The sequence below is a fragment of the Cobetia sp. LC6 genome, assembly GCF_030264805.1.
GTDB lineage: Bacteria > Pseudomonadota > Gammaproteobacteria > Pseudomonadales > Halomonadaceae > Cobetia.
The window spans coordinates 1-57671 of the sequence record NZ_JASSPL010000004.1 but is presented as its reverse complement, the minus strand read 5'-3'; the positions used below and the strand labels follow the sequence as shown (position 1 = coordinate 57671).

Annotated in this window: 49 protein-coding genes (1 of these 49 running past the window's edge); 28 read left to right on the top strand and 21 right to left on the bottom strand. The window is 61.5% G+C overall.

Features of this window, described 5'->3' with window-relative positions; all coding sequences use genetic code 11:
- The 8 genes from motB to fliD all read right to left on the bottom strand — a co-directional run.
- On the bottom strand, positions 1 to 310 hold the start of the coding sequence (motB, locus tag QQF40_RS06710; RefSeq protein WP_285460777.1) for a flagellar motor protein MotB. 665 nt of this gene lie to the left of the window's left edge; 310 of the gene's 975 nt are visible here — the first part of the coding sequence; the start codon lies at positions 308 to 310; the stop codon falls past the left edge of the window.
- 146 nt (positions 311 to 456) lie between these two features.
- Positions 457 to 1326 (bottom strand): flagellar motor stator protein MotA, encoded by an 870-nt coding sequence (gene motA, locus QQF40_RS06705; protein ID WP_131432100.1) that lies wholly within the window; start codon positions 1324 to 1326, stop codon positions 457 to 459.
- Positions 1327 to 1626: 300 nt separating this feature from the next.
- A complete protein-coding gene (flhC, locus tag QQF40_RS06700) occupies positions 1627 to 2193 on the bottom strand; it encodes a flagellar transcriptional regulator FlhC (protein WP_153635839.1) in 567 nt (188 codons plus the stop codon).
- Positions 2190 to 2522 (bottom strand): flagellar transcriptional regulator FlhD, encoded by a 333-nt coding sequence (gene flhD / locus QQF40_RS06695; protein WP_166018115.1) that lies wholly within the window; start codon positions 2520 to 2522, stop codon positions 2190 to 2192. The genes flhC and flhD overlap by 4 nt, the downstream gene beginning before the upstream one ends.
- A 927-nt stretch (positions 2523 to 3449) precedes the next feature.
- Positions 3450 to 5342, bottom strand: a complete 1893-nt coding sequence (locus QQF40_RS06690; protein WP_285460776.1) for a hypothetical protein — start codon at positions 5340 to 5342, stop codon at positions 3450 to 3452.
- A gap of 103 nt (positions 5343 to 5445) precedes the next feature.
- On the bottom strand, positions 5446 to 5781 hold the full coding sequence (locus QQF40_RS06685) for a flagellar protein FliT (RefSeq protein WP_153635842.1): 336 nt from the start codon (positions 5779 to 5781) through the stop codon (positions 5446 to 5448).
- Between the two features lie 2 nt (positions 5782 to 5783).
- Complete coding sequence (fliS, locus tag QQF40_RS06680; protein ID WP_153635843.1) at positions 5784 to 6185, bottom strand: flagellar export chaperone FliS; 402 nt, start codon at positions 6183 to 6185, stop codon at positions 5784 to 5786.
- 181 nt (positions 6186 to 6366) lie between these two features.
- The gene (gene fliD, locus QQF40_RS06675; RefSeq protein WP_285460775.1) at positions 6367 to 7824 is read right to left on the bottom strand and encodes a flagellar filament capping protein FliD; all 1458 of its coding nucleotides are present in this window, start codon (positions 7822 to 7824) and stop codon (positions 6367 to 6369) included.
- A 175-nt stretch (positions 7825 to 7999) separates the two neighbouring features.
- Here fliD and rbsD point away from each other — a divergent pair, with 175 nt between their 5' ends.
- From rbsD to QQF40_RS06635, 8 genes are all read left to right on the top strand, one after another.
- Entirely contained in the window at positions 8000 to 8653 is a 654-nt protein-coding gene (rbsD, locus tag QQF40_RS17095; RefSeq protein ID WP_217485810.1) for a D-ribose pyranase, read from the top strand.
- Positions 8653 to 10284, top strand: coding sequence for a sugar ABC transporter ATP-binding protein (locus tag QQF40_RS06665; RefSeq protein WP_285460774.1), 1632 nt, complete (start codon positions 8653 to 8655; stop codon positions 10282 to 10284). Before rbsD ends, QQF40_RS06665 begins: the two co-directional genes overlap by 1 nt.
- Positions 10284 to 11261 (top strand): ribose ABC transporter permease, encoded by a 978-nt coding sequence (gene rbsC, locus QQF40_RS06660; protein ID WP_107334720.1) that lies wholly within the window; start codon positions 10284 to 10286, stop codon positions 11259 to 11261. The genes QQF40_RS06665 and rbsC overlap by 1 nt, the downstream gene beginning before the upstream one ends.
- Before the next feature lie 121 nt (positions 11262 to 11382).
- A complete protein-coding gene (gene rbsB, locus QQF40_RS06655; protein ID WP_285460773.1) occupies positions 11383 to 12285 on the top strand; it encodes a ribose ABC transporter substrate-binding protein RbsB in 903 nt (300 codons plus the stop codon).
- A gap of 146 nt (positions 12286 to 12431) precedes the next feature.
- On the top strand, positions 12432 to 13457 hold the full coding sequence (locus QQF40_RS06650; RefSeq protein WP_175088818.1) for a LacI family DNA-binding transcriptional regulator: 1026 nt from the start codon (positions 12432 to 12434) through the stop codon (positions 13455 to 13457).
- 363 nt (positions 13458 to 13820) lie between these two features.
- Positions 13821 to 14963 carry an MFS transporter gene (locus QQF40_RS06645; protein ID WP_285460772.1) on the top strand — a complete coding sequence of 381 codons (1143 nt, stop codon included), beginning with the start codon at positions 13821 to 13823 and terminating at the stop codon, positions 14961 to 14963.
- A gap of 312 nt (positions 14964 to 15275) precedes the next feature.
- Positions 15276 to 16487, top strand: coding sequence for a dicarboxylate/amino acid:cation symporter (locus QQF40_RS06640; RefSeq protein WP_285460771.1), 1212 nt, complete (start codon positions 15276 to 15278; stop codon positions 16485 to 16487).
- A 121-nt stretch (positions 16488 to 16608) separates the two neighbouring features.
- Positions 16609 to 17880, top strand: a complete 1272-nt coding sequence (locus QQF40_RS06635; protein WP_285460770.1) for a hypothetical protein — start codon at positions 16609 to 16611, stop codon at positions 17878 to 17880.
- Between the two features lie 121 nt (positions 17881 to 18001).
- On the opposite strand, the gene QQF40_RS06630 is transcribed toward QQF40_RS06635, so the two are convergent.
- The 4 genes from QQF40_RS06630 to QQF40_RS06615 form a co-directional block, all read right to left on the bottom strand.
- On the bottom strand, positions 18002 to 18535 hold the full coding sequence (locus tag QQF40_RS06630) for a hypothetical protein (protein WP_175088822.1): 534 nt from the start codon (positions 18533 to 18535) through the stop codon (positions 18002 to 18004).
- A gap of 384 nt (positions 18536 to 18919) precedes the next feature.
- Positions 18920 to 20449 carry a c-type cytochrome gene (locus QQF40_RS06625; RefSeq protein ID WP_285460769.1) on the bottom strand — a complete coding sequence of 510 codons (1530 nt, stop codon included), beginning with the start codon at positions 20447 to 20449 and terminating at the stop codon, positions 18920 to 18922.
- Between the two features lie 2 nt (positions 20450 to 20451).
- Positions 20452 to 22065, bottom strand: coding sequence for a GMC family oxidoreductase (locus QQF40_RS06620; protein ID WP_285460768.1), 1614 nt, complete (start codon positions 22063 to 22065; stop codon positions 20452 to 20454).
- Positions 22066 to 22219: 154 nt separating this feature from the next.
- Complete coding sequence (locus tag QQF40_RS06615) at positions 22220 to 22768, bottom strand: sugar dehydrogenase complex small subunit (RefSeq protein WP_285460767.1); 549 nt, start codon at positions 22766 to 22768, stop codon at positions 22220 to 22222.
- Positions 22769 to 23351: 583 nt separating this feature from the next.
- On the opposite strand from QQF40_RS06615, the gene QQF40_RS06610 reads away from it, so the two are divergent.
- The 4 genes from QQF40_RS06610 to QQF40_RS06595 all read left to right on the top strand — a co-directional run bounded on the left by QQF40_RS06610 (position 23352) and on the right by QQF40_RS06595 (position 27145).
- Positions 23352 to 23813 (top strand): carboxypeptidase regulatory-like domain-containing protein, encoded by a 462-nt coding sequence (locus tag QQF40_RS06610; protein ID WP_175088826.1) that lies wholly within the window; start codon positions 23352 to 23354, stop codon positions 23811 to 23813.
- A 63-nt stretch (positions 23814 to 23876) separates the two neighbouring features.
- A complete protein-coding gene (locus QQF40_RS06605; protein WP_285460766.1) occupies positions 23877 to 24611 on the top strand; it encodes an AraC family transcriptional regulator in 735 nt (244 codons plus the stop codon).
- Between the two features lie 197 nt (positions 24612 to 24808).
- Positions 24809 to 25990 (top strand): DMT family transporter, encoded by a 1182-nt coding sequence (locus QQF40_RS06600; RefSeq protein WP_285460765.1) that lies wholly within the window; start codon positions 24809 to 24811, stop codon positions 25988 to 25990.
- Positions 25991 to 26152: 162 nt separating this feature from the next.
- Positions 26153 to 27145: a DMT family transporter gene (locus QQF40_RS06595; RefSeq protein ID WP_285460764.1), complete on the top strand. Its 993-nt coding sequence runs from the start codon at positions 26153 to 26155 to the stop codon at positions 27143 to 27145.
- 144 nt (positions 27146 to 27289) lie between these two features.
- Here QQF40_RS06595 and QQF40_RS06590 read toward each other — a convergent pair whose 3' ends face one another.
- The 4 genes from QQF40_RS06590 to QQF40_RS06575 form a co-directional block, all read right to left on the bottom strand.
- A complete protein-coding gene (locus QQF40_RS06590) occupies positions 27290 to 27619 on the bottom strand; it encodes a HigA family addiction module antitoxin (RefSeq protein WP_153635856.1) in 330 nt (109 codons plus the stop codon).
- A gap of 14 nt (positions 27620 to 27633) precedes the next feature.
- Positions 27634 to 27927: a type II toxin-antitoxin system RelE/ParE family toxin gene (locus tag QQF40_RS06585; RefSeq protein WP_285460763.1), complete on the bottom strand. Its 294-nt coding sequence runs from the start codon at positions 27925 to 27927 to the stop codon at positions 27634 to 27636.
- 151 nt (positions 27928 to 28078) lie between these two features.
- A complete protein-coding gene (gene codB, locus QQF40_RS06580; protein ID WP_285460906.1) occupies positions 28079 to 29341 on the bottom strand; it encodes a cytosine permease in 1263 nt (420 codons plus the stop codon).
- A 530-nt stretch (positions 29342 to 29871) separates the two neighbouring features.
- Entirely contained in the window at positions 29872 to 32310 is a 2439-nt protein-coding gene (locus tag QQF40_RS06575; protein ID WP_285460762.1) for an FdhF/YdeP family oxidoreductase, read from the bottom strand.
- 265 nt (positions 32311 to 32575) lie between these two features.
- On the opposite strand from QQF40_RS06575, the gene QQF40_RS06570 reads away from it, so the two are divergent.
- On the top strand, positions 32576 to 33016 hold the full coding sequence (locus QQF40_RS06570) for a hemerythrin domain-containing protein (protein ID WP_153635859.1): 441 nt from the start codon (positions 32576 to 32578) through the stop codon (positions 33014 to 33016).
- A gap of 218 nt (positions 33017 to 33234) precedes the next feature.
- On the opposite strand, the gene QQF40_RS06565 is transcribed toward QQF40_RS06570, so the two are convergent.
- Positions 33235 to 34044, bottom strand: a complete 810-nt coding sequence (locus QQF40_RS06565) for a spermidine synthase (protein ID WP_285460761.1) — start codon at positions 34042 to 34044, stop codon at positions 33235 to 33237.
- A 443-nt stretch (positions 34045 to 34487) separates the two neighbouring features.
- Between QQF40_RS06565 and QQF40_RS06560 the strand changes: the two genes are divergently transcribed.
- On the top strand, positions 34488 to 34841 hold the full coding sequence (locus QQF40_RS06560; protein ID WP_285460760.1) for a hypothetical protein: 354 nt from the start codon (positions 34488 to 34490) through the stop codon (positions 34839 to 34841).
- Positions 34842 to 35039: 198 nt separating this feature from the next.
- The gene (locus QQF40_RS06555) at positions 35040 to 35894 is read left to right on the top strand and encodes an SDR family oxidoreductase (RefSeq protein WP_285460759.1); all 855 of its coding nucleotides are present in this window, start codon (positions 35040 to 35042) and stop codon (positions 35892 to 35894) included.
- A 133-nt stretch (positions 35895 to 36027) separates the two neighbouring features.
- Here the strand turns inward: QQF40_RS06555 and QQF40_RS06550 are convergent, their stop codons facing one another.
- Positions 36028 to 37098 carry an MBL fold metallo-hydrolase gene (locus tag QQF40_RS06550; RefSeq protein WP_285460758.1) on the bottom strand — a complete coding sequence of 357 codons (1071 nt, stop codon included), beginning with the start codon at positions 37096 to 37098 and terminating at the stop codon, positions 36028 to 36030.
- Between the two features lie 317 nt (positions 37099 to 37415).
- Between QQF40_RS06550 and QQF40_RS06545 the strand changes: the two genes are divergently transcribed.
- Both QQF40_RS06545 and QQF40_RS06540 read left to right on the top strand, forming a co-directional pair.
- Complete coding sequence (locus QQF40_RS06545; RefSeq protein ID WP_285460757.1) at positions 37416 to 39203, top strand: TonB-dependent receptor domain-containing protein; 1788 nt, start codon at positions 37416 to 37418, stop codon at positions 39201 to 39203.
- Positions 39204 to 39522: 319 nt separating this feature from the next.
- Positions 39523 to 40548: a patatin-like phospholipase family protein gene (locus tag QQF40_RS06540; protein WP_285460756.1), complete on the top strand. Its 1026-nt coding sequence runs from the start codon at positions 39523 to 39525 to the stop codon at positions 40546 to 40548.
- 72 nt (positions 40549 to 40620) lie between these two features.
- Here QQF40_RS06540 and QQF40_RS06535 read toward each other — a convergent pair whose 3' ends face one another.
- Entirely contained in the window at positions 40621 to 41589 is a 969-nt protein-coding gene (locus tag QQF40_RS06535) for a permease (RefSeq protein ID WP_285460755.1), read from the bottom strand.
- A gap of 141 nt (positions 41590 to 41730) precedes the next feature.
- Here QQF40_RS06535 and QQF40_RS06530 point away from each other — a divergent pair, with 141 nt between their 5' ends.
- Positions 41731 to 42060, top strand: coding sequence for an ArsR/SmtB family transcription factor (locus QQF40_RS06530; RefSeq protein WP_285460754.1), 330 nt, complete (start codon positions 41731 to 41733; stop codon positions 42058 to 42060).
- A 109-nt stretch (positions 42061 to 42169) separates the two neighbouring features.
- A complete protein-coding gene (locus QQF40_RS06525; RefSeq protein WP_285460753.1) occupies positions 42170 to 43366 on the top strand; it encodes a hypothetical protein in 1197 nt (398 codons plus the stop codon).
- Between the two features lie 52 nt (positions 43367 to 43418).
- Here QQF40_RS06525 and QQF40_RS06520 read toward each other — a convergent pair whose 3' ends face one another.
- Positions 43419 to 44876, bottom strand: a complete 1458-nt coding sequence (locus QQF40_RS06520) for an aminotransferase-like domain-containing protein (RefSeq protein WP_285460752.1) — start codon at positions 44874 to 44876, stop codon at positions 43419 to 43421.
- 420 nt (positions 44877 to 45296) lie between these two features.
- On the opposite strand from QQF40_RS06520, the gene QQF40_RS06515 reads away from it, so the two are divergent.
- The 9 genes from QQF40_RS06515 to QQF40_RS06475 all read left to right on the top strand — a co-directional run bounded on the left by QQF40_RS06515 (position 45297) and on the right by QQF40_RS06475 (position 56629).
- Positions 45297 to 46709 carry an APC family permease gene (locus QQF40_RS06515; RefSeq protein ID WP_285460751.1) on the top strand — a complete coding sequence of 471 codons (1413 nt, stop codon included), beginning with the start codon at positions 45297 to 45299 and terminating at the stop codon, positions 46707 to 46709.
- Positions 46710 to 46864: 155 nt separating this feature from the next.
- On the top strand, positions 46865 to 48358 hold the full coding sequence (locus QQF40_RS06510; RefSeq protein ID WP_285460750.1) for an NAD-dependent succinate-semialdehyde dehydrogenase: 1494 nt from the start codon (positions 46865 to 46867) through the stop codon (positions 48356 to 48358).
- 137 nt (positions 48359 to 48495) lie between these two features.
- Positions 48496 to 49782 carry a 4-aminobutyrate--2-oxoglutarate transaminase gene (gene gabT, locus QQF40_RS06505; RefSeq protein WP_502871420.1) on the top strand — a complete coding sequence of 429 codons (1287 nt, stop codon included), beginning with the start codon at positions 48496 to 48498 and terminating at the stop codon, positions 49780 to 49782.
- Between the two features lie 306 nt (positions 49783 to 50088).
- Complete coding sequence (locus tag QQF40_RS06500) at positions 50089 to 51507, top strand: amino acid permease (RefSeq protein WP_285460749.1); 1419 nt, start codon at positions 50089 to 50091, stop codon at positions 51505 to 51507.
- Positions 51497 to 52501 carry a homocysteine S-methyltransferase gene (gene mmuM, locus QQF40_RS06495; protein WP_285460748.1) on the top strand — a complete coding sequence of 335 codons (1005 nt, stop codon included), beginning with the start codon at positions 51497 to 51499 and terminating at the stop codon, positions 52499 to 52501. Before QQF40_RS06500 ends, mmuM begins: the two co-directional genes overlap by 11 nt.
- 282 nt (positions 52502 to 52783) lie before the next feature.
- The gene (locus QQF40_RS06490) at positions 52784 to 53437 is read left to right on the top strand and encodes a DsbA family oxidoreductase (RefSeq protein WP_285460747.1); all 654 of its coding nucleotides are present in this window, start codon (positions 52784 to 52786) and stop codon (positions 53435 to 53437) included.
- A 165-nt stretch (positions 53438 to 53602) separates the two neighbouring features.
- Positions 53603 to 54538: a pyrimidine-specific ribonucleoside hydrolase RihA gene (rihA, locus tag QQF40_RS06485; protein WP_285460746.1), complete on the top strand. Its 936-nt coding sequence runs from the start codon at positions 53603 to 53605 to the stop codon at positions 54536 to 54538.
- Between the two features lie 16 nt (positions 54539 to 54554).
- Positions 54555 to 56234 carry a cholesterol oxidase gene (choxAB, locus tag QQF40_RS06480; RefSeq protein WP_285460745.1) on the top strand — a complete coding sequence of 560 codons (1680 nt, stop codon included), beginning with the start codon at positions 54555 to 54557 and terminating at the stop codon, positions 56232 to 56234.
- A gap of 83 nt (positions 56235 to 56317) precedes the next feature.
- Positions 56318 to 56629, top strand: a complete 312-nt coding sequence (locus QQF40_RS06475) for a glutaredoxin family protein (RefSeq protein WP_217485814.1) — start codon at positions 56318 to 56320, stop codon at positions 56627 to 56629.
- A 145-nt stretch (positions 56630 to 56774) separates the two neighbouring features.
- Here QQF40_RS06475 and QQF40_RS06470 read toward each other — a convergent pair whose 3' ends face one another.
- On the bottom strand, positions 56775 to 57644 hold the full coding sequence (locus tag QQF40_RS06470; RefSeq protein WP_285460744.1) for a hypothetical protein: 870 nt from the start codon (positions 57642 to 57644) through the stop codon (positions 56775 to 56777).
- Between the last annotated feature and the right edge of the window lie 27 nt (positions 57645 to 57671).

Sequence of the window (57671 nt, the reverse complement as noted above, 5' to 3'; positions counted from 1 at the left end):
GCTGCAGGCGTTGCAGATCAGCGCCCTTCTCGCCCTGGGTCTGCTCGGCCATGAAGCCGCCGCCGGGAATGGCACTGCTGGAGGCCGAACTGCGATCGCCCCCCAGCAGCGAGACTTCCAGCGGCGCACCGAAATAATCGGAGATTTCCCGCAGGTCCTCATCCGAGGCATTCGAGATCACCCACATGACCAGGAAGAAGGCCATCATCGCAGTCATGAAGTCGGCGTAGGCGATCTTCCAGCCACCGCCATGATGGCCTTTGACGATACGCGGCCGCTTGATGACGATGGGTCTGCGCTCTTCACTCATCGAGACCTCCGGTCTTCAATCCAGAGACACCCACCGGCTCTAGCACGACGGCCTGCGACACCTGTGCCACTGACACGCAGGTGACGGACACACTCGCGAGAGACGCACTTGCGACTGACGCACTTGCGAGAAACAGCAACGTCATATCAGCCCGCACCCTTGTTCTTGATCTCGCGCACATGCTCTTCCAGCTCGTTGAAACTGGGACGCTCGGCGGTGAACAACGCCTTGCGGCCGAATTCCACCGCGACCTGCGGGGCATAGCCATTGAGCGAAGCCATCAGGATGACGCGAATGCACTGCATCATCTTCACGGCCTCATGCACCTCGTGCTGGATCTTGTTGGCGACCGGCGTGACGAAGCCATAGGCCAGCAGGATGCCGAGGAAGGTGCCGACCATGGCATTGGCGATCAACACGCCCAGCTGGGCGGCTCCCTGGTCTGCCGAGGCCAGCGCATGCACCACCCCCATCACGGCAGCGACGATACCGAAGGCCGGCAGGCCATCGGCCACCGCCGAGAGAGAATGCACCGGAATCTCGGTCTCGTGCTTGAAGGTCTCGATCTCGTGCTCCATCAGCGACTCGAGCTCGAAGGGGTCCATGTTGCCGCTTACCATCAGGCGCAGGTAGTCGGTGATGAAATTCATCAGAATGGGGTCGGAGAGCAGGCGAGGATACTCGGCGAACAAGGCGCTTTCCTGCGGGTTGTCGATGTCCTGCTCGATCGCCAGCATGCCCTGCTGACGGGCACGCGACAGCAGCAGATACAGCAGCCCGATGACTTCCATGTACAGGGACTTGTTGTAGCCACGCGTGCGTTTCAACTTCGAGAATGCCTTGCCGGTGGCCTTGATGGCCTTGCCGTTGTTGCCGGCCAGAAAGGCGCCGACGGCAGAGCCACAGATGATGAGCAATTCCGCTGGCTGCAACAGCACCGCCAGGTGCCCGCCCACCATCAGATACCCGCCCAGGGTGGACCCGATGACCACTAGATAGCCTATGAACAACAACACAATAACCCCCTTGGCATTCGGTCAACGTCGCTTGAATCTGACTATCGGCGTCGCTGAGCATGTCTTTAGGGTCACGGCGGAATATTCGTTGAGGCCGCCGCTGTAGCAAGGGCCGTTGTTGAAACAGTCATGATCGAAACAGTCATGGTCGAAACAGTCGGCATCGAGACAGGCGAGCGATCAATGGTGCACAACGCAAGAAGGCTTGCCCGGTGATGGGCAAGCCTTCTGGTCTTTGCACGCTCGTCTTGCTCGTTCGCCTGACGCAATCTCAGCGCCTTCACTGACACGAGACAGCTATCAGCCGAGACTGGCGACGGCTGCCGACTGCTCCAATGCCATTTCTTCACGAGCCTTGCGACGGGCGGCCGTCTTGCCGGCACGCGATGGCGGCTGACAGATGCCACACACGTAATCATGTGATGGCGTATGGGCGTGCACCACGAAATGGCCGCTGCAGGTCTTGCAGCTGGCCACTTCCAGCAGATCACTTTCGAAAAAGCGCACCAGTGTCCAGGCGCGCGTCAGCGCCAGCACCGGCTCATCTTCGCCGACATGCTCCAGATAGAAGCGATAGGCCTTGACGAAGGCATTCATGCGCGACGCGCCCTGCGCCTTTAGTCGACGATAGAAACCGTGGAACAGCGATGCATGCAGATTGGGCTGCCAGGTCATGAACCAGTCGGTGGAAAACGGCAGCATGCCCTTGGGCGGCGAGACGCCCCGAACTTCCTTGTACAGCTTGACCAGACGCGCGCGGCTGATCTCCGTTTCCGTCTCGAGCACCTGCAGGCGGGCACCCAGTTCGATCAACTCTACTGCCAACTGCAGCTGCTGCAGTTCATCGACGAGACTTTTCTGGGTCATCCGCTGACTCCCCCCTGCCGGAGTCCAGCGTCGTTCTGGCGCGCGTTCAGCAACATGGCAGTGTGCATCGCACTGAAATCCTGGTCGCGCCCGCCCTGCAAGACTCCCTTGAGTTGTGAGGCATCATCCAATGCCAGCTCGCACAACAGTTGATTGCAGGACGATAACGACACCAGCTGACTGACACTCATGCCAGACAAAAGATCCGCCATCTCTTGATCGAGACCCAGGCGTACCAGCGCCATTTCCGTATCTTCGACCAACAAGCGCTGCACAAGCAGAAGATACGACAGATTGACACTCTGTATATCATTGAGCAGTGAGGACATCATGATTCCCTGAGTGGTCTGATCGTCCCGAGCTACCGCCAACCCTGGCGCTCGACCGTCATTCCTTATGGTTTTGATGTGATGAAACGCAATACTCACGGCGCCGGACCAGTGGCGCCATGCGGGGCAGTGACTTCATGACCAGATGAGCCACCCACATTAAGATGGCGATTCTAATACTTAATCACGTAATGGACCAGACTCTTCATCAACATTTTTTTACATACCGCTACGCTATATGCACAAAAACTGCATCAAGCCGCCGAAATGGCAGCAAGGTGTGTCAGAAAAGCTCTCAATCTTGTCTTCAAGACGACTTGCATAATCACGATGCACCAGATTTGTCATACAAAGCAATAGCAAGCGGATAGTGCGCACAGTGTGTGGCATTTTCGTGAAAGGCAGCCCTGCCTCTTACCCGACACCGAGGGCATACCTTGTACAATATCGAGCAATGGCCCCGAACGGGCCGGCAACAGGCAGCAAGTTATCCCTGCGTAAAAGCGAGAGATAATGAAATGGCAGCACTTGACCAAGACGGGCCAACTGCTATTTCAACGCAATGAGAGACCCCACCAGCGACTCACCGAAATGGGCTTCTCTCGCCGCTTGAACAGAATAAAAACACAGGATATGAGGGTCATGACACAAACAACATGCAGGATCGAGCCGCATCTCCATGCTGACTCTCGGCGGAGTTACAATACTGCCTCCACGCAAGCAGTGCGCCTGAGTGACGATTTATTTAAATTTTATAAATAAATTATATTTCTCGATATCATGGACTAAGGCGTGACGCCTGAAATGTCATTTCATACCCCCATAGTCATCATGCTGGGGCATGCCAAAAAAACATTCGCCAAGGCTCAATGAGCAAGAATCGTACAAGGATGAACATCATCCTGCAGGGCAGGACATTCGAGGATTTCACTCGGAAGGCGTCTTCCGTGAGCGATGCCTCTCTGCCCATAGCTCGGCGATCTTGACGACGACCTGCATCAAGGCTGTAGGCAATTCCTTGCGTGCCGGCAGGCCGGTGGCCAGCATTTCGACCAGCTCGGGCATTTCATGCACGCTCAGACCCAGCGCCCTGGCCCGCTGCTGGATGCGCTGCCCCAGCCTCTCACCCTGGGTATGCATGAAATCCATCGCTTGCTCTGCTGTGGCCCGGGGGGCATCGACAGGAGTGTCATCAGAAGGCGCGGGCGAGTCATGATCACGCACTGAATCGATGGGACGCACGTGCACCCTGGGCGCCATCCCGGCCAGACCTTGCGCGAGCACATGCTGCATCTCGCGCAAGGCGGCTTCATGATCGCCAGCGTTGCTGGAAGGTTGCGTCAGTCGCTCGATCTCGACCACCAATGCCACAGGCGCAGCGAGCTGATACCAGGTCAGGTTCAGTGCGAGCGTTGCCCGCGCGGCAGTATCACCGCTCTCACTGCTCTTGCTCTCCTCACCACCCTCACTTTCCGCACTACCGGACGCTGGCGCCTGCCCTTCGCCCTGTTCTGCATTGTCCTTCGCGGCAAGGTTTTCCTGCTCGGAAGTCACCTGTGGCTTGCGATCGCTGCTCTCCTCGTCATCGCTGCCGCCTGCAACCAATGTCAGCAACATCTTCCACTGTTGAGCCTCGCCGTGATCACTGCGGCGGCTGTCGGGTGTGGCGTCATGCGCAGACATGGGCGTCACGGCCAATGGCGCTGTACGTCGCTCCTCCTCATCCCGCGAGCGATGCCGATAAGGCGGCCCCGGGAAATAGAGACTGAAGAAGACATGCAGGCCGGGCATCAACAAGCCCTGCCAATTGAAGGGCTGACCCAGAATCAACAACAGCTGTTGCTGCACCAGCCCGCTGGCGATCGCATCCGAACGAGACACTTCAGAGGCGGCAGGTTGAGCGACGCCCAATTGCATGTTGTCGCGATAGGCACCCAGCGCACTGGCTTCATGGGCGCTGACGCCCTGTCGGGCCACGTCCACACTACCTGGCGGCAACAGCATGTCACTGCGCGGCCGTGCCATGCCTGCGCGCGCCTCACGGCGCAGCTCTTCTCGCATGTCTCGCATGCGCCAGACAAAGGCGTCCTCGCGCGTCTCTTCCCAGGGGGTGAAGCGCGCCTCCGCAAGCACCGGCCATTGCCGCCAGGCCAACAGAGCCTCCAACCTGGCATTGGCAAGCTGAGGGTGCCCGGCGAGGTCAGCCAAACCCAGGCGATTGTCGACCCAGGCGAGCAGGTCCGCCTCGTAGAAGAGCCCGCTCTGGTGCATCTGCTGGCTCAAGGCCGCCGACAGGCTCAGAAGCGATGCGTTGGACAGCGCAATGGGGGCCAGAAAGCCGGGCAAGGGATGGCCGCTGGCAAGTAGAGAAGCCAGCGTCTGCCCTTCCGGCAGCGCCAACCCGACCCGCGCAGAGGCTGAGCCGCTGGCTACCAGCTGCGACAGGGCGTCGAGCAAACGCGATATCATCTGGGTCTGCGTCGTCAGTTCGACGGAAGCACCAGACAATGCAAGAGAAGAGGAAGATGACGCGGGGACGCCGATTGGAGAAGTGGAAGCTTGCGAGGCTGACAGCAATGCTGCGCTGGCATTCGATGACGAAGACGCAGGCCTTGCGCCTGCTCCTGTGCCTGTCTGGAAAAGCTGTTGGGTGCCATCCTGACCCCTGCTGCCCTTGCCATCTTCCGCCCCCAGCCCTTGACGCGACTGGAGAGCGGAGGTCGGGAAGACGACACCGGCGTCCGCCGGCGGCGGGAGTTGTGCCGCCCTGCCCAACACCTGATGGAGCAGACTATCGATCAAGGGATTGATGCCGCTCATGTCGTGCAGTCCTCATTGCCCAAGTGTGACGTCTGGGAGCCATGCGCGCAGCCTCGGCGACCCGGCCCTGATCGCAGCTTCCTCGGGCTTTTCTGTGCTGGCTTCAGCTGCCCTGGCCATAGCTGCGGGCCAGCTTGCGGCGCGTACTCACGTCCCCGAGCACTTCCTGCAACTGGCTCTGACGCGCCTTGAGCTGGACGGTCAGCTCTGACTCCAGCGTAGTCAGCGTGCGCAGGCGTTGTTCCAGCGCCCTGCGCGTCTCGGCGTTGCCACCTCGCGGCATGCGCAGCTGCTGCATCTTCTCGATATAGCTGGCCTGCCCGCCGAGTACCGCGGGCCAGTCACCCAGGCGCGCTGAGCGCAGCATGGCATTCATCTGCTCCAACAGCTCATCGCATTGCTGGAAGGTGTCATCGGCGAGCATTGCATTGCTGTCCATGGTCAGCCCATTCCCTTGTCGTGTACGGCAATCTGACGCCAGGCGTCTCCCAGCTCGTTGAGCAGGCGACGTGCCTCGTCGAGCTTTTCTAGGTCGTTGCCCAGATTGGCCTGCATGATCAGGCGCGCGATGTAGTCATACATGCGATCGAGATTGGTCGCGACCTCGTTGCCCTGCTCATGATCCAGGCAGGCACGCAGGCCTTCGGTGACGATGCTGGTCGCCTTGGCCAGCGACTGCCCCTTGGCGGCCACGTCGCCGGCCTCCATCTGCAGACGCGCCGCCGCCAGCGCGCGGTCTGCTCCTTCGAACAACATCACGATCAACTGGTGCGGGCTGGCGGAAAGCACACCGGATTCCACGCCGACACGGGCATAGGCATTGGCGCCACGATAGCGACTCATGGTGATTGGGTTCCCTTGTTCATGACGTTTGTCAGTATCTCTGTCAGATGTGGAGCCGTCGGCGGCACGTGGCCTCGACTGCGGGCATGGCCGGACTCATCGAATCTCGCAGGCGCATGGCGGATGGTCCGGGCCTGGGCCCAGTGACCAAAGACCAATGTCTCAGGGCATCAGCCGCCGATCAGCCCGTCATGTCCCAGCTGTTTTCCAGCGTTTCCAGCTGACTGGTCAGGTAATCACTGGTGGATGTCAGGTTGGCCACCAGAATGTCGAGTTCCGTGAACTGCTCACGATAGCGCTCGATGGTGGCCTCGATGGTGTCTTCGGTCTGCTCATACTGGCTGGCGAGACTCTCCAGCGACCCTTCGATGCCTTCCTTAGTGCTTTCCAGCGTGCCATCTTCCCCGACCACCTCTTCCAGCAGACTGGACATCTGGCTGGCGAAACCACTGGTACCCGCCTCATCATCGGAGATGAAGAATCCCGACATCGCCGCCAGCTGCTCACTGTCGGCGGCCTCGATCACGGCGCTGTCGAATTCGAGCTTGCCATCGTTGGTACGGCTCACTCCCAGCGAGGAGAGCGCATAGAAATCGCCCTCACTGGTGAAATTCAGCGCCGAGGTCAGGCGGCTCTCGATGGTGCGCAGCGTCGAGTCCCCCAGCAGTTCCCCCGCGGTCCCTTCATCGGCATTGAAGGCGGTGTAATTGTCGATGGTGTCCTGAAGATCGTTGTAGGCATTGACGAAGGTCTCCATCGCCTTGCTCACCGACTCGGCGTTCTCCTTGACGGTGACCACGCTCGCAGTCGTATTGGTCTCGCTCAGCGTCAGGGTCAAACCATCCACGGCATCATCGATGACATTGGAGATGGCTTGCATGCTGATGCCGTTGACGCTGAATTCGGCATTGCGCGCCGCGACGACTTGCTCCATCCCGCTGGCGGCCGGGTCACTGCTTGTCGCGTCATAGCTCGCCGGGTCATGGCTGAGCAGGCTCTCGAGCTCTGCCACCTCGCGGCTGGTCGCGAGGCTCATCACCGCCTCGTTGCCCGTCTCATCCGAGGTCATCACCAGGCGATACGGCGTGTCGGAGCCATCATTGACGATCGAGGCCGTGACCCCGAGGCCCGCCTCATTGATGGCATCACGAATGCCTTCCAGGGTGTTGTTGCTCTCGTCGATGACGATGCTGGCGCTGCGCTCGGCATCCGCCGCATAGCTGCCGTCAGTGGCCAGCGTGCCCAATGACAGCGTCAGCGTGGTCGCGGTGCCATCACCGATGGCCTCATCGCGGCTCGCCTGCCCCGCCGTCGCCAGACTCTGCGCCTGTGCCAGCTGGGTGACAGCCACCGAATAACTGCCCGCACTCACTTCCGAGGTTGCCGTGGCACTGACGCCCGAGCCACTGGCGGTGGTCGTCATGCCGGCATAGGTCTCGGCATCGGCCAGCGCCGCGGCAGCGGTATCCAGGGATTCCAGGCGACTTTGAATCGTGCCCCAGGCCGACAACTCGGCTTCGTAACTTGCCTGCTGGTTCTCGATCGGCGTGAGCTTCTGACGCTCTGCCGTCTCCAGATCCGTCAGCAGACTGTTGAGGTCGAGCCCAGAGCCAATCCCCAGCGATGAAATCGTCGCCATATGCACCTCTCGATAGGGTGAAGGTATTTTCACATGCCCGCTGAGCCGCCATCAGGCGAAAAAGCACGCATACCGGGCGTATTTGTCTGTCTGAGTGTTGGGGCTATCGGCACGGGCCTGGTGAACTTGAGGGCTTTCTTGTTCAGATGTTCTCTTGTGTGAGCGCCGTCTTTTCATGGTCACCCGCTTCTTTCGATTCCCCTCTTTTTGGATCGCCTTCTCTTTTAAGCTCACCTTCCGAGCGCACCCCGCACTAGACCTCAGACTACAGAAAGGTAGTCACCCTACAGCGCCTACGACGTATCGCTTACCGCACCGCAAACGTTTGCGGTTCATAATTGGCGCCATTGTGAACCAGCGGATTCAGATACTGGATCGACTCATTCCTGCTTTACCCAAGGACTGCGACGTGAAACGACACGGCATCTTGAACGGACCTCTCAGTGGCCACCTCGCCCGTCTCGGCCATACCCACACCGTGGTGATCGCCGACGCAGGCCTGCCGATTCCCGAGGGCGTGCCCTGTGTCGACCTCGCGGTGGTTCCCGGCCTGCCCGCCATGCTGCCGGTACTGGACGCCCTGCTGGCCGAGCTGTGCATCGAGGCCACGACCCTGGCCGAGGAGCTGCCGGTCAAGAGCCCCTCCTTCCATGACGCCATCGTCGAACGTCTGGATACACTGGATCGTCTGTCACTCACGCCGATCGCTCGCCAGCAACTCAGTCATGAAGCCTTCAAGGCGGCGCTACCCGAGGCGAGCGTCATCGTGCGCACGGGCGAGTGCACGCCGTACGCCAACGTGATCCTGCACTGTGGGGTGCCCTTCTGATGCAGAGCCATGCACAACCGAGAGTGCTGATGGCGCTCAAGGGCATCGACAAGGGCTTCTCAGGGGTCAGCGTGCTCAAGGGTGTCGATCTGACCCTACGCGCGGGGCGCGTGCATGCGCTGGCCGGTGAGAATGGCGCGGGCAAGTCGACGCTGATGAAGATTCTCTCCGGCGTCTATCGCTATGACGCCGGCACGCTGTGGCTGCGTGACGAGGAAGTGGTCTTCACCACTCCACGTCAGGCGATGGACAGCCGCATCGCCATCATCCACCAGGAACTCAATCTGGTGCCGGGCCTGTCCGCCGGCGAGAACATCTTCCTCGGCCGTGAGCCACGCACCACGCTGGGCACCGTCGACTGGAAGCGTCTGCATCGCGATGCCCGCCAGCTGCTCGACCGCCTGCGTCAATCGCTGGATTCCCGCACCGCCGTCAGCGAGCTGAGCATCGGTCAGCAGCAGATGGTCGAGATCGCGCGTGCGCTGTCGCTGGACGCCGAGATCATCATCATGGACGAGCCCACCGATGCGCTGACCGACATCGAGACCGAGATTCTCGCCGAGGTCGTGGCCGAACTGCGCGCCGAGGGCCGCTCGCTGGTCCTGATCACCCACCGCCTGAACGAGATCTTCAGCATGTGCGATGAAGTCGCCGTGCTGCGCGATGGCCAGATGATCCACCAGGGCCCGACGGCGGAACTGGATGAGGATGGCCTGATTCGCCTGATGGTCGGCCGCGAGCTGGCCGAGCGCTACCCTTATACGCCCGCCACCCCTGATGGCGAAGCGATGCTCGAGGTCGAGGATCTCGAGGCGCCGGGCGTCAAGGGCATCAGCTTCTCGGCCCGTCGTGGGGAAGTGCTCGGCTTTGGCGGCCTGATGGGCGCCGGGCGTACCGAACTGGCCCGCGCCCTGTGTGGCGATACCCGTATCAGCGCCGGCAGCGTGAAGCTGCATGGCCAGCCGGTGCGCTTCGCCTCGCCGGCCGAGGCATTGGCCGCGGGTTTGGTGTATGTGCCGGAAGACCGCAAGCAGGCGGGCCTGATTCTCCCTCACTCGGTGGCCAGCAACATGTCGTTGAGCGCCCTGCCCAGCTTCTGTGGCACGTTCGGGCGTATTCGCCATGGCGAGGAAGCCGCCGCCGTCGAAAGCTTCGTCAAGAGCATGCAGATCAAGGTCAGCAATACCGACCAGCCGGTCGATACACTGTCCGGCGGCAACCAGCAGAAGGTGTCGCTGGCCAAGGCATTGATGCCGGCGCCGGAGCTGGTGATTCTCGATGAACCGACCCGTGGCGTGGATGTCGGCGCCAAGCGCGAGATCTACCTGCTGATCAACGAGCTCAAGCGCCAGGGCAAGTGCGTACTGCTGATCTCCTCGGAGATGCCCGAACTGCTCGGCCTGGCCGATCGCATTCTGGTGGTCGCCGACGGGCGCATCTCCGGCGAGTTCAGCCGAGAGAACGCGACCCAGGAAGCGATCATGACCGCGGCCTCCGGCCTCGAGAGCCCCCTCAGCAGTGGCAACGACGCCGCGAACGGCACGTCAACGTCCAGCGCTGCATCACGCGGCGCCACCCGCCCGTCTTCTACCCCCGATTCCTCCGCTTCCCGCCACGAGATGCCGAACTGATGTCTACTCCTTCTTCCTCTGCCGCCAGCGGCCGCCGCCTCGACGTCATGCGTCTGCTGGTCGACAACAAGGCGCTGATCGCGCTGGCCCTGTTGATCGCCGTGAGTGCCGGCCTGTCCGACAACTTCCTGTCTTCCGACAACCTGCTCAACGTGCTCCGCCAGACCAGCATCAATGCCATCATCGCCATGGGCGTGACCTTCGTCATTCTCACCGCGGGCATCGATCTGTCCGTTGGCGCGGTACTGGCGCTGACCGGCGCCTTCGCGGCCTCGATGACCGCCGCCGGCCTCTCCCCCTGGCTGAGCGTGCCGGGCACCATCATCGCCGGTGCCGGCCTGGGCGCCATTTCCGGCCTGTTCGTCGCCTTCGGTCGCATCCAGGCCTTCATCGTCACGCTGGTGGCGATGACGGTGCTGCGCGGTGCCACGCTCGTCTACACCGATGGCCGTCCGGTCTCCATCGGCGTCAGCGAAGCCGCGGACAGCTTCTGGAATCTGGGCGGCGGTTACTGGCTCGGCGTGCCGATTCCGATCTACATGATGTTCTTCGTCTACGTGCTGTGCTGGGGCGTGCTGCATCACACCCGCTTCGGACGCCACGTCTATGCGGTCGGGGGTGGTGAGAAGGTCGCGCGCCTGTCCGGCATCAACGTCAATCGCATCAAGATCAGCGTCTATGCCATCGCGGGTGCCTTCGCGGCACTGGCCGGTGCCATACTCGCCGCTCGCCTGGGTTCGGCACAGCCGAATGCCGGCACCGGTTACGAGCTGGACGCCATCGCGGCAGTCGTCATCGGCGGCACCAGCCTGATGGGTGGCCGCGGGCGCATCTTCGGCACCTTGATCGGGGCACTGGTGATCGGCGTGCTGAACAATGCGCTGAACATCATGGGCGTCTCCAGCTACTACCAGATGATCGCCAAGGGCGCTGTCATACTGCTTGCGGTACTGATCGACAGCCGTGCGCAGAAATAGAAGCGCAAGTTCGTAAGACACGACACGATTTCATTCCCTGCAGCATCGAAGACCCTCGCCCCGTGCGCCAACCACGGGGGCCCTCCAGCGGGTCGCCGACAACAATGAAAGGACCATCGCCATGAAGAAGAACGGAAAACTGCTCACCTCCACGCTGACCACCGCCATCACTGCCGTAGGCCTGAGCTTGATGCCGGTGCAATCCGCCATGGCCGACAAGATCGCGCTGGTGGTCTCGACGCTGAACAACCCGTTCTTCGTCAGCCTCCAGCAGGGCGCCAAGGACAAGGCCGAGGAATTGGGCCACGAGCTGATCGTGCTGGATTCCGGTGATGACGCCGCGCGTGAGCTGTCCAACGTCGAGGATGCTCTGTCCCGCGGTGTCGATCTGCTGCTGATCAACCCGACCGACTCCGATGCCGTGGTCTCCAGCGTGCGCACCGCCAATGGCCGTGATGTGCCGGTGGTGACACTGGATCGCAGCGCCAACGGCGGTCGGGTCGCGGCGCACGTCGCCTCCGACAACGTCGCCGGTGGTGAACTGGCGGGCAATTTCATCGCCGAAAAGCTCGCAGGCAAGGGTGAGATCGTGCAGCTGGAAGGTGTCGCCGGCGCCTCGGCCACGCGCGATCGCGGTGAAGGCTTCATGAAGGCCATCGACGGCCAGTCAGGCCTAAGCCTGGTGGCCACTCAGCCGGCCAACTTCAACCGCACCCAGGGGCTGAACGTGATGGAGAACCTGCTGCAGGCGCACCCGGGCGTGAATGCCGTCTTTGCCCAGAACGATGAGATGGCGCTCGGCGCACAGCGTGCCCTGCAGGCCGCCGGCAAGGACATTCTGCTGGTCGGCTTCGATGGTACCGACGAAGGCATCAAGGCCGTGCAGGCCGGCAAGATGGACGCCACCGTCGCCCAGCAACCGGCACTGATCGGTAGCCTCGGCGTCGATACCGCCGACAAGCTGCTCAAGGATGAAGACGTCGAGAAGACCATTTCCGTGCCACTCAAGCTGATCACCGAATAAGCGACCGCACGGCTCGCACCCTCTTCATCGCAAGATAGGACGCCGGCCACTGGCCGGCGTTTTTCCGTCTTTCCTTCAATGGCGTGTATTGCTTGCCTCGCAGGGCCAGTGACGCCCGCTCGACTTTCACCACCAGGGACAGAGATGTGATTCGACTCAAGGATGTGGCGGCACACGCCGGAGTTTCCGTGACCACGGTGTCGCATGTCGTGAATGCCACCCGCCCGGTGGCCAGTGCGACCGAGGCCCGAGTACGCGAATCAATCGCCGCACTCGGCTATCGACCGGACAGCGTCGCCCGCGCGCTGAAATCCAACCGTAGCCACACCCTCGGGATGATCGTCACCAATGCGCACAACCCCTTCTTCGCCGAGGTGATCCGCGGCGTCGAGGACCGCTGCTACCAGGCAGGCTACAGCTTGATTCTGTGCAACAGCGACGATATCGACGCCAAGCAGCTCAGCTATCTCGAGACACTGCGGGACCGACGCATCGATGGACTGGTGGTGATGACCGCCGAGAACGGTGCCGGCTTTCTCGAGGCGCTCAGCGCCCTGCCACTGCCCACGGTGATGATGGACGCCGAGCCCCAGCCTGGCTGGGACATGACGGTGGTCAATGATGATTCACGCCTGGGGGGCAGGCTCGCCATCGAACACCTGCTGACGCAGGGGATCGAACGCATCGCCCTGCTGACCGGGCCTCGCGATCATGCCCGTTCCCGCGAGCGACTGAGCGGAGCACTGGACGCTCTGCACGCCGCCGGCCTGGGGCTTGCCGAGGACTGGCAGATCGAGACCCAGCTGATGCTGGCCGACGGTCATCGCGCAGCCCATCTGCTGCTGGCCGATCCGGCCGACAGGCCCGATGCCATCTTTGCCTTCAATGATCTGCTGGCACTGGGCTGTCTGCGCGCCGCTCGGGACCTGGGCCTTGAGGTACCCACGCAGCTCTCGATCATCGGCTACGACGATATCGAGATCAGTGCCTACCTCTCCCCCGCCCTGACCACCATCCGCCAGCCGATCTATGCGCTGGGCACCACGGCCGTCGATCAGCTGATCGCGCGCCTGGAGGGCACCCCCTTCCCGGGCCAGACCCAACTGGCCCCGAGGTTGGTGGAACGCGACAGTGTCGCGCGGCCAGACCAGCGCCTTCAGGGCCAGGCTTGAGCGCAGCCGTGTTTGAGCACAGCCACGCTTAAGCACAGTAAGTATTGAGCGCCTCCAGGATAGATCACAGATCTATACCGGTAGAGCATCAAACATATCAAACACCAACATTTCTCTTATAGGTGAACACTGCCTACCCTGCCCCTCGTGAATCACCGCTGCCACGGCTGGCAGCGCGCACATGAGGACACCCAGGTGACAGGCACTCCCCCTTCCAGCACTTCCCGATCGGACACAGTCCGATCAGTTACTGTCCAGTCAGATACTGGCCGATCAGATACTGTCCAGTCAGGCACAGCCTCACCGACATCGACATCGGACGCCGACAGCACGCCCGCCATTGGGCGTGGTCTGCTGTTGCTGATGGCGATCGCGGTCGCTGCAACTGCCGCCAATCTGTACTACAACCAGCCGCTGCTGGCAGAGATGGCCCGCTCACTGGGCGTGAGCCACGGCATGATCGGCCTGATTCCCTCCGCGACCCAATTCGGCTACGCCGCCGCCATCCTGCTGATCTCGCCGCTGGGCGACACCATGGACAGGCGCCAACTTATCCGCAATCTGTCCATCACCCTGGCACTGGCCTCACTGGGCATCTTCCTGGCCCCCAGCTTCTGGCCGCTGTTGCTGGCAAGCTTCGTGGCCGGGCTGGGCGCCAACATCACCCAGCAACTGATTCCGCTGACCGCCTCGCTGTCCACCCCCGAGGCGCGCGGCAAGAGCATCGCCACCCTGATGACGGGGTTGACCATCGGCATACTGCTGTCACGCACCCTGAGCGGCAGCATCGGCGAATACTGGGGCTGGCGCAGCGTCTTCCTGGTCGCGGCCATCCTCGCCGTCATCATCGGTGCGCTGCTGCATCGTCACCTGCCCAGTCGCGCGCCTGCCGTGCAGATGGCCTACCCCAGACTGATCCTCTCGATGGGCACGCTGTTCAAGCAACATGCCCTGCTGCGAGAGTCAGCACTGACCGGCGCACTGTGGTTCGCGGCCTTCAATGCCATGTGGGCGACGCTGGCCATTCACGTCACCGATGCGCCGTTTGACTACAGCGTCCAGCAGGCGGGGCTGTTCGGTATCATCGGGCTGGCCGGCATCTTCGGGGCCAAGGCGGCGGGCCGTCTGGTCAATCGTGTCGGCGCAGGGCGCCTGATCAGCTTCGCCCTGGTGATGGTGCTGGCGTCCTTCGCGGTGCTCGGCCTCTGGGGAAACAGCCTGGCCGGACTGATCGTCGGCATCATCCTGCTGGACCTGGGCGTCTTCGCGGCCCAGATTCCCAACCAGGTGCGCGTGTTCTCGATCGACCCCAAGGCACAGAGCCGCATGAACGCCGTCTACATGCTGTGCTACTACCTCGGTGCGGCAGCCGGTTCCGCCATCGGCGTCAAGATGATGAGCGTCTACGGCTGGCAGGGCATGTCGCTGTTCGGGCTGGTACTGGCAGCGGTGGCACTGGTGCATCATGGTGTAAAGCAGCGTCGCTCGGCCTCTTCATCACAGTGAGATCAGGACAGTGAGACTAGGACAGTGAAACGAGAGCGCAAGCGAAGCGTTGGGTGGGCAAGCGAGGCGCGAAAGAGAGACAACGCGAAAGTGATGAAAGCGAAGCGATGAACGGCTGAGAGCCTGAGATGGCGCCTGGTCAACACGTCGAGTCATGGGCATTCACACCCCATGCCACGGCAGCTGGCCAGGCGCCTGAAATGGTGGCGCAATTCAGGTAAACTCTGCGCGCCATTTCGGTGCGTCGCCGAGGTGGTACGCGATTCACGACCCGTTATCGGGGCAAGAACCCGTCAAACCCTCGAGATCCACATGAAGCTCATCGTCAAACTTATCCTCGGCATCATTGCCGGCCTGCTGATCGGCCTGATGGCCCCGGATGCCCTCGTACGTGCCGCGCTGACCGCCAAGGTCATCATCGGCCAGCTGATCAACTTCACCATCCCGTTGATCATCCTGTTCTACGTCATGAGCGGCATCGCGTCGCTGCCGAAGAATTCCGGCGCCATGCTGGGTCGCACCGTCGGCATGGCCTACGGGTCGACGATTCTGTCCGGCATCTTCGCCTTCCTGGTGGCCAGCAACCTGCTGCCCGGCATGCTGTCCGGCATGGCGCCGGTCACTGAAGGCCGCGATGCCCTGACTCCCTTTCTCGATCTCGAAATCCCCGCGGCACTGCCGGTGATGACGGCATTAGTGCTGGCCTTCGTCTTCGGTGTGGTCATCAGCCGCCGCGAACTGCCGACCCTGAAAAGCGCCGTCTTCGAATCGCGTGAAGTGGTCGAGGTGTTCCTCAATCGCGTCATCATCCCGCTGCTGCCACTGTTCATCGCCGGCACCTTTGCCGAGATGGCCTACGAGGGCAAGGCGCTGTCGACACTGGATACCTTCTGGAAGGTGCTGGTGCTGGCGATCGTGATGCACTGGATCTGGCTCAGCACGGCCTACCTGATCACCGGTCTGATCCAGCGTCGTTCTCCGCTGGGCCTGTTGCGCAACATGCTGCCGGCCTACCTGACGGCGCTGGGCACCATGTCGTCGGCGGCGACAATCCCGGTCAGCCTGCGTCAGACCAAGGCCAACGGCGTCAGCGATGAAGTGGCCAACTTCAGCGTGCCGCTGTGCGCCACCATCCACCTTTCCGGTTCAACCATCACCATCGTCACCTGTGCTACTGCCGTGATGATGATGAGCCCAAATCTGGCGCTGGCAAGCCTCGGCGAAGTGATTCCGTTCTTGATCATGCTGGGCCTGACCATGATCGCTGCGCCCGGGGCGCCGGGTGGTGCGGTGATGGCGGCACTTGGCGTGCTGGGCAGCATGCTCGGCTTTGGAGAGGCGGAACTCGGCCTGATGATCGCGTTATATCTGGCCCAGGACAGCTTCGGCACCGCCACCAACGTCACCGGCGATGGCGTGATCGCGCTATGGGTCGATCACTTCGCACGCCGCGATGGTGTGGTGGCTACGCCGGGGCCAGCTGCCGCGACCGGCGAAGCACCGGTGGCACGCTCACAGCCGTGAGCTTCCATATGTGCTGAGCCGTGAGCTGCCGTTGTGCTCAGCCGTGCGCTGAATTGGACTGAGCCACCTGCGCGGATAGTCGTCAAAAGCCCCGTCTTCTCTCGGAGACGGGGCTTTTTTCATGCCCGCAGTCAACCTTACGATCACCTCCACGGTCTTCCTCACGGTCGTGCTCGCGATCATCCTCTCAGCCACCCCGCAGGATGGCGTGCCTGGCAGCGAGGTGAGACATGACGCCGCGCCGTGCCTGACACCCACAGGCCAAACAGCTACCATTGGCGCCTACGCGCGAGAGCTGTCATTGCTGCCGTACGCCATCACCCTGTTACCGTTGTCGGAGTGCCAGATGTCCCTGCTTTCCCCTGCACTGTCCTGTCGTTTGATATCGCTACCGATATCTCGCCCGCGTCTGGCACGCATGTTCGCCACCCTGTCGCTCACCACTGCCAGCCTAACCCTTGCCCAGCACACCAGCGCGCTGGAGATCGGCATGCCTGCCGATGGCGGCGTCAGCGTCAGTCCCGCCGTGATGCTCGAGGCCGAGGGCACCCTCGACGACCAACTGAGCAGCCCGCTGATGCTCAAGCAGTTCTCAAGCCACGAAGCCGTGGAGCAAGGGCTGAGCGATGGCAGCCTCGACGCCGCCTACCTGACACCGCAGATGCTCAAGGCACTGGCCGACAGCGGCATGTCACTGCGAGTGCTGGACGGCGCGGATCTCGACGATGTCAGCCTGGTCGCGCGCGATGAACTGATCCGCTACACCGAATTGTTCGAGCCGCAGGAGCTGCTGATCCGCTTCCTCAATGACACCACGCGTGCGGTGCGAGTGGTGATGCGCGATGACGATGCACGCTCGCATCTGGCGCTGAAGCAGTGGGTCGAGGTCAAGGTCGGCTCCAGCATGCAGCTGGTCAGCCCGCGCTCGCTGGAAGAACTGGAAGGCGATGAATATGTCGGGGATGCGCCTCAGGCACTGATCAACAGCCGCAAGATGCATGCCGCCTTCCTCAACGGCGATGACGCGACGCGTCTGGTGGCCTTGCATCCGCTGTCCAAGGATTGGCTGCCGCGCGCCGACATGCTCGACCTGCCGCGCATGCTGCTGGTCAGCCGCGCCGATATCGAGGATGCGAGCCTTGAGGCCGAGCTCGAGTCGCTGTCCGTCGCACACGCCCGCATGCAGCAGAGCCTGCACGGCGAGGAGCCGATGAAGCTCGCCTTCACGCTCAAGCAGGCCTGGCCGGCGGATGCCGGTGAGGCGCCGAGTCTGCCCAAGGTGGTGCATGCGCTGAACGGGCGCGCTATCCCGAGCGCCGACATGCGCACCGCCCTCAAGGACTGGCTGGGCGAGCAGCAGTCAGCGGTCAGCTGGCCTGCTATTCAGAAGTAGCTACAGCAGTAGACCCAGGTGAAGACCCGGCTGTAGGCCCAACAGTCATGCCCGCCACAGGGCAAATGACAGACACAAAAAAACCCGCCGATTGGCGGGTTTTTTCGATCAAGGGCAACGATCAGGCGTCGAGGGCTTCAGCGATCTGGGACTGAGCCTTCGGGCCGATGCCCTTGACTTCAGAGATCACGCCATCAGCGTGAGCCTTGCGAACCTTGGCAACATCGTCGTAGCCAGCGTCAGTCAGGGCACGGATAGCGGCAGCGTTGAGGCCGAGGTCTTCCAGAGAGGTCGCATCGGCTTCTTCGGTCGCTTCCTCGACGGCTGCGCCCATCGGCATCATGCGAGACTGGGCGATGGCCTGTTCGCGTGCCAGACGTGCCTTGTACTGCACCAGCTTCTGGTTGAACTCGTGTTCGACCTGCTTGCGGTGCTTGTCAGAGGCTGCGGCTTTCTCGCTCAGGCGTTCGTTGCGAGCGCGCAGGTCTTCGACTTCCTTCTTTGCCTTGTCACGGGCATTGCGGAGCTTGTCGGCTTCTTTGCTGGCTTCACGCAGCTGACGCTCCAGCTCCTTGATGCGGGCGTTCTGGTCCTGCTTGGTGTCCTGCTCCTGAAACAGGGATGCAAGCTGGTCGTCAAGATTAGCGTCGGTCATACTGCTATGTTGCCTCGAATAATTGATAAAGAGCTAAAGTCTGGGCGCACATTCTACCGCAGTTCTTCAGTTTGTGCTGCATTTGAGCGCAACCCGAGCGGGATGAATGTGAATCGGGAGTCCTGCATGGGGCAATATTACCCCAACTGTGTGACATCGCCAGCCACGGATGAACCAGTCATGGACGATCCAGTCATGGACGATCCAGTCGTGGAGGATACCGAGCGCGGGATGAGACGGCACTGAACGCACACGACAATCGCATGTCGGCGCCGTGGCGCAGGTCACGGAAAAGACAGCCCGCTTTCATGGGCTGTCTTTTTTACTCGGCGACCCAGCACTTGCGCAGGCCTGTCAGCACAGACCTCAGAGCCTGCACCGGACTCAGTGCTTGCGCCAGTCCTCGAGCTTGTCGCTCAGCTGCTGACGACGTGCTTCGGGCGATGCCAGCGTCTCGGATTGATGGCCTTCCCCGAAGCGATTCTCGAGATAGTCCATCAGATTGATCAGCTCATCATCGGTCAGGCTGTCATCGAAGGCCGGCATGAAGACACTGTGACCATTGTTCTCACGCTGCACGCCATTGAGGATCGCCTGGGCCAGATTGTCCGGATAGACACTGCCGGTCACGCTGTTGTGGAACAGCGATGGGTAGTAGCCATCCTGGGTGCCGGCACCATCCGCGCCGTGACACATGGCGCAGTGGCCCAGATACAGACGCACGCCCGGCGTGGCATCGGTCAGCTGGCCGATCAGATCTTCATCGTCGGGACGCTTGTCCAGCGGCTGACCGCGCAGCAACAGCACATCATCGGCCGGTGCCCCCTGATTGAAGCGCGTGGCGACCTGCGGCTCGCTTTCGGCCTCGCGATCACCATCATTGACCGCCTCGCCCTGCTCGCCCTTGCCATCCACCGCCGGAATCGACTTCAGATAGACCGCGATGGCGCGCAGGTCGTCTTCACTCATGTAACGCATGGAGTGCTCGACCACATCCGCCATCGGGCCGCCAGCCTGCGCCTTGCCCTTGAGGTTGCCGGTCGCCAGATAGGTCTGGATATCCTGCTCGCTCCAGCTGCCCAGACCATCCTGCATGTCCGGCGTGAGGTTGAAGGCGCGCCAGCCTTCGATCATCGCCCCGCCCAGATAGCCTTCTTCATCACCGGTCAGCGCCGTTTCCTGGAAGGCGAAGCCACGCTCGGTGTGACAGCTGCCACAGTGGCCCGGCCCCTGGACGAGATAGGCGCCACGGTTCCAGTCGGCACTCTTGTCCTCGTGGTCCTGCCACGGCTCCAGCGGCGAGAAGATCTCTTCCCACAGCGCCATCGGCCAACGCATGTTGAGCGGGAACGGAATCTCGCTTTCGCGGTTGGGCGTGCTGCTCGGCGCCACCTCATGCATGTTCCAGGCATAGAGCGCCTTGATGTCCTCATCCGTCAGACGAGCGTAGGACGGGAACGGCATCGCCGGATAGAGGTTGTGACCATCGGCAGCCTCGCCCTCGCGCAGCACACGGGTGTACTCCTCGAGGGTGTAGTTGCCGATGCCGTGCTCGGTGTCCGGGGTGATGTTGGTGGCGTATATCTCGCCCACCGGGGTCTCGAAGCCGAGGCCACCGGCATATTCATCGCCGTCCTCGGTGCTGTGACAGGCCGCGCAATCACTGGCGCGCGCCATGTACAGGCCCTTCTCGATCAGCGCGGGGTCATCGGTGGCGGCCTTGTCGGCTTGTACCTGTCTGGCGTGCTCATCCTCGCCGCTGCCGCAGGCGCTGAGCAACATGGCACTGGTGCCCGCAATGGCGGCCAGGCGGACGGCACGGGTCAGGCGTGCGGGGCGAAGGGTCGGGCGGGCACCGCGACCTTTCTCATCAATGGCATCACGGGTGCCAGCAGTACGGACGTGCGGGACCATGCTTATATTTCCTGTTCGAGCAGATCGGCAATACGCAGAGACAACGCCGCGATGGTCAGGGTGCAATTGACCGACCCGACGGTGGGCATGCTGCCGGAGCTGGCGACAAACAGGTTGTCATGGCCATGCACTCGGCAATCGCGATCCACCACGGAGTCTTTGGGGTTGTCTCCCATCAGGGTCGTACCGCAGATATGCTGGTTGTTGGAGAACTCATCACGGAACGCGATGTCGGTGCCTCCCATCAGCTGAGCGATACGCGCATATTGTTCACGGGTATGCGCGGCGCTGCGCTTGACGTAATCATCGATAGCATAACGGAATTCCGGGCGCGGCAGGCCGAGAGCGTCACGTTTTTTTGACGGCGTGATGCGATTGGCGGCCTCTGGCAACAGCTCGTGGAAGCTGTCGAACTGCACATAGCGGCTGGCCCGATTATCGATTTGCGCCTGCAGATCCGCGCCGAGCCTGAGCGGTGTTTCCGACAGCACCTCCGTGGTCATCTGCTGCGTGCGGGCAATGTTGGACAGGTGCAGCTTCTTGGATGCGAAGCCCTTGCGGAAGTCGCCGTCACGCCAGGTGATGATCGAGGTCATCTCCTGAGGGCCACGCCCCGCCCACAGCGGCTCATCGGCCAGAAAGCTCACCCCGGTACCGGGGTGATCCATGAGATGCCGGCCGACCATGTCGTTCTGGTTACCCACCCCATCGGGGGTATGGGCGTTGACTGACATCTGCATCAGCTTGGGGGTCTCGATGCCATTGGCCGCCAGCACCACCCGCGCCGCACTCAGGCGATGCTGCTTGCCGTCGGGGTCCAGATAGCGCACCTCGCGAATCTTGCCGCTGGCGTCGCTTTCCAGATGATGCACGATGGCATTGTCGATCAGTCTGGCACCGGCACGTTCGGCCTTCTCGACATGGATGATGCCGGAATACATCGCACCGATCGGGCAGATGGGCATGCAGTTGTTGTTGCCGCAGCAGGTCGGGCGCTCATCATAGGGGCGGCTGTTGCGCGCCACCGGCTCGGTGACCATGTCAAAGCCGTGGGGATTGATACGCTCGCTGACCCGCCGCTCGTTCCACGACAGCGGCAGCGGTGCCATCGGATACTCGGCGCTGCGCGGGCTACCCAGATCGACATCATTCGGCCCCCAGACACCCAGCGCGACCTCGGCACGGAAGTAATAGTCTTCCAGGTCGTCATAGCCGATCGGCCAGTCGCGCCCGACGCCATACTCGCTCTTGAGCACGAAATCGCTGGGCAGAAAACGCCAGGCAGACGCCGCCCAGTGCCAGGTAGTGCCGCCGACGGCACGAATGTACTGGGCGTCGTAGGGTTGCTCCCCCTTCTGTACCAGATAGTCGGCATTCTCGCCGTAGAGCATCGGATGGGGCGCTGCGTTGGTGGCAGGATAAGGCCCCATGAAGTCCATCTTGTTGGCCTGGTTGCGGAAGCGCTCGACGATCTGCCAGCGCTGCATGCGCGGGCCTGCTTCCAGCATGAGGACCGACTTGCCGGCCTCGGCCAGGCGATGTGCGATCAGGGCGCCGGCGACACCAGACCCGACCACGATCACATCGGCATCATACGAACGGGATTCCTCGGCCATGCAGGATTCTCCTCGGGAAATTGGGAACAGCAACAGGAGCGGTCAGGACGCCCCTGGAAGGTCTGGCACGCGGGCGATATCAGAAGCGGAGGTCTCAGCACGAACCCGAGGCCCTACCATCCGTCACGCGCAGATCTGAAGAAGGCGTGACCAGTCAGGCCTTGGGTGCCTCAGCCCAGAACCCCGGACGGTTGGGGCAATAGGTACGCACCACCTGCACATCGCGCGGCCCGGCATACATGCCAGCGCGCTCGAAGGCGATGACCTCGGCGTCAGGGTCACTGATCGACTTGCCGACCGTGCCGAGCATCCAGGCCTGCAGCAGACGGCGCACCAGCGCCATCTCACCGTCGCTCAGGTCTTCCTTTGTCACGTACTCTCGCGACTCGCCCAGGGCCAGCAGGCGGGTCTTGAGGGCCGGCAAGCTGCCGACGCCGGGTACACCCTCGGCCGGAATTCTCGCCAGCGCCTCGAAGTAGCGCTGGCCCAGCCACTTATCCAGGGTCTTGTCGCTGAGCAGCCAGCGCGACAGGACCATGAACGTCGCGAAGGCACTGTCATCCTGCGTCTGTTGATCGTCAGCGACCGTCTCGGCCAGGGCCTGAAGGGACAGGCCACCGAACACGGCCATGCCTGCTCCACCGAGTCCCAGCTTCAATAGCTGGCGACGTGAAGGATCAGTAGCACTCTGGGATGTCGACATGCGGCCCTCCCGGACAATGAATGGTTCACCCGACGCCAGTGCACAAGGCAGTATTGACGCCTGTGTGCTGCACTCGAATAGCGCTCTAACAGCACACAAGCAGACCTCGAGCGGTTTCGAACAGCTCTTGCGTAGCCCTTGCACAGGGTTTGATGAGCAGCATGGTAACAAGCGCCATCACGTTATAGACAAACGTATAATGAACAAGGAGTTCCTGTTTAAGCAACTCCAGAGGCGTGCTTTGTGCAACCCAGCCCGCTAGCGGGCAAACGCTTGCTGCTGGCCTACCGACAAGGGTCGGTCGAAACCGCGAGAGTTACCAGCGGATGCCAGCGAATGCCGATGCCTGACGGGGCAGTCACCCGCGCCTGCCTCCCGCCCACCGGCAGTTCCCTGGCCGTGCTCAGCGCAGTAGGATGTGGGGCAAGAGCAATAGATGTGGTCAGACTGATTCGCTCTCAAGCCGCACGCGCCACCCATCACTCGACTTCAGGGAAGACTCGCCATGCTTCGTCACTTGCGTACTCCGCTCGCTCTGCTCATGTGTACCGCCGTTCTTGCCGGGTGTGAAAGCGCCTCGCGCATGGCCGACAGCATTTCGCTGCCGGACTTCGGCTCTTCACAGCCCGAACAGGGCGAGCAGCGCGTCCAGCGTACCGTCGCCTTCCCGGAGGCGGAGTACGCCAGGCTCGACAAGACCGGCACCTCGGTGATCAAGGGCCGCATGTCCTATGAGTGGCAGGGCCAGACGATCTACGCCAACCGGGCGGGCATCTCGATCGCCCCGGTCACCACCTACTCCGCGGAAGCCGCGGAACTGGCACTGGCAGGCAAGACGGCGTCTCGCGCCGACCCGCGCGCCCAGGCCTACACCCACAGCGTGCGCACTGACAGCAATGGCTACTTCAATGCCACTGGCCTGCCATCCGGCACCTTCTATGTCGCCGGTGTCGTCCAGTTGCCGGACGGCACACGCAGCCCGTTGATCCTCAGTCAGGTTCAGGTCGGCCGTGGCCAGACCCGCAGCATCGAGCTGAGCCGATGACAGGCGCATGTCTCTCTTGCTCTCCATGCTGCCCTTGCATCGCCGGATGATGGCCACCGCACCATGACGACACTCTCGCTGCGCGCCTATACGCCACAGGCGACGGTCCATGATCACGACCACCACCAGCTGGTGCTGCCGATCCGCGGCCATCTCGATATCCAGGTCGGCAACCATCACGGCACCGTGGTCACCGGCGAGTGCGTCATCATTCGCCCCGGGGAGTCACATCTGTTTCATGCCAAGGACGCCGCGCGCTTCATCGTCGCTGACCTGGACTACCTGCCCGACAACCTTGCGGCGTCGCAACGCGTGGTGTTCTCGATCAGCACCCTGCTGATGAACTACCTGCTGTTTCTCGAAGCGCAGCTGCAAGGTGAGGTCGACAAGCACATCGATCAGCTCTCCATCGCGCTGTTTCTCGGCCTGCTGGAGAAGCAGACCTGTGATCAACGCGTCGACCGTCGTCTGCTCAGGGTGCTCGATGTCATGAACGCGCAGCTTGAGCAGCCCCACGACGTGGCATCACTGGCCCGACTCGCCCACCTGAGCCCGACCCAGTTTCACAAGGTGTTCCGCGACAATCTGGGCGTCAGCGTCAAGCAGTACCTGACTGCCAGACGCATGGAGCGCGCGCGGGCGCAGTTGATCCATACCGATCTCAGCGTACAGCAGGTCGCCGAGGCCGTCGGCTATCAGAACCTCTCCGCCTTCTCGCGGCGCTTTTCCTGCTACTTCGGCCAGTCGCCACGCGAGATGACGCGCCAGTATTCGAGCCTCACTCCCCCGAATGACTGAATGACTGAATGACCGACTGATTCGATCATCTGAACAACCGATTGAGCATCCGAACCAGCAGTCCACCACCGCACTCTAGCGGTATATGACGTTTTGCTTCTCCTGGCAGATCAGAGCGTAGTTTCAGCACAATATATTCTCGCGATGAGGCGTAATCTCGTGCACACCGAGACACACTTCATTGCGAGCCATCCACCATGCAGCACTCCTTCTCCCGGACGCCCTTCCACCCAGCGCTGGAACGCCAGATCGGCAACCTTTCCGTCCTCACGGCCGCCCTGCTATGGGGCACGACCGGCACCGCCGCCCACTTCAATCAGGATGTCAGTCCGCTGGCCACCGGCGCCTTCGCCATGGGCTTTGGCGGCATTCTGCAGGCAGTGCTGTCGCGACGAATCCTTCATGAGGAGCTGGCCGCCCTGCTGGTTCACAAGCATCTCGTGCTGTGGGCAGCGCTGTTCATCATCGTCTACCCGCTGGCATTCTATTCGGCCATGGAATACACCGGCGTGGCGATGGGCACCGTGATCACCATCGCCACGGCGCCGTTGGCGGCAGCGGTGCTGGAATATGTGCTGGACCGCAAGCGCGTCAGTGTGCGCTGGTACGCAGCGCTGATGCTGGGCATGGCTGGCGTGGGGCTGATGGCAGTGGGCGAGACACGTCTGGCGGATACGGCAGCGCAAGCCACTGCCAGCGGCGTTGCCAGCGAAATCCGCAAGCTCATCGGTATCGGGCTGGGCGTGCTGGCCGGCGCGAGCTACGCCACCTATTCGCTGCTTGCCAGACGCATGATGCTGCTGGGCGTGCATCGCCGTGCAGCCATGGGGGCAATGTTCGGCTGTGCCGGCGTCATACTGTTGATCGGCCTGGCCATCAGCTGCCTGTTCCTCGATCCGCGCCTGTTTGCCACGCCGGTGAATTCGGCGGTCGCCATCTACATGGCGCTGATCCCGATGCTGCTGGCCAGCCTCATCTTCGGACGCGGGCTCGCCAGCGTGCCCATCAGCCGGGTGACAGTCCTGACCATGTTCGAGCCACTGTTGGCGGGACTGTTGGCCGTCATCGTGGTCGGCGAGCAGTTCACGCTGATGGGCGCCATCGGCATGGTGCTGATCATGACCTGTCTGATGCTGCAATTGCGGCCGCAGGCAACGCAGGCGCCGATGGCCAGCCCGCAGGCAGACCTCGCGGCCTGGACGACGCCCGACACGGCCTCCGACGCTCTGGTTGAGCCACAAGACGACGCTGCCCATTGGGGTGAGCGTGATTCGTGGCGTGACCCGTGGAGCGGAACCGAGCATGGCCGCGATGCCAAGCAAGGGTCGGAGCAAGGGGCTGAGCAAGGGTCGGCGCCATGGCAGCATCACGACGCCTGACGGCCATGAGCGAATTGTTGGCAAGTTGGAGTGCGCGCCCTGAGCGGTAGTCAGCCGGCACGGCGACTCACTTGACCGAAAGTGGTTTCAGCACACTTTCGCAGGACTCATGCTGCGACTGAAATAGGCCGCGGGATTGGCAAGACACGCAAGGACATCACCATGACAACCAATCGCTCTGATATCGCGGCCTCTTCACGGTCGACCGACATGGGTAGCCTGGCCGTGCTGTTTGCCGCGCTGCTGTGGGGCACCACCGGCACGGCGGCCCACTTCAACCAGGATGTCAGTCCGCTGGCAACCGGCGCCTTCGCCATGGGTATCGGCGGCCTGCTTCAGGCAATGATCGCACGACCCAATATCATGGGCTGTCTGAGCCTGCTGTTGGCGCAGAAGCGCTGGGTATTGCTCGGTGCTGTGTGTGTCGTCATCTACCCGCTGGCTTTCTACTCCTCGTTGCATCTGGCCGGTGTCGCCATCGGCACGGTGATCACCATCGCCACGTCGCCACTGGCAGCGGCGATTCTGGAGCGCCTGTTCGGCCACCACCGACTCACGCTGAGCTGGTATCTCAGCCTCGCGCTGGGCATTGCCGGTGTGGTGATGATGGCGGTGGGCGAAACGGCCACTCATGGAGGAGATATTGCCGCCATCAGCGCCGGCGGCGACACGATGGGGACAGGGTCAGGGAGCGTGTCTGACGCTCACTGGCAACGCCTGACCGGCATCTTGCTGGGCATCATCGCCGGCACGACCTACGCCGCCTATTCGCTGATCGCCCGGTGCATGATGGACCACGGCACCCACGCCCGCGCTGCCATGGGCAGCCTGTTCGGCGTCGCCGGTATCGCGCTGATCGCCGGCCTGGGTCTCAGCATGCTGGTGGCCGACCCGCGCCTGTTCGCCACCCCCGGCAACACATCGCTCGCACTCTACATGGCGCTGGTACCGATGTTCCTTGGCTATATTGCCTTCGGCTACGGCCTGAAGACCGTTGCCGCCAGCAAGGCCACCCTGCTCACCCTGTTCGAACCGCTGGTCGCCGCCCTGCTCGCCGTCACCATCGTCGGGGAACATATTGCTCCGCTCGGCTGGCTCGGCATGGCGCTGATCGCCGTCTGTCTAGTAATTCAGGTGAAGCCAGCGACCGCTTGATCAATGTGAGCGGCACGACGAGGCGTTACCAAATGCGCAAAGCACAAAGCCCCAGCCTGAGTTTCAGGCTGGGGCTTTGCATTGCTGGGCATAAGCTCTCGGGCTCACGCCATCTCAATCACTCGCCGTGAAGAGCGCGCGCCGTCAATGCGAGGCAAGCTCGCCGGCATCCACTTGCGGTGTTATCCGACGTACGCCCTTGGCATCCTGCGCGTAGGCACGATGTCGCACATCCCAAAGCTCCACGGCATGCTGGATGTTGAGCCAGAACTCCGGCGTATTGCCTAGCGCAGCCGCCAGCTTGATGGCCATCGGTGCCGTCAAGGTGCCCTTGTCATGCACGATACGGCTCAGGGTATTTCTGTGCACTCCCATCGCCTCGGCCAGGGTGCGGATATCGATGTTCATCGGCTCCAGAAACTCTGCCGTCAACATCTCTCCTACCGTCAGCGGGCGTCGCTGGGTGTTTCTCATCACTGCTACCTCCTCTAGCCCTTGTAAGCATGCGGGTCTAGATATGTTTGATGGGCGACCCCCGCCTCCCACCGGAAGATGAGTCGATACTGCTTGTTGACACGAATCGAGCAATAACCTGCGAGATTGCCCTGCAGATGCTCGAACCGATTGCTCGGTGGAACCCTCAGATCAGACTCCTGACTTGCGGCATCGAGAATCTGCAACTTTCGGTAGAGCGAACTGGAGAGCGCCGCAGGTATCTTGCGGTGGCCAACATCATGCTCATAGAAGCGCTCGAGCCACACATCCCCGAATTCCAACGCCATGGCAGCACCTTTTTTCCTCATTCTATGCACAACCACGTTGTGCATCAAGTGGTTCTACCCTGACGCTACCCCCCAGGAAAAACGCCCAACGAGTCCAGGACTCGTTGGGCGTTTCATATTCCTTTGCCCTTCACACCAGACGCTCAACCACTCACGCCGCCGTCTTGCTGGCCAGTTCTACCTTGGCAAGCTTGATCAGCCCGCCGTAGACGACGAAGGCGACCACGACACCCACGACCGGCGGCATGAAGGGTGAGCTCCAGGCGCACAGGCAGGCGATGGCGTAGGCGGCGAGCCCCGGCCAGTGGTAATCCACCTTGGGCATCTCGGCGAGGCGCGGATACTGTCCTTTGTGGCCTAGCCAGAAGTTGGCCATGATCACGCCGCCGATCGGCGGGATGAAGGTACCGAGCAGAATCAGGAACGGAATCAGCCACTCATACATGCCGAGTACCGCCAGCACTGTGCCGATGGCCGCGCCGCCCAGGGTGACACGCTGACGATGCGGGGTACGCAGCAGATTGCAGCCGGCGATCGCGAAGTTGTAGATGGTGTTGTCCTGGGTAGTCCAGATATTGAGGAACAGCATCAGGACGGCGAGGCTGACCAGCCCCTGGGCGATCATCACGTCAACGATATCGGCTTGCTGGTAGATCATCGCGCCGAGCGCGCCGGTGAGCACCATCAGGCCATTGCCGACGAAGAAAGCCGCCAGGGTGGCAATGACGGCGATCTTCGGCGAACGCGCGAAGCGGCTCCAATTGGTTGCCTGGGTGCCACCGCTGATGAAGGTGCCGATCACCGCGGTAATGGCGGCCGTCCAGCTCATGGAATCCGTCGGCGTCAGTGCCGCAAGGCCTGCCACGCCACCGACATCGACCATGCCGGTGTAGAGACTGAACAGGATGAACAGCAGCATGGCCGGCACGGCGATGCGGGAGAGCATGTCCAGCCCGCGATAGCCGATCATCGCCGTCAGACAGAAGGCGAAACCGAAGATGATCATCAGCGGCGTGGTCAGCCACTCGGGCAAGCCGAGTGTCTTGACCAGCACGATGGCGATGGTCGCGGTGCCCCAGGCGTACCAGCCGATCTGGGTGAACCCGAGCACGAAGTCAGACAGGCGACTGCCCTTCTCGCCAAAGCACAGCCGTCCCATCAGCACTGAATTCAGGCCACTCTTGCAGGCGATATAGGCCAAGGCAGCGGCGTAACCGCCGAGCAGCAGATTGCCGATCATGATGATCCACAGCAGTTCATTGAGCGCGAACGCGGCACCCAATGACCCACCCGCCCACATGGTGGCGGTAAAGAAGGTGAAGCCGAGCAGCACCATCGAGGTGGAAAGCAGCCCACGTCGTGCCGAAGCGGGGACTTCGCTCAAGGGATAGTCATTGCCGGATTCGCCTGTCATCGATTGCTGATCTGAGGTGCGGTCTGAGGCGTGCGGTGAGGAGTGTTCTGCCATGAGTGCCTTCCTGGAGCTCGGTCGTGAGTCGTCGAGTCTTGTGGTGGTGTCAGCCTGCCTGAACGCCGGCCACCGCCCCCTGCGCGCAAGGTGGTGGTCAGAGCGGCGGTCGCTACCCTACCACCACGCAAGATTCACGCCACCCATCCTCAAACCGTGCAAGACGCCAGCTCGTCGTCTGCCTCATGAAGCTGACACAGGCGTCAGGATCTGGCCTGTCAGCAGACGCGATCGGGCGCAAGACCGCCTCCAGAAATGATTTCGCGACTAGTCCGGCGCAGTACCTACAAACCCCTCAATTACGCCGACGTTGGCATCAACTTGAGCGCCAGACACCAGAACGCCACGCAGCGCACTCTTTCAGTGCAGCGCGTGGCGTGGCTCGAGGCGTACTGCACTGACATCGAAACCTGACGCCGAGCACAGGATGCAAATTTTTTCAGCCTTTCCTTGTTTAGCGGTTCATGCTGAACCCTTCAGCTGCTCGCCAACACCCCTTCGCTGGCATTGACCTCTTCAGTGTCCATCAGGCGCAGTCTGACCGGCACCGATTTCGAGGCGGGCGTATTGCTGCGCGCATCGCGGTGATCCAGCGGAATCAGGTCATTGGTTTCCGGGTAGTACGCTGCCAGACAGCCGGTCGGGATGTCGTATTCCTTGAGCTTGAAGCCCGCCATGCTGCGCTCGACGCCGTCTTCGCTGACCGTTTCCAGCGTCACGCGCTGCCCCTCGCTAAGCCCCAGCGTCTCGAGATCCTGCGGGCTGATCATCACCACCATGCGCGTGCCATAGACGTCGCGATAGCGATCATCATTGGAGTAGACGGTGGTATTGAACTGGTCATGCCCGCGCATGGTGATGAGCAGGAAGGTGCTATCCATGTTCAGTGTCTCGTGGGTCACCTTGTCGAGACCCTCCTCATCCGTGCCCAACCCCTCGGGGAACAGGAAGTTGGCACGCCCCGAGTCGGTATGCCAGATACGCTCGCGCGGCGCGATGCGGATGTGGAAGCCGCCCTGAGCCAGGCGCGCATTGTAGTCGGGGAAGATCTGCGGAAAGACCTCTTCGATGCGGCCACGAATCCGTGCGTAATCCGCCTGCAGCCAATCCCAATCCACGGTGGGGTGCGGCGGCAACGTCGCCTTGGCCAGCTGACAGGTGATGGCGATCTCGGAGTGCAGGCTTGGGTCCGCCGGTGCCATCACGCCGCGCGACGGCGCCACGTTGCACATACCGTCCTCGGCACTGGAGACCTGCTCCGCGCCCTTGCCATCGGCGCCCGCCTGCAGGTCACGTTCACTGTGGCCAATCGTGGGCAGCACCCAACCATGCTTGCCGGGGTGCAGGTGACTGCGATTGAGCTTGGTGGCGACATGCACCGTCATGTCGAGATCGTGCACCTTCTCGACCACGCGCTTCTGATCAGGAATCGCGCGGAAGAAGTTGCCCCCCATGCCGATGAAGGCGCGGACCTCGCCGCGCAGAATCGCCTCGCAGCATTCGGCGACATCATGGCCATTCTCGCGCGGGCACTTGATATCGAAGACCCGATCGAAGGCATCCAGCATCGCGTCATTGGGCAGGTTCTCGATGCCGACGGTGCGGTCGCCCTGCACATTGGAATGGCCGCGTATCGGGCAGGCGCCCGCGCCGGGCTTGCCGATATTGCCGCGCAGCAGCAACAGATTGATGATCTGCTGGATGGTGTCGCCGCCGCGCGCATGCTGGGTGATGCCCATGCCCCAGCAGCAGATCACGCGCTCAGCCTCCAGATAGGTCTGCCCCGCCTGTTCCAGCGATTCGCGTGACAGTCCGGACATGGCGACCAGGTCCTGCCACTCGAGCTTGCGGCAATGCTCGGCGAAGGCATCAAAGCCGTGGGTATGCTGGGCGATGAAGTCGTGATCCAGATAGCCCACCGCATGCGGATTGCGCTCGCGCAGCGCATCGTCGGCCTCGATCACGTACTTGCACATCGCCTGCACGGCGGCGAGGTCCCCGCCGATGCGCAGCTGATGATACTGACTGCTGATCTCGACGCCCTTGCCGCTCAGCATGTCCTTGGGCGACTGCGGATCGGCAAAGCTGACCAGCGCCCGCTCGCGCAGCGGGTTGAAGCTGACCACTTCGGCCCCGCGGCCACGCGCCTCGTGGAGATCCCCCATCATGCGCGGGCTGTTGGTACCGCTGTTCTGGCCGAAGATGAAGATGGCATCGGCCTGCTTGAAGTCCTCGAGATTGACCGTCGCCTTGCCGATGCCGATGGACTCCGGCAGCGCCCGCGAGGTGGTCTCGTGGCACATGTTCGAGCAGTCCGGGAAGTTGTTGGTGCCGTACATGCGCCCGAACAGGGAAAACAGGAACGCCGCCTCGTTGGAGGTACGCCCCGAGGTGTAGAACTCGACCTGATTCGGGTCCTCATAGCGTTTGAGGCGCTGGCCGATCTCGGCGTAGGCCGCTTCCCAACTGGTGATCTCGTAGCGGTCCGTCTGGGCGTTGTAGCGCAGGGGGCGCGTCAAGCGCCCTTCCTTCTCCAGATGGTGATCCGACCATTCACGCAACTCGCTGAGCGTATTGTTGGCGAACAGCTCATCACTGACACGTTCACGTGTCGCCTCCCACGCCAGCGCCTTGGCACCGTTTTCGCAGAAGTTGGCCCCCTTGGGTTTGTCACCATTCGGCCAGGCGCAGCTCGGGCAGTAGAAGCCATCGGGCTTGTTCATCTTCATCAGGCTGCGATGGCCCTCGATGGGCAGATGCTCCTGCCAGATGAACTTCTCGACCGCCTTGATCGACGGCCAGCCACCGCCCGGCGGCCGGTCCAGCTGACTGCCGGACAGCGACGCCGATAACGCCGGCGCGTGGGCCCCCTTGGGGCTGAAGGAATCGACTGGCGTGGTCTGGTCTTGGGACATGTCGGGGCTCCTGACGGTGGCGGCCGGCGGCTGGCATAGATCAGACACCGCTGCGGGCACGCCACCGAACAAAGAATTCAAGGGTCACTCTTGCTTCCTTGACTCGCGCCAAGCCTTTTTCAAGGCCGATCGCCGTTGCGCACTTGAACTTCCGCCGATCCGCCACCAGAGTTGTACAGACCTGACACAAGCAAGATCGCACTTGAGCAAGACCACACAAGCAGACCCGCCACTCAACACGCCAGACATGATGAGGAGCTGGAACATGACCGTATTTGAAGCCCTGCGCGAGACCCACGACGAACAACGCCGCCTGCTGGACATGCTGCTGCAGACCGAAGGTGACAGCGAGCCGCGCGATGACCTGTTCAAGCGTCTCAAGGAATCGCTGACCAATCACGCCGGTGCTGAGGAACGCGCGCTCTACATGCCGATGATGGAGCACGACATGACGCAGGAGAAGGCGCGTCACAGTGTCGCCGAGCACCATGAGATCGATGAGCTGGTCGAGAAGCTTGAGGCGACCGACTACAGCTCGCCGGGCTGGCTGGCCACCGCCAAGCAGCTCGAGCACTTGGTGACCCACCATCTGGATGAGGAAGAGCAGGAAGTCTTCCAGCTGGCAGGCCGCGTCTTCGATGACGCCACCAAGAAACGCCTCGCCGAGGAATATCATCAGGACATGAAGGCGCGCGAAGCGGCCTGAGCCAGAATTCAGGCCGAAAGCGCTTGGCGCTTCAACAGGCTGAACGCTATCGATAGCCGCCGATGACGTACACCAAAACGGGCTGACCACATCATGTGGCCAGCCCGTTTTCTCATGCGTTCAACTAGCCGCGAAGGCGCTGCTGTCTCTCACAGCGTGTGTCATAGCGAATGAGGCGAAGAGTCATCCATCACGTCATCAGCCACGACGCACTCGGGTTACTTGCGGCGCGATGGCCGTGCGGTACCTTTCGCTGCCGGCTTTCTACTTGGGCTGCCTGAGCGCTTGCCCTTGCCTTTCCCAGCCTTCGGCCTGGCATCAAGTGCCTCGGAGCGCCCCACGTAACGCGCGATCCAGATGGTGTGCTTGGCCCCCGAGGTGCCATGTGCGTAGACCTGACGCGCTTCGGCCTTGAAACCGGCCCGCGACAGGCGCTGCGAGAAACGCGCATCGGCCGTGGCCGACCACACCGCCAGAATGCCGGCCGGGCGCAACGCCCTGGCGCATACCGCCAGCCCCTCCGCACTGTAGAGCCAGTCGTTGTCATCCGCGGTCAGGCCTTCCGGGCCATTGTCCACATCCAGCATGATGGCATCGAAGCCGCCAGGCGCTTCACGCAGCACCTCGGCGACATCGCGATTCTCGACAGTCGTGCGCGGGTCCCGAATCGGATAGCCCGCCTTGGCCCCCAGCGGGCCGTCATTCCAGGCCACCACTCCCGGCACCAGCTCGGCGACGACCACCTCGGCATCTGGCTTGAAGTGCTTGAGCGCGGCAGCCAGCGTGAAGCCCATCCCCAAGCCGCCGATCAGAACGTGCTGTGGCGCCGCCGACGTGCCGCGACTATTGAGCAGGCCGGCAGGAATCTCAGCCAGCGCATCTTCCGAGCCATGCATGCGGGTGTTCATCAGCTGCCCGCCCTTGCCGCTCTCGATCTTGATGACAAAGTCCTCGCCATACTCGAACAGACACAACGAATCCGACGTGCCGGGGATCGGCGCGGTATCGAGCAGCACAAAGCGTTTCATGGCACATCCATAGAAGGAAAAATGATCATCTGTCAGGTGGCTTCGTGGCCATCCTGACTATATTCAACATGACGGACATCTGTACGACATGGGGGAGCGTTAGTCTAACAGTCAGAACCCCATGGCAGGTATCCGCCTGCGCGAAGGCATGAAGTTTCGCGAAAGCACGAGAAAAATGAGAGCATGCGCGCATCAAGGCTGGAAGGTATTCGCGAATTCTCTAATACTAGCTTTTGAAGAACGCAACACCGTCGTAAAGCAAAGACTCTCAGCACGAACACTCTCAGTACGAGCTGTCACCGCAAGACCAATGACTGCTGCGCCAAGTAAAGTGCAGGGCTCACGCCGGCAGATGGGCTAGCCTCACCGCCGACGAAGCAGCGTGACACCTAGAGAATCACTCAAGATTCCGACTCATCGGAACCCGAAAAGAGGATATTTCGATGCCGCATACTCATCCGGAGCGACTCGCGACGATCAGCGCCAGCCAGGTCGAGGAACACTTTCGCGATCTCCATCCCATCGTGGCATTGGTTTCTGCCACTCGGCTGCTGCAATTCCTCGAGCGGGAAGGTCTGATTTTGCATGAACATCGTGTGCTATGCGCGAGCATCATTCGCAAGGCCCTGCCCAGCCTCGAAAACGGCCCCGGGCATGACCCTGCCAATCTGCCAAGTCTGCATGGCATAGAACAGACCAAGGAAAGTGAGCCGCGTGTTCCGCTTGCCCAGTCCATGGCAGCGGGTGCCAGTACGCCAGCCACCGTGCATGACAAGCATGAGGATGCTCTCTCCTGACCACCGCCAGGCGTACCGAAACGAGACAACCCGACGCCCAGTTCTGCTCATGCAGGACTGGGCGTTTTAACATTACTAAACAAGAAAATTATGATGGAGGGGTTTAATCCGACGGGATCGTCCACAGGTCCATTGGCAGACGTTCAGCGTCTGAAGGCGCATCAGCGCATTCACGATCAACGAACCGGAGGTGACGGCATGACTCAGCAACAGCCCCCACAGCATCAGAACCAGCAACCGGGCGATGAACATCGCATGGACCCCAAGCCCGAATATATCCGCGAGAGCTATCGCGGCAGCGGCAAGCTCCTGGGCAAGGTGGCAGTCATCACCGGTGGTGACAGCGGTATCGGCCGCGCCGCCGCCGTGCACTTCGCACGCGAGGGAGCCGATTGTCTGATCACGCACCTGGGCAGTGAAGAAGTCGATGCGCAGGAGACCATCCGTCTGATCGAAGCCGAAGGCAGACGCGGACGCCGCATCGCAGGGGATATCGGTGACCCGGCCTTCTGCCGCAAGGTCGTCGAGGGTGCGATGGAGGAATTCGGACAGCTGAATATTCTGGTCAACAATGCCGCCGAGCAGTACGACTGGGATGACGTGACCGAGATCGATGACGAACAGATCGAGCGCACCTTCAAGACCAATCTGTTCAGCCACTTCTACATGATCAAGGCCGCCGTGCCGCACCTCTCCAAAGGCGATTCCATCATCGCCACCTCGTCCGTCAACGCCTTCAAGGGCAACGACAGCCTGATCGATTACAGCGCCACCAAGGGTGCCATCCAGGGGCTGGTACGCTCACTTTCCGGCACGCTGATGGACCGCGGCATTCGCGTCAACGCCGTCGCCCCTGGCCCGGTGTGGACACCACTGATCCCCGCCAGCTTCGATGACGACAAGGTGGCCAGTTTTGGTGAACAGGTCCCGATGGAGCGCCCCGGTCAGCCCAGCGAGATGGGCCCAGCTTACGTCTATCTTGCCAGCGAAGACTCAAGCTACATGACAGGCCAGACGATTCACCTCAATGGCGGCGTCGTGCTCAACACCTGATCGCAAACCTTGAGCACACATCTGAGCAAGCCGGGTGTGATGCGACATGCTCATTACGCCTTTTTCGCTACAAAACGGGCCGCCCAAGATGGGCGGCCCGTTTTCTGTGTCGAGCGCTATGTCGCAGGATGGCTCAGCGTGCGGCGCGCAGGCGCTCAGCTTGGGCCAGCGTGCAATCACTGAGCAGATCCAGCGCGCCCAGTGCCTGATCGCCGGTCACGAAGGGGTGTGCATCGCCTGCCTTGCGAGTCTCAAGCGCCGCGATCCGCCCGGGGGTGCCATCTCGCTTGGGGTGATTTGACAGGAAGACGTCGACGCCTGCCTCTTGTGCAATCTGATGCATCCGCGACGCCGAGGCAGAATAACCGCGCAACCTGGCTTCGTCCGGCCCGAAGTTGAAGCCAGTCCCGCCCCACAGCACGGCGTGATGCACCTCATCACCATCCTTGACCGGGAACACCAGCGACAGCGTGCCTGGGGTATGGCCAGGAGTGATGTACATGCCAAGCGTAGTGTCACCCAGCGTCAGCATCTCATCGTCGATGACCTGATGATCCCGCTCTGGCGGCTCTCCCCAGCGCGGGTTGTCGATGCGCTGCTCGGGATCATCCAGCATGTCCCAATCGATCCGAGTCATGATCACTTCCGGTGCGTATTGTTCGACAATCCACGACTGTCCCCCGTAGTGATCGCCATGACCGTGGGTAATGAGCAGATGCGTGATATCGGCAGGGTCCAGGCCTAGCTCGCGCATACCCGGCGCAATGATGGTTTCTGCCTGGTTGGGAGTATTCATGGCATCAATGAGAACGATGCCCTCTGAGGTAGTCAACGCCCAGCTCGATACCTGCCCATTGCCAACGAAGTAGAGGTTGTCAAAGACCCTGTGCGGCCCGAGCGGCTTGCGCTTGCCAGCGGAGGATTTTGGCTTGGGCCTGGGCTTGTCAGAGGCATCGTCGGAAAGTCGATGGCGCTTGCCTGCGTCAATCAAGGGAGCCTCAAGACTACAAAGGCTGTGCAGGCCCGGGTAGCCCTCTGCGGCTGCCAGACCACGCTGTGCCAGCAGAGTCGCGAATGGCGATGTCGCTGTAGCAGGGGTCGAGTCAACTGGCTGGGAAGCATCGCTGCCAAAGGCGACACCAGCCAACGTCAAGCCTGCGCAACCCGCGACCAGCCCCGTAGCCACTACCCGAAAATTCAGCATAAATTCGCCTATCTCACCAAGATGAATGGATTCAGCGTTGGAGATTGTCACCAACGTCACATTTTCGCAACAAAACGTTGCGCGGGGTTAATGACAAATATTATCATTTGAAAAGTGCACAAATGATGCACACACCATAATGATACGCTCGGGAACACCTCCAGATGCCATCCTCCCTATCAGTACCTTATCGCTCAAGGGCTTCACGCTCAGCCCTCTTGCTGGCTGTGGCGACACTGCCCACGCTGGTGGCGCTCCCCAGCCACGCTTCTGATCAGCTTGAAAATATCGTCGTCACCGCCTCCGGCCATGATCAAATGATCAAGGATGCCCCGGCCTCCATGAGCGTGGTCACGCGAGAGAGCCTTGAAGGTCGTCATTACAGCGACCTCACCGATGCGCTTCGAGGCTTGCCGGGCGTGACGGTATCCAGCGGCGGATACTCCAAGGACATCAGCATTCGCGGTATGCCCGGGGAATACACCCTGATCCTGGTGGATGGTCGCCCGATCGATAGCCGGGATACGCGGCCAAGTGGCAGCGGTGGCTTCGAGCAGGATTGGCTGCCGCCGTTGGAGGCAATCGAGCGTATCGAGGTGGTACGTGGCCCGATGTCGACGCGTTATGGCTCAGATGCCATCGGCGGGGTCATCAACATCATCACCCGCAAGACACAGGAGGAATGGGTCACCAACCTTCACTACGATACCTTCATTCCCCAGCACAGCGACTCGGGACACGAGCGTCAGAGCCGGATTCGCACCTCGGGCCCGCTTATCGATGGGCTGCTGGGCTTGAGTGTCAGCGCGGGACAGACCACACGCCAGGAAGATGACATCACCCGCGGCTATCCGGAGCGCAAGCGTCAGGACCTCGAGACCAAGCTGAGCCTCACGCCCGATGACAACCAGCGCATCGACGTCGAATTCGCCTATCACGACCAGAATCGCCAGACCGAGGAAGACCGCAGTCAAGGCCAGGACAGTGATCGCGATTGGGACACTCGCCGTTTCAGCCTGAGCCATGAGGGTGACTGGGCCAGCGCGAGCACCAACTCTTACGTCCAGCATGAGACTTCGCGCAACGACAGCCGAGACATCACGCTGAGCAATACCAAGGCAAGCAGTCACGTACTGATTCCGCTTGGCGATCATCTCGCCACCGTGGGCGCAAGCTTCGAGGAGGAGCGTCTTGAGGACAACGACACCAATGCCTTGAGCGATATCAACGAGATTCGCAACAGTCGATGGTCACTGTTCGCCGAGGACGAATGGCTCTTGACCGACGACTGGGCGCTGACCGGCGGCGTGCGTCTGGATGAAGACGAGAACTACGGCAGCCACCTGTCGCCACGCCTTTACAGCGTCTATCAACTGGCCGACAGCTGGACGCTCAAGACGGGCGTGGCGACCGGTTACAAGGCGCCGAGTCTGCGTCAGGTAGCCGACAACTGGGTACAGGACAGTCGCGGTGGCGATATCTACGGCAATCCGGATCTGGAAGCCGAGACCTCACTCAGCCGCGAAATCGGCCTGCTGTATGACAATGCCAGAGGCACCCAGGCGGGCGTCACCCTGTTCCGTAGCGACTTCGATGACAAGATCGTGACCGAACTGTGCCCGGATGGCGCCTGTGCCGGCGGCGCGGATGATGCGCGCTGGTACAACAACGTCGACAGTGCCGTCACCCAGGGCGTCGAGCTGAGTCTCAATCAGGAGCTGCGCCACGATCTCGCGCTGGCGCTCAGCTACACCTATACCGATTCCGAGCAGACCAGTGGCGACAACAAGGGCCAACCGCTGACCCAGATTCCCCGCCACCAGGCCACTGCTCAACTGGACTGGCAGCTCAACCATCGCCTCAATCACTGGACACGGGTCGACTGGCGTGGCGAAGAGACCCAGCCCGCCACCGGTGTCACCAGCCGTACTGTCATCGCGCCTTCCTACACGATCGTCGATACGGGCGTCAGCTTCGATGCCACCACTCAGCTGACCCTGAGCGCCGGCCTCTACAACCTGTTCGACAAGCGCGTGCGCTACGACGACTTCGGCTACGTGGAAGATGGTCGGCGCCTGGGGGTCGGCGTCGACTACACCCTCTAGCACCGGATCCGACGGCCAATGGCTTGCCTCCCATGCACCGAGCGATCAGCCCGCTGCATGGGAGGTCATCGCGGCTTTCCTCGCTACGCTCCCCCCTCTCCTCTCCCTTCTCTCATCTTTCCGCCTTCCCTCCTTTTTTCTCGTTTTCAGTGCCTCGCTGACCTGTCGGCCCTGCTCTGCCTGTTCAGTATCAGGCCCTCCTGTTTGTCCGTATCAGTCATTTCAGTCGGCTGAAAACCAGTGGCCTCTCTATTCTGGTAGCAGCCACAGGCGTTGCCGTGGAAAGGACTGAGCGTTACCCGCTCTGCAGGAGGCAAGCATGTCCAAGCTGATTCTCTCACTGGATGGCGGTGGCATTCGCGGCGCGGCCACCGCTCAGTTTCTGATGCGTATTGACACTGCGCTTCGGGATGACCACCAGACCACACTGCGTGACCGTGTCGATTTCTACGCAGGTACCAGTACCGGCAGCCTGATTGCGCTGGCACTGGCTACCACTGTCATGAGTCTCGATGGCATCAATGGGCTGTACAGCACGACCAATGCCAGAAAGATCTTCGCCGACAACCGGGGTTGGTTCGAGCTCGATGGCATCAATGCGCCCAAGTACGAAGCCAAGGGCAAGACCTCGTTACTCAAAAATCACCTAGGTCAGGCCAAGCTCAGGGATGTCCCCGCAGGCAAGCAGGTACTTGTCGTCACCTACGGGATCGAAAGACGTCGCCCACATGTCTTCAAGTCGAGCAAGCGTGAACACCACAAACTGCTGTCCTGGCAGGTAGCGGATGCCTCAAGTGCTGCTCCCACCTACTTCCCGACACGTGATATGAAGCTCGGGCCGGACAACGAGCAGACCTGGCTGATCGATGGTGGCGTCGTTGCCAACAACCCCACCATGTGCGCCATCGCTGAGGCTTGCCGATTATGGCCAGATGAGTCTCGCCGCGTGCTGTCGATCGGTACCGGGACCCGCACGCGCAAGATCAATGGCCCGGATTCACAGCACTGGGGAGCGGTACAGTGGATGCTGGAAGGCAGCCTGATCGATGTGCTGTCCGATGAGAAGGTAGTCGGCTATCAGGCCATCACCATCTCGCCGCCGGGCAGCTATATCCGCGTCAATGCCGAGATGCGCCCGCAGCCAGGGATGCCCAAGGCACCTGACGATGCGATGGACGACATCAGCGCGACCAACATCAAGCACTTGAAGGCGATGGGCGATTTCTGGTTCGAGCAATACGGTGAAGCGGTGTTGGCCCTGATCACCGATCACTACCAGGGCCCCTCGCTGGATCGCATCGACCCCCTGACTGGCAAGCCGGAATCCTATCAACCTGAATCATGACCCACGCAGGGAGCCGCGCGTGACAATGCGGCTCCCTGCGTGGTCGTGGGTCGTCTTTGATACCAGCGGCCTCTAGAACAATAGATAAGTGGCGTAGCCAGCAATCATTGCCATGGCGAAGATGACTGCCACGAAAGCGAGAATCAGCTTCATTCGGAACAGTGAGCGCAGCAACACCAGTTCGGTCAGGCTGGCCCCCGCGCTACCGATGATCAGCGACAGCACCGTCCCTGCCCCCATGCCCTTGGCCATCAGTGCCGAGGCCAGCGGGATCACGGCTTCCGCGCGAATGTAGAGCGGCACACCGATCACTGCCGCCACCGGGATGGCGAACGGATTGTTGGGCCCTGCGTACTGCACCAGCAGATCCGTCGGCATGAAGCCATAGATGACACTACCGATGGCGATACCGACCAGCAGGTACGGAATCACCTTCACGAAGTCATTCCAGGCCTCACTCACCAGGCCGTGATAACGCCCCTGCGGCTTGCGTGTTTCCTCAGCAACGACTGCCGCGCCACAGCTATTGGTGCTGGCGACGGCAGAACCACAGCCGCCGGTATCAGCGACAGGTGCCGAACCACAGCCAGAGGCTTCTTGCACCTTGTCCTGGCGAATGAAGCGCTCGAACCCCGTTGCCTGCAGCAGCCAACCGGCACCCAACGCCACCCCCAGTGCCGCAATCACGTATACCGCCGTGAGCTTGGCGCCAAAGGTCGCCAGCAGCAGGCCGATGATGATCGGATTGAGCAGCGGAGAAGAGAACAGGAACACGATCATTGGCCCGAAGCCGGCACGCGCACGAATCAGGCCCTTGAGCATCGGTATGGTCGAGCAGCTGCAGAATGGCGTGATGGCCCCCAGGCCTGCCGCCATGAAGTAGCTGGTGCGATGGCTCGCGCTCAGCAACGCCTCGACTCGGGACGGCGGAATATGGCGCTGCAATACCCCGACCAGCAGGCTGATCAACAGAAACAGTACCGAGAGTTCTACCGCCAGGAAGGCAAACATGCCCAGGGCATCGTGCAGTTGGTCAGACATCTCAAATCCCTATGATTCTAGAATAATGGAAACGTTGCAGAGCCTAGTTTACACGTCGACACCCTGTCAACTATAATTCTAGAAATATCGAAATATGAACATTTGCCTCTCCTTTCAATGCACTCATACAGGATGACCTCCATGGAACATGATGCCGCTGCCGCCAGCCTTGCCGAACTGGGCAATCCCCATCGTCTGGCTATCTTCCGCTTTCTGGTCAAGGCCGGTTTCGAGGGAGCCTCGGTGGGCAATATCCAGAATGCACTGGAAATCCCGGGCTCCACACTCTCGCATCACCTCAGCCGCATGGCCTCTGTCGGCCTGATCACCCAGAAGAAACAGGGACGCAGCATCATCTGTGTGCCGCAGTATGGGCACCTGCAGGCGGTGATCGAATTTCTGTGCAACGAATGCTGCATCGGGCTGGAAGAAGAGGTCGTGCCTGCGCCGGGTGCTGAGCAAGAGTGCTGAGCAATAGCGCTGATCTGAAACGATGCCACCGCCTCGGGCGTCGCAAGACGCCTGTCAGCGATTTTGCTACCCTGCGCTGCCGAGCAGTTTGATCAATCGAGACCCTTGAATGCCAAAAGCGCCTGACGACTTCTTCATCCCTTCCCTGCGCACCTGGCTCGTCGGGCTTGGCCTGACCATGACGACGTTGGCTGCCTCGCCGGCGCTCGCTGCACAGGACATGGATTACGACCAGCCAGAAGCCTTCGCCACCCTGAAGAAGGCAGTCAGCTATTTCGATGAAATGGACACCTTGCCGGAAGAGGCATGGATCAGCCGCGATCAAGCGTCTGCGCGCAACGATATGGACGAGATGATCGAGGAAGCCATGCAGGCCCTCGACGTGCCAGAACTCTCGACACTGCGCAGCACCTATCGCCAAGTCGAAGACAAGATTCGCGAATCGCGCAGCGAGATTTCCGAGCTCAAGGAAAAGCGCATCCTCGCGCCGGACACCGATGTCTCGACGCTGACGCGCCTCACGCCCACCGATACCCTGCGCGAATTTACCGCCAGCACGCGCGGCGATTATGATCTGCTGATCGCCGCGCATGAGAAGAACATCGCCGCCTATCAGGGTGAGCTGACCACGCTGGAAGGCAAGCTGGCCGCGCGACTTGAGGAGATCGGCATCACCCTGACGCCGGACCAGGTCCAGGTGTGGCTTTCCTCGGTGGTCGGCGATGATGTGCTGACCATGAGTGTCGTGTTCGCCAGCATCAAGTCGGTGGCCCAGCAGCTCGCCGAGTTGACCCGCGACAGCGGTGAGAACCTCGACTACGCGCGCCGTTATTACGGCATGGTGGTCATGCTTCACCGCATGATCGTGACCATGCAGCAGGGCTTCATCACGCGCGTGAATGATGAGGTATTACCGCAACTGCAAGGCTTCGCCGATGAAGCCGAGGCCACCACGCGCGAAGCCCGCATGCTGATCAAGCAAGGCGGATCACGTGAGAGTCTGGAGAACAACATCCGCGCCAATGCGCTGACGCTCAAGACGATCAACCTGTATCGCTCTCTGGTGACCGAGCAGCGCGACCGCGTCACGACCTCTCTGACCAAGAGTCAGCGCGAGCTTGCGGTGGCAACCAATACCTATCGCACCGTCAAGCTCAGCGCCCACGTCGCCGATTTGATCCGCCAGGGCGTCAAGACCTTCGACACCCTCGCCGGCCTGCAGGTACCAGTAACCACCAGCTTCGAGAACAGCGCCATGCGCGAGGAATTCCGCAAGCTGACCGAGCGCATGCAGCAGGCGAAATAACACACGCGATCAGCGTCGATACCCCGCCTTCGCCCTGCCGGCGAAGGCGTTTTCATTTCTGGCGTCGGATATCACGCATCGCCAGGATGCTCTCGAGGGTGCGCCGTAGGCGCGCCACCTCGTTGACAAGGCTATCTCCCGCCAGCATCCCCACCCCGAGCACCAGGCCACGACGAGAATCATTGGCACTACACACCGGACTCAACGGCCGCACGATCAGATGCTCTTTCATCAGCAGCTGTGCGACACGTTGATCATCAATGTCAGACTCCAGCTGCACGCACAGGCTGATCCCCCGTGATGGTGGCGAAACACTGACCACTCCCTTCACCTGACACAACTGGTCGTGCACCACCTGTTGACGACCCAGATAATCGCGCTGGATACGCTGATACCAGGCATCGAGATCACCATCGGAGATGAACTGGGCCAATACCGCCTGATCCAGCATACGTCCCTCGCGGAATACCTCACTGCGCAGCCGATTCATCGGCCCTGCCAGCGCACGCGGTACCACCAGATAGCCCAGCCGCAAGCCCGGAAACATCAGTTTCGAGAACGAGCCGACCAGCAGGCGGTTGCTGGAGTCTGGATCAAACAGCAACTCATGATGGTCATCACCGCTGAACTCGTAATCGTCTTCCAGGATATAGGCCGGCTGACAGGCATCACACAACGCCTGCTTGTCAGCACGCGATGTGGGGACGCTCAGGGGGTAGTGGTGGGAACCAGTGAAGTACGCCATCTGAACCGAACTTTCGGGCAACCGAGTCATGTCGTGTCCTTCACCGGGCACCCAGGCCAGACGACGCGTCTTGAGCCCAGCAGCCAGAAAGACATTGCGCGCTCCCCAGTAACAGGGGGATTCCATCACGACCCGCTGCCCTTCATCCGCCAGCGCCAGGGCGCAGAGCTCAATACCGTGGTGAGTGCCCTCGGTAATGATGATCTGCTGGGTATCACAATCGATATTGCGCCAACGCCGCAGGAAATCGCGAATCTCACGCTTGAGCGGGCCATAGCCGCCGCTGGAGTAGGACAGCAGCAGCGCGTTGTGCGGCACGGTCACACTTGCATACAGCTGACGCCACTTGCGCATCGGAAACCGTGCGATGTCCGGAATCCCCGGCACGAAGGCACCACTCTGGATCAGGCTCGCCCCTTGCCCGCCCAGCACCTTGAGGGCCCGACCAGACAATGGCAGCGGCGCGGGGGACGCCTCGGGCGTGGTGCTGGTCTTGCTTGCATGCGGGCGACGTGTCCAGGTGCCCTGGCCCTGGCCGGTATGCAGATAGCCTTCCCCGATCAGGGACTTGATAGCCAGTGACAAGGTATTGCGTGCAACACCCAGCGTCTCGCACAGCTTGCGGTGCGGCGGCAGGCGAGCCCCCAGCGGCCATTGCTCACGAATCACCTCGAGCAACGCCTGCTCCAGACGTACCTGCTTGCCCAGCGTCTCGGACTGGCGGCGGTAACATTCGATCAGCGGCTCCAGCGCGGCCAGTTCCATCCCGGTCTCCCGTTGTCTTTGTCGGTATGGTGTCACGCAGCTCCTCGAGGTTGTCCCACCCCCGTCAGCCACACGCTTCAGGAGCGGCGCGCAACGCCCATTCAGCTCTAATTATCCGCAGCCCCAGCTGATTGGTCCAGTCAAACGCGCAATTGGTCTATTCGCCTGAACAGTGGGCGCTGATAGCGTGTTCCTCAGGCGCTGCCTACTGACTGATGCTCACAGCCTACGATGGCTGGATCGCTCCTGCGATGTCGACAGGAGCGAATTTTTCACAAGCCTCAGCCAGCAACAGGACTGACTTTGCACCTGCTGACCCGCCAGCACCTTTGGCAGAGGGCAGCAGACGCGCACGAAAGACATCTTCAGGTCCGGCACCGCCATATAACAAATTCCAAGATCGACTCGGACGCATCCCCCATGACCCAAACAACTCCCCCTGCAGAACAACTTGTCAGAGTCCTCGCCCGCGGCGACGTTCTGGCCCTTGCCTTCGGTGCCATGGTCGGCTGGGGCTGGATCGTCCTGACCGGCGGCATGATTCAGGATGCCGGAAGCATCGGTGCCATCATCGGCGGCATTGCCGTCGTGCTGATCGGCCTGACCTATGCCGAACTGGCCGCCGCCATGCCCAAGGTGGGTGGCGAACACGTCTACAGCTACCGTGCCATGGGGCATTTCTCGTCCTTCCTGTGCACCTGGACCATCATTCTCGGCTACCTGAGCGTGGTGTCCTTCGAAGCGGTGGCATTGCCCACGGTCATCGAGAACCTCGCGCCCGGCTATGCCGTCGGCCACATGTGGACCATCGCCGGCTGGGACGTCAAGGCCACCTGGGTCGCCGTCGGGGTCGGTGGTTCACTGGCCATGATGGCCATCAACTACGTCGGCATCACCACCGCGGCGCTGCTGCAGAAGGTCGTGACCGGGGTGATCCTGATCGCCGGTGTCCTCTTCGTGACCGGCGCCCTGTTCGAGGGGGATGCCGCCAACATGACGCCGCTGTTCACCCAGTCTGAGGGTGGCGTGACGGCCGGCATCATCGCGGTACTGGTGCTAGTGCCCTTCCTGTTCGTGGGCTTCGATGTCATCCCCCAGGCCGCCGAGGAGATCAATCTGCCCTACAACGCCATCGGCAAGGTGCTGATGATGTCCGTGGTACTGGCAGTGGTGTGGTATGCCCTGATCATCCTGGCCACCAGCCTGGCACTGGATCACGATGCTCTCGTCGCCAGCTCCCTGAGCGTGCCGGACGCCATGCAGGCACTGTTCAACACGCCATGGGCCAGCAAGCTGATGATCCTGGCAGGTATCGCCGGCATCATCACCAGCTGGAACGCCTTCTACATCGGTGGCTCGCGCGCCATCTACGCCCTGGCGCATGCCGGCATGCTGCCGGCCGCCCTCGGCAAACTGCACCCGAAACACAAGACGCCCACCAATGCCGTACTGCTGATCGGTCTGCTGTCCTGCATCGCGCCCTTCTTCGGTCGCCCGGCACTGGTGTGGATCGTCGATGCCGGCGGACTGGGTATCGTCATCGCCTACCTGTTCGTCGCGATCTCGTTCCTGATCCTGCGCATCCGCGAGCCTGACATGCCGCGTCCGTTCCGTGTCCGCCACGGCAAGCTGTGCGGTGTGCTGGCCATCCTGCTGTCCTTCGGCATGGCCTGCCTGTATCTGCCGGGTAGCCCTTCCGCGCTGACCGGTACCGAATGGCTGATCTTCGGCGCCTGGATGGCTCTGGGCCTGGTGATGTACGCCATCGCCCTCAAGCAATTCGGCCGTGAATACAGCGACCGTGTCATGGCCCCGGCTTTCACGGCGCAGTAAACACGCAATACCTATACCGCTGGGCAGTCTGTTCCGCCTGCCCAGCCATATCGACTCAGTGATATTCGAGCCGACTCGAGAGCAGCTGAAGCCTCTTGCGACAAGCTGCTCACTCCATGAATGACCTGCACGCCAGAACGCCAGAGGAGCTTCACATGTCCCGTTCCGCCCTCCCGATCAGCGACTTCCTGAAGCGCTACGTCAACTCGGAAACCAGCAGCGACGTCTTCGTCCCGGCGCTCATCGGTACCGAGCACCGCGAGACCGGCACCACCTTCAACGTGACCAATCCGGCCACCGGCGAGCAGCTGGCCCGTGTCGCCGAGGTCAGCGCCGATGACACCCGTGACGCCGTCGCCGCGGCCGAGGCCGCCGGCAACGCCTGGAAGAAGGTGCCGGTTAAGGAGCGATCCGCACTGCTGCGTCGCTGGTTCGATCTGGTGCTGGCGCATCGTGAGGATCTCGCCCAGCTGATGACGCTGGAACAAGGCAAGCCGATGGTGGAGTCGCGTGGCGAGGTGACCTATGGCGCCTCCTTCATCGAATTCTTCGCCGAAGAAGCCAAGCGCATGGCCGGAGAGACCCTGCCGTCCCACGGTGCCGACAAGCGTCTGATGGTACTGCGCGAGCCGATCGGCGTAGTGGCCGCGATCACGCCGTGGAACTTCCCGCTGGCGATGATCACCCGCAAGTGCGCCCCGGCGATCGCCGCAGGTTGTGCCGTGGTCATCAAACCGGCTGAAGCCACGCCGCTGACCGCATTGGCACTGGCGGACCTGGCACTGGAAGCCGGCCTGCCGAAGGGGCTGATCAGTGTCGTCACCGCCATGAAGCCGATCGCCATCGGCGAAGTGCTGACCACCGATCCGCGCATCCGCAAGGTGTCCTTCACCGGCTCCACGCCGGTGGGCAAGACGTTGATGGCGCAGTGTGCCTCCACCGTCAAGAAGACCGCGATGGAGCTGGGCGGCAATGCGCCCTTCATCGTCTTCGATGATGCCGATCTGGATGCGGCCGTCGATGGCGCCATCGCCTCCAAGTTCCGCAATGCCGGCCAGACCTGCGTGTGCACCAACCGCTTCCTCGTCCAGGACGGTGTCTACGACGCCTTCGTCGAGAAGCTCGCGGCACGTGTTGAAAGCATGCAGGTCGGTGATGGTCTGGTCGAAGGCAACACCATCGGCCCGCTGATCAATGATGCGGCGGTCAGCAAGGTGCAGAGCCACGTCGATGATGCCGTCAGCAAGGGCGCGCGCCTGGTCACCGGCGGCAAGAAGCACGCTCTCGGTCACAGCTTCTTCGAGCCGACCGTACTGGCCGATGTCACCACGGAAATGGTCGTCGCGGCTGAAGAAACCTTCGGCCCGCTGGCGCCGGTGTTCCGCTTTGGCAAGGACGAGGAAGCCATCGCGATGGCCAACGACACCCCGTTCGGGCTGGCCGCGTATTTCTACGCCAACGATTACCGCCGCATCTGGCACACGCTGGAAGCGCTGGAATACGGCATGGTCGGCGTCAATGAAGGCCTGATCTCGACAGAACTCGCGCCCTTCGGTGGCATCAAGGAGTCCGGTCTGGGTCGTGAAGGGTCTCACCACGGCCTGGAAGAGTTCACCGAGCTGAAGTACGTCTGCATCGGCGGCCTCTGATCCTGCGAGGGCGCCTCGCGACGACGCATCGCGCCGATGCCTCGAGAGGACGTCCCACAACGGTATCCCACCACGTTTACTGCACATCGGTGGCATGGCCCGTGCCATGCCACCGGCAACAAGAAAAGGAACCTGACATGAGCCACTCTCAGCTGAGCAACGAACAACTCGACATCCTCAAGCACAAGTACGTCGCCAAGGGTGCCGTCACTGCCACACCGCAGTTCGCCGACACCGCGCTGAACGCCGAGATCTGGGATGCGGACGGCAACCGCTGGATCGACTTCGCCGGTGGTATCGGCGTGCTCAACCTGGGTCACCGCCACCCCAAGGTCGTCGCCGCCGTCAAGGCACAGCTCGACAAGGTCATGCACACCGCCGCGGGCGTCATCTCCTACGCGCCGTATGTGCAACTGAGCCAGAAGCTGGCTGAGCTGACGCCGGTACGTGGCCCGGAACGCAAGACCCTGCTGGTCAACTCCGGCGCGGAAGCGGTCGAGAACGCCATCAAGATCGCACGTGCCGCCACCGGACGCAGCGGCGTCATCACCTTCGACGGCGCCTTCCACGGCCGCACCATGATGACCCTGGCGATGACCGGCAAGGTGCTGCCGTACAAGAACGACTTCGGTCCGATGCCGGGTGATATCTTCCGTGCGCCCTACCCGAACCCGATTCACGGCATCAGCGAAGAGCAGTCCCTGAACGCCATCCGTACCCTGTTCAAGACTGACATCGCACCGCACCGCACCGCCGCCATCGTCATCGAGCCGGTGCAGGGCGAAGGCGGCTTCTACATCGCCTCGCCGAGCTTCCTGACCGCCCTGCGTGAGCTGTGTGACGAGCACGGCATCCTGCTGATCGCCGATGAAGTGCAGTCCGGCTTCGCGCGTACCGGCAAGCTGTTCGCGATGGAGCACAGCGGCGTCGAAGCCGACATCATGACCATGGCCAAGAGTCTGGCCAACGGCATGCCGCTGTCGGCCGTCGTCGGTACCGCCGAGGTGATGGATTCCTCCGGGCCGGGCTCGCTGGGCGGCACCTACAGCGGCAACCCGCTGTCCTGCGCTGCGGCCCTGGCCGTCATCGACGTCATCCGCGAGGAGAACATCCTGGAGCGCAGCACCCAGATGGGCGAACAACTGGCCGCGCGTTTCGCCCAGTGGGAAGAACGCTTCGCGCATGTCGCGCACTCACGCAATCAGGGTTCCATGGCGGCCTTCGAGCTGGTGGATGCCGATGGCAAGCCGGACCCCGCCGCGACGGCGGCGGTGTGTGCCAAGGCCAAGGAGCTGGGACTGATCCTGCTGTCCTGTGGCTTCTACTCCAACTCCATCCGCGTGCTGGTGCCGTTGACGGTCGAGCCGGAAGTGCTGGAAGAAGGTCTCGACATCGTCGAGAAAGCGCTGGAAAGCCTCGCCTGATCCACGCCCGTCCTGAGACAGACAAGCCAAGCAACGGCCACCTTCGGGTGGCCGTTGTCGTTTCCAGCGCAGCTCGCTGTGTTGGATGAACCCCCTGAGACAGGAAATGCATCGCAGCTGATTGCCCATCTAACCATATAGCCAATCAACCCAAGCAGCCTTTTGTGGTAACTAATTGATTAAATTATGATATTCGCTGCATTTCTGCGTCTTCCCGACCGATTATCGCCATGCCACACGCCATCATGAATGACGGTTGCCAGAGAGAGACCTTTCTCATCGGCAGCCCCTCGAGTGACCCCGACCATGACTGACAGCAACGCCCACGACTTCAAACGCAGCATGCAGCAGCGCCACCTGGTGATGTTGTCCCTCGGCGGTGTCATCGGCACCGGCCTGTTTCTCAGCTCCGGCTATACCATTCAACAGGCGGGCCCGGCGGGGGCAGTACTGGCCTACCTGATCGGCGGACTGGTGGTCTTTCTGGTAATGATGTGTCTCGGCGAACTGGCCGTGCATCATCCGGAACCCGGCGCCTTCAGCGCCCACGCCACCCGGTATCTGGGCCCTGCCACCGGCTATACCGTGGCCTGGCTCTACTGGCTGACCTGGGCGGTGGCGCTGGGGTCGGAATTCACCGCCTCCGCCGTATTCATGGGGCGCTGGTTCCCCGGCGTCGAACCGTGGATCTGGTGCGCCATCTTCTCGCTGATCGTGTTCGGCATGAACATCGTCTCGGCACGCTTCTTCGCCGAATCCGAATTCTGGCTGTCGCTGGTCAAGGTCGCCGCGGTGATCGTGTTCATCGCGGTGGGCGCCGCCGCCATGTTCGGCTTCACGCCCCTGGCGGGTAACGTCGAGGCGCCGGGCGTCACGCGTATCCTGCAGGAAGGCGTATTCGATCACGGCGTGATGCCGATCCTGATGACGCTGCTGGCCGTCAGCTTCGCCTTTTCTGGCACCGAGCTGATCGGCATTGCCGCCGGCGAAAGCAAGAATCCCGAGAAGAACGTGCCGCTGGCGATTCGCGCGACCCTGTGGCGGCTGATCATCTTCTTCATCGGTACCATCATCATCATCGCCGCCCTGTTGCCGCAGGACAGCGCCGGCCTCAAGGAAAGCCCCTTCGTGGCGGTCTTCCAGCTCACCGGTATTCCCTACGCAGCGGATATCATGAACTTCGTGATCATCACCGCGCTGCTATCAGCGGCCAATTCCGGCCTCTACGCCGCCTCGCGCATGCTGTGGACCCTGGCGGACCAGAAGACGCTGCCGCGTGTGTTCAGTCGCGTCAATCAGCGCGGCATTCCGGTGCCCGCCCTGTTGATCACCATGCTCGGTGGCCTGCTGTCACTGCTCTCCAGCGTGTATGCCGAGGACACCCTCTATCTGGCGCTGGTGTCGATTTCCGGGCTGGCCGTGGTGCTGGTGTGGATGGCGATCGCCGCCAGTCAGTTCAGCTTCCGCCGCCAGTGGCTGAAGGCCGGCCATAGTGCCAGCGAGCTGACCTACCGCGCGCCGCTGTATCCCGTCGTACCGATTGCCGCCTTCCTGTTCTGCGCGCTGGCCTGCATCGGCATCGCCTTCGACCCCAACCAGCGCATCGCGCTCTACTTCGGCGTGCCCTTCGTGGCGCTGTGCTATCTGGTGCACTATCTGACCCATCGCACGTCTGCTGACGACGCGAATTCCCCGACTACACAGGAGGCCCTCGATGCCCGCTGATGCCACCCGCAATCCGCTGAGCGCCATCACCGCGCGCCAACCCTTCATGATCGTCGATGGCGCCCTGGCTACCGAACTTGAGCGCGCCGGGTTCGATCTCAATGACTCGCTGTGGTCGGCCAGAGTGCTGGCCGATGAGCCGCAGGCGATCGTCGATGTCCACCGCGCCTACTTCGAGGCCGGTGCCGATGTCGCCACCACCGCCAGCTACCAGGCAACGCTCGAGGGCCTGATGGCGCGCAGCCTGAGCGAGACCCAGGCCAGCGCGCTGATCCAGCGCTCCGTGACCCTGGCCGCCCAGGCCCGCAGCGAGTACCTGGCCGCGCACCCCGAGCGTCTGGACTGCCCGCCGCTGGTCGCGGCCTCCGTCGGCCCCTATGGCGCATATCTCGCCGATGGCAGCGAATACCGTGGCGGCTACGCGCTGGACCGCGCCGGCCTGCGCGACTTCCACCGTGCCCGTCTCGCCACGCTGCTCGATGCCAAGCCCGACATTCTCGCCGTGGAGACGCTGCCGTGTGCCGAGGAAGCACTGGCCGTGTGTGATCTGCTGCGCGATGACTTCCCCACGGCGCGTGCCTGGATCGCCTTCAGCGCGCGCAATGCCACCGAATTGAGCGACGGCACGCCGATCCGTGACGCCGTGCGCGCCATCGCCGACTGCGAGCAGGTGGTCGCCATCGGCGTCAACTGCACCGCGCTTGAGCACATCGAATCGCTGGTGCGTGAGATTCGTGGCGAGACCGACAAGGACATCGTCATCTACCCGAACTCCGGCGAGGTCTATGACCCGGTTACCAAGACCTGGTCTGCCGCCTGTGCCGTCTCAGATGCCGAGGGTCACAGCCTTGACCACGGCTATGAACACGATCATGACCTCGCCGGCTGGACACCGCGCTGGCTGGCCGCCGGCGCCACGGCCATCGGTGGCTGCTGCCGCACCGGCCCGGACGACATTCGCGCCCTGGCGGACCTGCGCAAGGCGCTGAGTTGATTGAGGCACGGGGCTAGTACGAACGCTGAGTACGCCGCAGTGAATACGCAGCACTGAGCTCCAAGTACTGAACTCGAAGTGTTGAACTCCAAGCACTGAACACGAACGCCCTGTCCGGTCATGTCGCATGATCGGTCAGGGCGTTTTCGGTAGCGTCCCGCGCCCCAAATCGCTAGGATGGCAGGACACTGATGAGCGATTGCTCAAAATCATTTCGACGTGCTCTCACAGCGCCCTTCACGCTGTATTGAAGAGCGCATGAGAGATCAGCAGGAGAACCCCATGTCACAGCTCGATATCCAGGTCGCCTACGATGTGGTCTGCCCCTGGTGCTGGATCGGCAAGCGCCATCTTGATGACGCCATCGCGCAACTCGACTTCAAGGATGAGGTGCGCGTCAGCTACCTGCCCTTCCAGCTCAATCCGTGGGTGCCACGTGAAGGCATGGCGCGCGCCGACTATCGCGCGCAGAAGTTCGGCAGTGTCGAGCGTGGCGCGGAGCTGGATGCGCAGGTGGCACAGTCCGGCGCGCAGAGCGGCGTCACCTTCCGTCATGCCCTGATGAAGCGCACGCCCAACTCCACGGACGCCCAGCGCATCGTCTGGCGCCAGCAATCCACGGGCCTGGCGGAGCGCCCGTTGCTGGAAGCGCTGTTCAGCGCCTACTTCCACGATGGCAAGGACGTGGGCGACCGCCAGGTGCTGGCAGAGATCGCAAGCCAGCACGATGAGAATCTGAGCGTCGAACAGGCGCTGGCCTTCCTCGAATCCGGCGCGGGCGAGCAGGAAGTCGTCGCCCAGCAGGAAGCGCTGCGCAACGCCGGTATCCAGTCGGTGCCCAGTACCATCGTCGGCCAGTACTACGTGCCCGGCGCACAGCCGGTGGAAGTGCTGGTGCAGATGCTCAACGAGGCACGCGCCCAGCAGACGGATTGATCTGCCTCGCACTGACGCCAAGCGCTGTCACCAAGCGCGAATGCCATGCACGGACAGACGACACGCCCTTCGCAAGGATGGCGTGTCGTTTTGCGTTCAGGCATAAAGGAAAGGCTCATAGAGGCAAATCACGACAACAAGACGACTCACGACAAGGATTGCTGCATGCCGCGCCCCATCATTCTCGATTGTGATCCCGGCCACGACGATGCCATCTCGCTGATTCTGGCCCTGAGTTCAGACGCGCTCGACGTGCTGGCCGTCACCACCAGCGCCGGCAATCAGACCCCCGACAAGACCCTCAACAACGCGCTGCGCGTGCTCACCCTGCTGGGGCGGCATGACATTCCGGTCGCCGGTGGTGCGCCCAAGCCGCTGGCGCGTGAGCTGATCATCGCCGACAACGTGCATGGCGAAAGTGGCCTGGATGGCCCCGAAATGCCAGACCCCGCCTTCGCCCCCGTCACCCAGAGCGCCATCGAGCTGATGGCCGAGAAGGTCCGCACCTGTGAGCAGAAGGTCACGCTGGTGCCTTCTGGCCCGCTGACCAACATCGCGCTGTTTCTCGCTGCCTACCCTGAGCTGCACTCGCGTATCGACAGCATCGTGTTGATGGGCGGCGCGGCAGGGGTCGGCAACTGGACCCCCACCGCCGAGTTCAACATCTTCGTCGACCCCGAAGCCGCCGACATGGTGTTCAAGTCCGGCCTGCCCATCGTGATGTGCGGCCTGGATGTGACCCACCAGGCGCAGATCATGGATGAGGATATCGAGCGCATCCGCGCCATCGACAATCCCGTCGCCCAGTGTGTCGCCGAGCTGCTCGACTTCTTCATGATCTACCATCGCGATCCGAAGTGGGGCTTCAACGGCGCGCCGTTGCATGATCCCTGCACCATCGCCTGGCTGCTGGCGCCTGAGCTGTTCACCACGGTGGAGTGCTGGGTCGGCGTCGAGACACAGGGCGAGTACACGCAGGGCATGACGGTGGTGGACCGTTACCAGCTCACCGGCAAGCCACACAACGCCAGGGTGCTGTTCGAGATCGACCGCCAGGGCTTCGTTGACCTGATCGCGCAACAGCTCAAGCGCTATCAATGACTACCGATGACTATCGATGACGACCGCTGATCGCCACGCCAGCGCCACTGCGCCACAAGAGCACGACCACGGCCACGACCACGACTACCTGATCGTGGGCTCGGGCTTTGGCGGCTCGGTGTGCGCGCATCGCCTGACCGAGAAAGGCTATCGCGTGGCGGTCATGGAACAGGGCAAGCGCTGGACGCCGGACAACATGCCCCGCTCCAACTGGCGTCTTCGCCGCTGGCTGTGGCGACCGATGCTGGGGCTGCGCGGCTTCTTCACCATGAGCTTCTTCCGCCATGTCATCGTGCTGCACGGCAACGCGGTGGGTGGCGGCTCCATCACCTATGCGCAGACACTGCTGGTGCCGCCTGCAAGGATCTGGGACAACGGCCAATGGGCAGGACTCAATGACTGGCATGCGGTGATGCCAGAGCACTACGCCACGGCGCAGCGGATGCTCGGCGTGACGACCAACCGGATCATCGCGCCGGCGGATGACGCCCTGAAACGCATGGCGGAAGTCGCCGGCTGCGAAGACACCTGGTACCCCACCGAGGTCGGCATCTTCTTCGGCCCCGAGGGCGAAAGCGGCACGCCTGCCGCCGGTAGCACCCATCCAGACCCCTATTTCGCTGGCGAAGGGCCTGAACGAAAAAGCTGTATCGGCTGTGGCGGCTGCATGATGGGCTGCCGTCATGGCGCCAAGAACACACTCGACAGAAACTATCTCTATCTGGCCGAGAAGCACGGCGCCAAGGTGCACGCCGAGACCAAGGTGATCGATGTCGTACCGCTCAATGGCAAGGCGGATGGTGCCGATGGCTATGTGGTAACGACGGTGCCCTCCACCTTCGCCGGGCTCTATCTTGGGCTGGGACAGCGCCGTGTCACCTGTCAGTCCATCGTCTTCGCAGGCTCGTCGCTCGGCACCCAGGAGTTGCTGTTCCACCTCAGGGACAAGGGCTCATTGCCGAACCTCTCGGACGCGCTGGGCAAGCGGGTGCGCACCAATGCGGAGTCCTTGATCAGCTGCCGCATGCCGGGAAGTCGCGATGACATGTCCAAGGGCATCGCCATCGGCTCCGGCATCCATATCGATGAGCACACCCATATCGAAGCCACGCGCTATCCCGCGGGCTCCGATTTCATGGGGCTGCTCTTCACCGCGATGGCTAGGGGCAAGCCCGGCTGGACACGCCCTTTTTCCTGGCTGAGCGCGATGGCGAAGCTCTTCCTCGCCAATCCACTGCGCGCGCTGAGATTCCAGCTGCCGTGGGGCTTCGCGAAGGAGACCATCATCTTTCTGTGCATGCAGACGGCGGAGGGCCACCTCGACATGACGCTCAAACGCCTGTGGTACTGGCCATTTCGCAAGGCGTTGGTCACCGAGGGCAAGCGCATTCCCACCTTCATCCCCGAGGCGAATGACTTCGTCACGCGTGGCGCCAAGGCCATCGGCGCCATCCCCGGCAGCAGCATCCCCGAGATACTCTTCAACATCCCCACCACGGCGCACTGCATGGGCGGCGCGGCCATGGCGGCCTCCCCCGAGGACGGCGTCTGCGATGGGCAAAACCGGGTCTTTCATTACCGCAACATGCTGATCTGCGACAGCTCGATGCTCGCCGCCAATCTGGGCGTCAATCCCAGCCTGACCATCACGGCACTGGCGGAACATGCGATGAGCCATATCCCGCGCAAGGGCTGATTTTCAGGGTGCGCAATGTGGGGAGCTGATGAGGGAGGTGCTGGGATAGAGAGTGCTGGTGTAGAGAGAAAGCGACGGCTGGTATGATTGCCCGCCAGCGCCTCAGGCCAGCAACTCAGGCCACGTGCCTACAACACGCGGGATCGATCAACACGGGAGCAACAGCAATGAAACGGGTGTCACTCTTCACCATGGCAAACTGCCCGCACTGCAAGACAGCCAAGCAGTATCTGGAGCAACAGAAGATCGGCTTCCGCCTGGTGGATGTCAGATCCCCCGCGGGCCAAAAGGAATTCGCCAAGACCGGCTTTCGCAGCGTGCCGGTCCTGAAGATCGGCGATCAGTACCTGAAGGGGTTCAGCGTCAAAGGCTTCAATCAGTTGTATAAGGGTTGAGTGAATAGTTTATAGCGGAAGAGCCCTCTCTACATACAAGTCAACAATCTGAATAATCGCCTCCTAAAAGGCGACACCAACTCATCTAACTATTAGTAAAAATTAAACTATAAAAAGAATATTTGAAATCAGAAACCCAATACTATTATATACTTTTTATTTTGACCTTGAGATTTGCAAATGCTCCTCTACCTTTATCTACTTCTCCTGAATGTGCATAAGTCTTCGACCATGCAGCAACCATGTCTAAGTACTCTTGCCTAGCCCTGAGTAATGTCTTTACCTCAAGATCATCAAACATGGCTTCAGTACCTAGAAATATACAGCTATCATCACGAAAAGGGTGAACTATTCCAAAAGAACTCCAAGATACTAACAAAGACCACATTCTTATTAAGACTGAAATATCCCTATCTATATCTTCCCATACAACTTTTGGAGTAGCTTCATTATGCGAAACAAATTTATTGCGGAACAACATAGCCTTAGACTTGTCGTTTGTAAACAACCCCGTCTTAACACTTAAGCATCCATTGATATAGTCAGTCTCTTGCTTTAAACAAGCTCCATCCTCTAGCATAATCGGGGAGATCAATTGCCATAGTTTTCGTAATGAATTGTCTCGAGAATCTTTACTTAACAATTTCCCAAAAATAGAAAACACACCGTAAATAGCTCCTAGATACCATTGTGCAAAGAAAGCACTTTCTTCAAAAGCATTTCTTTTAGTTTCTACTCTCTGCAAAGCATATATCATGGATCTCCACTCAATCATCTCAATTATCAATTCATCAATCCCCTGAGGGAGAAGACCATCAACATAGTCTTGATTAACACTTAACTCCTTAAATTTTTCGAGCTCCTCAGCCCACAGCTCTCTAGATTCTTCAGTACAAGCTTCATTGACCTTATCTCTACAGTCACTTATCACACCTTCAAGTTCCTTTTTATTCAGTAACCTGGCGGATGCAGGCTCTGAGTGCAACACCCTATTGAATTGAGGGTGGTGCTTCATTGTGCTTTGCCATCAGTTCATTCATCA

Excerpts from the sequence above, each read along its gene's own strand:
- flhC (WP_153635839.1), bottom strand. The coding sequence starts at position 2,193 with ATGACCCAGAAAAGTCTCGTCGATGAACTGCAGCAGCTGCAGTTGGCA.
- flhD (WP_166018115.1), bottom strand. The coding sequence starts at position 2,522 with ATGTCCTCACTGCTCAATGATATACAGAGTGTCAATCTGTCGTATCTT.
- QQF40_RS06690 (WP_285460776.1), bottom strand. The coding sequence starts at position 5,342 with ATGAGCGGCATCAATCCCTTGATCGATAGTCTGCTCCATCAGGTGTTG.
- QQF40_RS06685 (WP_153635842.1), bottom strand. The coding sequence starts at position 5,781 with ATGGACAGCAATGCAATGCTCGCCGATGACACCTTCCAGCAATGCGAT.
- fliS (WP_153635843.1), bottom strand. The coding sequence starts at position 6,185 with ATGAGTCGCTATCGTGGCGCCAATGCCTATGCCCGTGTCGGCGTGGAA.
- fliD (WP_285460775.1), bottom strand. The coding sequence starts at position 7,824 with ATGGCGACGATTTCATCGCTGGGGATTGGCTCTGGGCTCGACCTCAAC.
- rbsD (WP_217485810.1), top strand. The coding sequence starts at position 8,000 with ATGGTCACCCGCTTCTTTCGATTCCCCTCTTTTTGGATCGCCTTCTCT.
- QQF40_RS06665 (WP_285460774.1), top strand. The coding sequence starts at position 8,653 with ATGCAGAGCCATGCACAACCGAGAGTGCTGATGGCGCTCAAGGGCATC.
- rbsC (WP_107334720.1), top strand. The coding sequence starts at position 10,284 with ATGTCTACTCCTTCTTCCTCTGCCGCCAGCGGCCGCCGCCTCGACGTC.
- rbsB (WP_285460773.1), top strand. The coding sequence starts at position 11,383 with ATGAAGAAGAACGGAAAACTGCTCACCTCCACGCTGACCACCGCCATC.
- QQF40_RS06645 (WP_285460772.1), top strand. The coding sequence starts at position 13,821 with ATGGCGATCGCGGTCGCTGCAACTGCCGCCAATCTGTACTACAACCAG.
- QQF40_RS06640 (WP_285460771.1), top strand. The coding sequence starts at position 15,276 with ATGAAGCTCATCGTCAAACTTATCCTCGGCATCATTGCCGGCCTGCTG.
- QQF40_RS06635 (WP_285460770.1), top strand. The coding sequence starts at position 16,609 with ATGCCCGCAGTCAACCTTACGATCACCTCCACGGTCTTCCTCACGGTC.
- QQF40_RS06630 (WP_175088822.1), bottom strand. The coding sequence starts at position 18,535 with ATGACCGACGCTAATCTTGACGACCAGCTTGCATCCCTGTTTCAGGAG.
- QQF40_RS06625 (WP_285460769.1), bottom strand. The coding sequence starts at position 20,449 with ATGGTCCCGCACGTCCGTACTGCTGGCACCCGTGATGCCATTGATGAG.
- QQF40_RS06620 (WP_285460768.1), bottom strand. The coding sequence starts at position 22,065 with ATGGCCGAGGAATCCCGTTCGTATGATGCCGATGTGATCGTGGTCGGG.
- QQF40_RS06615 (WP_285460767.1), bottom strand. The coding sequence starts at position 22,768 with ATGTCGACATCCCAGAGTGCTACTGATCCTTCACGTCGCCAGCTATTG.
- QQF40_RS06610 (WP_175088826.1), top strand. The coding sequence starts at position 23,352 with ATGGCCGACAGCATTTCGCTGCCGGACTTCGGCTCTTCACAGCCCGAA.
- QQF40_RS06605 (WP_285460766.1), top strand. The coding sequence starts at position 23,877 with ATGACGACACTCTCGCTGCGCGCCTATACGCCACAGGCGACGGTCCAT.
- QQF40_RS06600 (WP_285460765.1), top strand. The coding sequence starts at position 24,809 with ATGCAGCACTCCTTCTCCCGGACGCCCTTCCACCCAGCGCTGGAACGC.
- QQF40_RS06595 (WP_285460764.1), top strand. The coding sequence starts at position 26,153 with ATGACAACCAATCGCTCTGATATCGCGGCCTCTTCACGGTCGACCGAC.
- QQF40_RS06590 (WP_153635856.1), bottom strand. The coding sequence starts at position 27,619 with ATGAGAAACACCCAGCGACGCCCGCTGACGGTAGGAGAGATGTTGACG.
- QQF40_RS06585 (WP_285460763.1), bottom strand. The coding sequence starts at position 27,927 with ATGGCGTTGGAATTCGGGGATGTGTGGCTCGAGCGCTTCTATGAGCAT.
- codB (WP_285460906.1), bottom strand. The coding sequence starts at position 29,341 with ATGACAGGCGAATCCGGCAATGACTATCCCTTGAGCGAAGTCCCCGCT.
- QQF40_RS06575 (WP_285460762.1), bottom strand. The coding sequence starts at position 32,310 with ATGTCCCAAGACCAGACCACGCCAGTCGATTCCTTCAGCCCCAAGGGG.
- QQF40_RS06570 (WP_153635859.1), top strand. The coding sequence starts at position 32,576 with ATGACCGTATTTGAAGCCCTGCGCGAGACCCACGACGAACAACGCCGC.
- QQF40_RS06565 (WP_285460761.1), bottom strand. The coding sequence starts at position 34,044 with ATGAAACGCTTTGTGCTGCTCGATACCGCGCCGATCCCCGGCACGTCG.
- QQF40_RS06560 (WP_285460760.1), top strand. The coding sequence starts at position 34,488 with ATGCCGCATACTCATCCGGAGCGACTCGCGACGATCAGCGCCAGCCAG.
- QQF40_RS06555 (WP_285460759.1), top strand. The coding sequence starts at position 35,040 with ATGACTCAGCAACAGCCCCCACAGCATCAGAACCAGCAACCGGGCGAT.
- QQF40_RS06550 (WP_285460758.1), bottom strand. The coding sequence starts at position 37,098 with ATGCTGAATTTTCGGGTAGTGGCTACGGGGCTGGTCGCGGGTTGCGCA.
- QQF40_RS06545 (WP_285460757.1), top strand. The coding sequence starts at position 37,416 with ATGATCAAGGATGCCCCGGCCTCCATGAGCGTGGTCACGCGAGAGAGC.
- QQF40_RS06540 (WP_285460756.1), top strand. The coding sequence starts at position 39,523 with ATGTCCAAGCTGATTCTCTCACTGGATGGCGGTGGCATTCGCGGCGCG.
- QQF40_RS06535 (WP_285460755.1), bottom strand. The coding sequence starts at position 41,589 with ATGTCTGACCAACTGCACGATGCCCTGGGCATGTTTGCCTTCCTGGCG.
- QQF40_RS06530 (WP_285460754.1), top strand. The coding sequence starts at position 41,731 with ATGGAACATGATGCCGCTGCCGCCAGCCTTGCCGAACTGGGCAATCCC.
- QQF40_RS06525 (WP_285460753.1), top strand. The coding sequence starts at position 42,170 with ATGCCAAAAGCGCCTGACGACTTCTTCATCCCTTCCCTGCGCACCTGG.
- QQF40_RS06520 (WP_285460752.1), bottom strand. The coding sequence starts at position 44,876 with ATGGAACTGGCCGCGCTGGAGCCGCTGATCGAATGTTACCGCCGCCAG.
- QQF40_RS06515 (WP_285460751.1), top strand. The coding sequence starts at position 45,297 with ATGACCCAAACAACTCCCCCTGCAGAACAACTTGTCAGAGTCCTCGCC.
- QQF40_RS06510 (WP_285460750.1), top strand. The coding sequence starts at position 46,865 with ATGTCCCGTTCCGCCCTCCCGATCAGCGACTTCCTGAAGCGCTACGTC.
- gabT (WP_502871420.1), top strand. The coding sequence starts at position 48,496 with ATGAGCCACTCTCAGCTGAGCAACGAACAACTCGACATCCTCAAGCAC.
- QQF40_RS06500 (WP_285460749.1), top strand. The coding sequence starts at position 50,089 with ATGACTGACAGCAACGCCCACGACTTCAAACGCAGCATGCAGCAGCGC.
- mmuM (WP_285460748.1), top strand. The coding sequence starts at position 51,497 with ATGCCCGCTGATGCCACCCGCAATCCGCTGAGCGCCATCACCGCGCGC.
- QQF40_RS06490 (WP_285460747.1), top strand. The coding sequence starts at position 52,784 with ATGTCACAGCTCGATATCCAGGTCGCCTACGATGTGGTCTGCCCCTGG.
- rihA (WP_285460746.1), top strand. The coding sequence starts at position 53,603 with ATGCCGCGCCCCATCATTCTCGATTGTGATCCCGGCCACGACGATGCC.
- choxAB (WP_285460745.1), top strand. The coding sequence starts at position 54,555 with ATGACGACCGCTGATCGCCACGCCAGCGCCACTGCGCCACAAGAGCAC.
- QQF40_RS06475 (WP_217485814.1), top strand. The coding sequence starts at position 56,318 with ATGATTGCCCGCCAGCGCCTCAGGCCAGCAACTCAGGCCACGTGCCTA.
- QQF40_RS06470 (WP_285460744.1), bottom strand. The coding sequence starts at position 57,644 with ATGAAGCACCACCCTCAATTCAATAGGGTGTTGCACTCAGAGCCTGCA.